The sequence below is a fragment of the Methylobacterium sp. D48H genome (assembly GCF_053345715.1).
The window spans coordinates 435589-485623 of sequence record NZ_JBKFAP010000002.1 but is presented as its reverse complement, the minus strand read 5'-3'; the positions used below and the strand labels follow the sequence as shown (position 1 = coordinate 485623).

Below are 50035 nucleotides of genomic sequence, written 5' to 3'. Positions count from 1 at the left end.
GTGTCTCAGTCCCAGTGTGGCTGATCATCCTCTCAGACCAGCTACTGATCGTCGCCTTGGTAGGCCGTTACCCCACCAACTAGCTAATCAGACGCGGGCCGATCTTCCGGCAGTAAACCTTTCCCCATAAGGGCGTATCCGGTATTAGCCCTAGTTTCCCAGGGTTATTCCGAACCAGAAGGCACGTTCCCACGCGTTACTCACCCGTCCGCCGCTGACCCCGAAGGGCCCGCTCGACTTGCATGTGTTAAGCCTGCCGCCAGCGTTCGCTCTGAGCCAGGATCAAACTCTCACGTTGAAGAGATTGATCTGGCCGATCACCTATATTCTCAGACGGAGCCTCACATCGACCAAGTGCCAGACGCTTCACAGCGCCAGAACACCCGTCGGTGAGCTCAGAAAGAAGAACAACAGATCGGCACAAGTCTACTCACGCCAGGTCCTAAGACCCAGCCGCAAGGACAAACGCCGCCCGCGTCTCCCTTCCTCATTCCAACTTGTCAAAGAGCGCCTCAGTCGCCTGAGGCTCATGAGGCAAACAGAAGACCGCCCGGCAATCCCGCCGGCCAATCCCGCCGTTTGTCAGAAGATGGCTCAGCGCCCGGTCCACTTCCGCGGCCGGCGCCGATGAGCCGGGGTATAGAGCCGCCAATCCGGGCCGTCAACACCCTTTTTGCCGGCCGGCTCGGCGAACCACCCGTAAGCCTGGCGGTGGATGATCGCGGTCTTTCCCGCGCCGGGGCTGGCGCTCGGGAGCAGCACGCCTCAATCTCGACACGCTGGGTCGTGAGATGAGATTGCCGGGCGCGGATGTCGCCTCCGGTATGGTCGAGCCCGGCCTCAGCGCCGCGGATCCCGCGGGAACGCCCGTTCGCCATCGTCTTCTCAGGGCCTTCGAGTGAAGCGCGAGCGACTCAAGATCGGCGACGTGGCCGCCCTCCCCCCGGCACGCGGGGTGCACGAGCCTCTCGACCATCTCGGCGCGACCGCGACGCAGATCGACCGACGCGCCGTCAACCTCCGCTGGCTCTGCGCCAGCAGCCTCACCGGCCTGACCGGCGCCGGTCTGATCGCTGCGGCACTCCACGTGTCCCTCCAGGGCGACGTCTCCTTCGCGGCCATTCCCGAGAAGGCGGCGATCATGCCCCGCCCCCAGCCGAGCGAGAGCGGCGCCAACATCGCTCGCAAGGGCGACCGGCTGGTGCGCAACCTCATGATCGCCTCGGCCAAGCAGAGCTTCAAGGCGCCGGTCACGGTCCGCCTCGGCGACCGCGAGATCATCAAGGCCAAGGCCTTCGTGCGGCTGACGACGCCCCTGTCGATGACGACGGGCGTCTACGCCGCCGAGCCGCCCCGCTTCGACCCCATGAAGTTCGTCTCCGACGAGCCACTGGAGCGCGCACCGGACGCGTCCGCCGACGCCCCCAGCGCGGAGGTCACCGTGGTCAAGCGCGAACTCGCCGACGCTGCCGTTGACGCCAACGCGCCCGCCCTCAGCGACGACGACGTCACCGCGCAGGTCGAGGAGGAGCGCCGCATCGCCGCCGAGGCAGGGCGCCGCGCCGCCATCCCGATCGCCCCGCAGATCATGCTGTCGCGGACGCTCCAGCAGGGCGCGGCCGGCGACGGCGACGGTGCGGTGCCGAAGGACGCGAACCCCTTCAAGTCCATCGAGGTGCTGGTCGTCCCGGAGAACGTCACGAAGGTCGCCAAGGTCGAGCTGAAGGCCAACGAGGCGCCGCTCGTGGAGGAGCGCGATCTCGCGCTGAAGCGCGGCGAGACACTGGAGACCACGCTCAAGGCCACCGGCCTCGCGAGCGACGATGCCGTTCGCGGCATCGTCGCCGCGCTCGGGGGCAAGACCCGCACCGCTGCCCTCAACGAGGGGCAGCCGATGCGCGTCCAGGTCGCCCCCGGGCCCCGTCCCGGCGATCCCCGCCAGGTGACGCGCGTGGTGCTGTACGGCGAGAACGGCATCGAGGGCATCGCGGCCCTGAACGACCGCGGCGCCTTCGTGTCGGTGGCGCCCCCCGCCGAGGAGGCCCCCTCCCCCAAGGGACAGCCTCAGGCGGAGGCCGGCGAGGACGAGGACGAGGATTCCGGCTCCGGGCCGCGCCTGTACCAGAGCCTCTACGAGACGGCCGCGCGCCACGACCTGCCGCGGGCCACGGTCGAGGATATCGTCCGCGTCTTCAGCTACGACCTCGACTTCCAGCGCCGCATCGGCAGCGGTGACGGGCTCGACGTCTTCTACAGCACCGACGACGAGGCCAGCGCCGATCGTCCGGACCTGCTCTACGCGGCGCTGACGCTCGGTGGAGAGACCCGCAAGGTCTACCGCTTCCAGTCGCCGGACGACGGCACGATCGACTACCTCGACGAGCAGGGCCGGTCGCTGAAGAAGTTCCTGCTGCGCAAGCCCATCGCGGACGGGATCATGCGCTCCGGCTTCGGTTACCGCCGCCACCCGGTGCTGGGCTATGCCAAGCTGCATACGGGCGTCGACTGGTCGAACCCGATCGGCACGCCGATCATGGCGGCCGGCAACGGCGTGGTGATCCGCGCGGAGATGACCTCGGGCTACGGCAACCGGGTCGAGCTGCAGCACGTCAACGGCTACGTGACGACCTACAACCACATGTCGCGGTTCGGCCGCGGCATCCGCGAGGGCGTCAAGGTCCGGCAGGGCCAGATCGTCGGCTATGTCGGCTCGACCGGCCTGTCGACCGGCGCGCACCTCCACTACGAGGTGATCATCAACGGCCACTTCGTCGACCCGATGAAGATCCGCGTCCCCCGCGGCCGGGAGCTCGACGGGCGCCTGCTCGCCGACTTCAAGCGCCAGCGCGAGCAGATTGACGCCACCATGCAGAAGTCGAAGAGCGCCACGGCCCTCGCCCAGCGCGACGCGGCGGTCCGCTGAGAGCGCGCGCTGCCGTTCAGGCGAAGCCAAGCCGGGCGCGGACAGCCTCGGGCGTCGCGCCGGCCTGCCGAAGGTCGGCGAGGGATCGCGAGCCGCGCGACTTGGCCAGCTTCTCGCCCCCGGTATCGAGCAGCAGCGCGTGGTGGCGGTAGCGCGGGACCGGCAGGCCGAGCAGGGCCTGCAGGAGCACGTGCAGGTCGGTGGCCGCCTCGAGGTCGCGGCCCCGCACCACGTGGGTGATCCCCTCCGCCGCGTCGTCGTGGACCACGGCGAGGTGGTAGCTCGTCGGCACGTCGCGCCGGGCGATCACCGCGTCCCCCCAGCGTGCCGGATCCGCCGCGACCCGGTGCGCGCCGGCCGCTTCGAAGGCGACGTAGCCGTGGGTCGGGCCGGCGCGGCGCAGGGCGGCCGCCATGTCGAGCCGCCAGGTATGCGGGTCGCCGCGGGCGATCCGGTCCGCGGCCGCCGCCCGGTCCAAGTGGCGGCAGGTGCCGGGATAGAGCGGCACGCCGTCCGGATCGCGGGGGCCGTCGCCGCCGGAGGCGACGCGCGCCCGGATCTGGCCGCGTGAGCAGAAGCACGGATAGGCGAGCCCGCTCGCGATCAGCCCGTCGAGGGCGACCCGGTAGGCCGCCATGTGCCGGGACTGGCGCCGCACCGGTTCGGGATAGGTCAGCCCGAGCCAGGCGAGGTCGGTGACGATCCCGTCGACGAAGTCCGGCTTCGAGCGCGCGGGATCGATGTCCTCGATCCGCAGGCGGCAGACGCCCCCCATCCGGGCGGCGAGGTCCGCGTTGAGCAGCGCCGAGTAGGCGTGGCCGAGGTGCAGCCGTCCGTTCGGGCTCGGCGCGAAGCGCAGCACCGGAGCCGCGGCGGTCACGGACCGGTCCGGCAGATCACCCGTCCCGGCGGGTCAGGCACTGCGGCGCGCCGGGCTGGCAGGCGATCCCGGGCAGCGAGCAGGCCGGTCCCTCCGCCAGGCGGCGGCAGACCTTGCAGCCGTCGGTCCACTCGAGGCAGGCCGGATCGTCGGCCGCCGACACCGCCGGCGACGCGTGCCGCGCCGGCGCCAGGGCGCCGATGAGCACGGTGGCGATCACGAGGACCGCGATGCCCCAGGCGGCAAGCGCGCCGCTCGACGAGCGCGGTGCGGGCGACGGAGGGCTGACGGTCGACATGGGCCTCCTGTTGGCGCGGGACCCGCCCGCCTGTCAACGCGCGCTCAGGCGGCCCGCGCGGATCGGCGCTCCAGCAGCGGCGGGAGCAGCTTCAGATTCAGCGGCTTGGCCAGGAACCCGTCGAAGCCGGCCGCCCGGGCGGCGACCTCGTCCTCCCGGCCGGCATTCGCGGTCAGCGCGACGAGGTGGAGGCGGTCCGCGCCGCCCGCTTCGGCGGCGCGGATCCGCCGGGCGGTCTCGTGCCCGTCGAGGCGGGGCATCCGCACGTCGATCAGCGCGAGGTCGAAGGGGCCGTCCGTCTCCAGCCGCGCGAGGGCCTCGAGGCCGTCGACGGCGTGGATCACCGTGGCGCCGAGGCGCTCCAGGGCCCGGGTCGCCAGCAGGGCGTTGATCGGGTTGTCCTCGGCCAGCAGGATCCGCAGGCTGGAGCCGACGCGCGCCGGCTCCGCCGCCGGCGCGGCCGCGGCCTCGACCGGGCCCGTCGACGCGAGCAGGCGCTCGAACAGGGAGCGCGGCCGGACCGGCTTGATCAGGTAGCCGTCGAAGCCCGCCGCGCCGGGGGACCCGAAGCCGCGCCGGTCGAACGGCGAGAGGAGCACGAGGCTGGTGCGGACCCCGCAGGCGCGGGCCGCGTCGGCGATCTGGCGCACCGCCGCGTCGCCCAGTGCCCGGTCGGCCAGCACCGCGTCGAAGGCCGCGCCCGACAGGGCGTCCAGGCCCGATTCCAGGCTGTCGACGATCACGGTGGCGGCCCCGGCCCGGGACAGGCTGCGGGCGAGGTACGGGGCCTGGAACGGCGAGTCGGCGACGATCAGACAGCGCCGCGGGGCGAGCGTAGGCAGCGGCGCGCGCCCGCTATCCTCGGCCGCCGCGACCTCGGCGAGCGGCAGCAGGACCCGGAAGGTCGAGCCCCGGCCGAGGCGCGAATCCGCCTCGATCCGCCCGCCCATGCGGGTCACGAGCCGCCGCGTGATGGCGAGGCCCAGCCCCGTGCCCTCGTGGCTGCGGCTCGCGCTGCCGTCGCCCTGCTCGAACTCCTCGAACAGGATCGGCAGCCGCTCCTCCGGGATCCCCGGGCCGGTATCCGCCACGGCGAGCACGACCTCGCCGCCGGTCCCGGCCCGCGCAAAGCTCAGGCTGACGCCGACGCCGCCGCGCTCGGTGAACTTGATGGCGTTGCCGGCGAGGTTGATCAGGATCTGCCGCACCCGGTCGGCGTCGCCCAGGATCGCGGCCGGGAAGTCCTCGGCCACGTCGAGGGCGATCTCGATGCCCTTGTCCTGGGCGCGGGGCGCCAGCAGCTCGACGATCCCCTCGGAGAGGGCCGGCAGGTCGAAGGGCTCGGCCGCGAGGTCCAGGCGCCCGGCCTCGATCCGCGAGAAGTCGAGGACCCCGTCGATCAGGCCGAGCAGCGCCTGACCGCTGGTGCGCACCGCCTCCACGTAGGTGCGCTGCTCGGGGTTCAGCGCGGTCCCGAGCACGAGATCGGCCATGCCCAGGATGCCGTTGAGCGGCGTCCGCATCTCGTGGCTCACGGTCGCCAGGAAGCGGGATTTGGCGACGCTCGCCGCCTCGGCGCGCTCCAGGGCCGCGTCGCGGCTGCGGATCGCCTCCACCCGCGCGGTCACGTCCCGGCCCGCCCGCAGCCAGTGCGTCGCGTCGCCGTGCGCCACCGGCATCTCCACGAAGGCGAACCAGCGCGCCCGCCCGTCCGCCGTCCGGACCTGCGCCTCCAGGCGGCGGACCCCGTCCGGCCCGATCTCCACGGCGTTCCGGTCGAGGATCTCGAGATCGTCCTGGGAGCCGATCAGCGCGATCGGCTCGCGGCCGAGGAGGCGGGCGAAATCCTCGTTGGCGTAGGTGATGCGCCCGCGGGCATCCCGCTGGACGATGATCTCGGTGGTGGCGGCCACCAGGGCGCGGTAGCGGTCCTCGCTCTCGCTGATCCGCCAGAGGCGGTCCTGCAGCCGCTCGGCCTCGCGCTCGGCGCGCCGCGTTCCGAGCCGGCGCCAGAGGGCGAAGGCCAGTGCGGCCGCGGTCAGGAGCGCCAGGACAGGCGCCAGCGTGTCGATCATTCCGGCCTCCCCGGCATCGGGCCGGTCCGCCGCAGGATCGCAGCCGAAGCTGAAGGCGGCGTTGGGAAAGGCCCTTAACCGCCGGTTGCGGACTTCGCGGAGTCCGCGGCGGAGTCCGCGGCGGAATCCGCGGCGGAGTCCGCGACGCGGCGCGGGATCAACGGTACCGTGCGGTGATCCGAGAAGCGGCTCGCGAGTTGCCTGCCAGGACGCAGGTCCGGACGGAGACGGTACATGCCCGGTGAGCACTACGACGTCATCATTGTCGGGTCCGGTCCCGGCGGCGGCACGATGGCGTGGCGCCTCGCCCAAACGGGCAAGCGCATCCTGCTGATCGAGCGCGGCGACTACCTGCTGCGCGAGCCGCGGAACTGGGACAGTCAGGCGGTGATCGTTGACGGCTACTACCAGGCCAAGGAGACGTGGTACTCGTCCGACGGCAAGAGCTTCCACCCCGGCCTGCACTACTACGTCGGCGGAAACTCGAAGTTCTACGGCTCGATCCTCTTCCGCCTCCGCGAGAAGGACTTCGCCGAGATCCGCCACCAGGACGGCGTCGCGCCGGCCTGGCCGGTCGGGTATGACGTCTTCGAGCCGTACTACCAGGCGGCCGAGGAGCTGTTCCACGTCCACGGCCTGCGCGGCGAGGACCCGACCGAGCCCTGGTCGACCAAGCCCTACGCCCATCCGCCGGTGGCGCACGAGCCGCGGATCCAGGAGCTGTTCGACAACCTGAAGCGGGCCGGCCACCACCCGTTCCACCTGCCGGTGGGCGTGCGGCTGGTGGAGAAGGACGGCCGCGCGGTGCCGACCTCGCCCTGCATCAAGTGCGAGTCGTTCGACGGCTTCCCCTGCCCCACCAACGGCAAGTCGGACGCGCAGACCATGGTGGTCGACCCCGCCCTGCGCGACTGCCCGAACCTGACGCTGCTCACCCGCACCTACATCGAGCGCCTCGTCACCGACGCCGCCGGCCGCACCGTCACGGGCGTCGTCGGGAACCGGGACGGCGCGCCGTTCGAGGCCTCGGCCGACATCGTGGTGGTGGCCTGCGGCGCCCTCTCCTCGGCGCTGCTGCTGCTGCGCTCGGCCAGCGACCGCCACCCGAACGGCCTCGCCAACGGGTCGGATCAGGTCGGGCGCAACTACATGCGCCACAACAACTCGACGGTGCTGGCGATCTCGAAGGTCCCGAACCCGACCCGGTTCCAGAAGACGCTCGGCCTCAACGACTTCTACTTCGGCGATCCGGACCCGAAGGATGGCTGGGACTTCCCGCTCGGCCACATCCAGATGGTCGGCAAGTCGGACGGCGCCCAGATCCACGGCGAGGGCCTGCCGGGCTTCCTGCAATGGTTCCCCGACAAGCCGTTCGACTGGATCGCCAAGCACTCCGTCGACTTCTGGCTGACTTCTGAGGACGTGCCGCTGCCGCAGAACCGGATCTTCTACAAGGACGGCAAGGTCCATCTCGACCTCACCGAGACGAACGTCGAGGCGCATAAGCGGCTCCGGCACAAGCTGCGCGAGATCTGCAGCTTCACCGACATCCACCCGCACCTGTTCGACCGCTCGCTCTACCTGGGCAAGAACGTCCCGATCGGCGGGACGGCTCACCAGGCGGGGACCCTGCGGTTCGGCGCGGATCCGAGGACGTCGGTGCTCGACACCAACTGCAAGGCGCACGAACTGGACAACCTCTACGTGACCGACGCCAGCTTCTTCCCGTCGATCGGCGCCGTGAACCCGACGTTGACCATCATCGCCAACGCCCTGCGGGTCGCCGACCATCTCGTCGCCCGGATGGGCGCCCGGGACGCGATCTCGCCGCCCCGGCTGTTCGACCACACCGAGCCGCGCGAGCCGCTGCCGGCCTGAGGACCGGCGGGGCGCGAACCATCGCTCTCCCCGGCTCGTCCCGAGGTGCCGGCACCGGACACACGTGATCGTCCCCGCGCGCCGACTGGCGCCGGGGGCATGGCCCGGGAGGCGAGCACGAGGGACGCGGGACGCCGCGGGAACCCAGGTGTCGGCCAAGTACGCGCGGGATCCGATCCCCGCGGCGCCCCGCGGCATCGACCGGGCATGGTCCCCGGCCGGTGCCGTCTGTCTCGTCGCGGCGTCTCCGACGTCCCGGTCCTGCGACTCCCCGTTAGCGGTCTCTGTCGAGGTGCGTGCACGCCGTGCCCGCACCTCCGGAACCCGCATCGGCGCCGTGGCCTTCCAGCCGTTCCCCGCCTCGTAGTGGGCAGGTCCGCAGGTCGCTCAGGGTCGGCCCAGAGGCGGGTCGGCGCGGGGGCATTTCCTCACCCCGCCGGGCACAGTGCCGCCCGGTCTCACGCCCGCGTCCGAGGCACGCCCCGCACCGGTCCGCCGCCCGAGGCGATGGCGGCTGAGAGCCACCGACGCGGGCGCCGCCCCGTTCCCGGACCCGCACGGTCAGCCACCGGGCGGGCCCCCGAAGGACGGCCCGGGATCGCTCCCGGGCCGCCGCGGACAGGTGCGGTCAGGAAGCACAAAATAGGAACATTGTCAAGGCAAACTGAGGCGCGCGCCGCGGTCGACGCGCACCTCTCCGTCATCGCGAGCGCAGCGAAGCGACCCAGGGCGGCGCAACATCGGCAGGCGTCGCGCTGCTGGATTGCTTCACTCCGCTCGCAAGGACGTCGGTGCCGAGAAACCATCGGCCGCGGGCACCGTCACATGGGCCGAGCCCTGCCGTCACTCCGGGACGCCGCGGCGCGACTTCGGGATGACGGGCAAGCCGTCTCATCTGCTATGTCGGCACTCCGACCCTCCACCGAACGCGACGCCCGTGGCCATCGACCATATCGATCTCAGCCGGATCGACCTGAACCTGCTGGTCGCCCTCGACGCGCTGCTCGACGAGCGCAGCGTCACGCGGGCCGCCGCACGGGTCGGGATCGGCCAGTCGGCGATGAGCTCGAGCCTCGCCCGCCTGCGCCGCCTGTTCGACGACGAGCTCCTGACCCGGGCGCCGGACGGGATGCGGCCGACGCCCCGCGCCCTGAAGATCGCCGAGCCGCTGCGCGCCACCCTCCGGCAGGTGCAGGCGCTGGTGCACCGGGAGGAGCGGTTCGACCCGGCCACCGTCGAACGCGTCTTCACGGTGAGCCTGCCGGACAGCGTCGAGGCGCTGCTCGGGCCGCGGCTGATCGCGCAGCTCCGGCGGGAGGCGCCCGGCATCCGGCTGCTGCTGCGCTCGGTCGACCGGACCCGGATCCTCGACGAGCTCGACGCCGACCGGGTCGACCTCGCCATCGGCCTGTTCTCGGAGGGGCAGCTCCACCACAAGCAGCGCCTCCTCTACCGGGACAGCTACGTGGTGCTGTTCAACGCCGCCCTGATCGGCCTGGAGCCGCCGATCGGGCTCGACGATTACCTGCGCTTCCCCCACGTGCTGACGTCCCTGCGCGAGACCGCCCACGGGGTCGTCGACGACGCCCTCGCGCTGATCGGGCGCTCGCGCACCCTGGCGGTGACGACCCCGCGCTTCCTCGTGGTCCCGTTCATGGTCCGCGCGGCGCCGGTGATCGCCACGATGCACGCCCGGCTCGCCACCTCCTTCGCCAGCGCCCTGGCGCTGAGCGTCAGCCCCGTGCCGGTGCCCCTCGACGACGTGCCCGTGTCGATGCTGTGGCACGCCTCCTACGACCACGACCCGGCCCACCGCTGGCTGCGGGACCTCCTGGTCCGGCTGGCCCACGAGCCGCCGGCGCCGGGCATCATCTGATACGCTTTCCGCTTGAACGCGACGGTCGAGGCATTCCGTGCCGTCCTCACTTCGCTCCGCTCGCGAGGACGGACGTGCGGACGGCATCGACCGGCCGCGAGCAGACCGCACCGTCACAGGCACGGATCCGCTGCGGCCTCCAGGCGGCCGCGCGCGATCGCCGCGCGGAACAGGGCGAAGTCGGCCGCATTGCGCTCCGCGTAGGCCGCGGCCCAGTCGGCGATCGCCCCGCTCAGGTCGTGGTGCTTGCCGCTGCCGCAGTAGCCGGCGATCGCCGCCGCGTCCCCGGTCCGCGCGTGGGCGCGCGCCAGCAGCGTCCCGTAGGCGTACGAGAAGGTCAGGAGCGGCGCGCCGGACATCCGCGCCAGCGGGATCGCGCCCTTCAGGTTCTTCATCTGGCGCACGTAGAACGGCCGGCCCGCGATGCTGGTCCAGCCGAGCAGCGGGTCGCCCACCGCCTGGAGCAGGCGCTGGCCGTAGATCACCCGCTCGCCCTCGTGCCCGGAGAACGGCGCCGGCACGCCTGGCAGGTACGGCGCGTGCGCCGGTCGGACCGCCTCCTTGACCTGCAGGAAGAGCGCGTCGGCGTCGGAATTGCCGAACAGCAGGGCGAGGTAGGCCCGGGTCCCGACGCTGCCGACGCCGACGACGCGGTGGGCGACGTCGACCACGTGGTAGCGGTCAAGCATGAAGCGCCGCTCCCGCGGCAGGGTCTCGGCGTAGCGCTCCAGGCCGGTGACGACGCCCTCGCGGGTCGCCGCGTCCACGGGCGTCAGGATCGGCGCGTCGGTCTGCAATTGCCAGGTGCCGTCGGTGCGCCGCTCGGCCACCTGGGCGAGCAGGCTGCGGTTGTTGCGACGCCGCGCCTTGTCGACCGCCCGGCGGACCACCGCCCGGGCCTCCGCGTTCATTTGGAGCCCTGCGATGTGCGGGCCGTCGGCGCGGGTCGTCTGGTACCAGACGTCGAGGGAGCCCTGCGGCGCGAGGCGCCGCATCGTGTGCTGGTAGCCGGAGACCGCCTCCATGACGGCCGCCCGCCGCTCGCCTGCCGGCAGGCCCGCGTCGTCGGCGGCGATCGCCAGCCCGGCCGCGAGGCGCTTGAGGTCCCACTCCCACGGGCCGATCGTGACCTCGTCGAAATCGTTGAGGTCGAGGACGATGTCGCGCTGCGGCGTGCCGAACAGGCCGAAATTGTCGGTGTGCGCGTCGCCGTTCATCACGACGTCGATGCCGCTGCGCGGCCCGCGCGACAGGTCCCAGGCCATGACGTGCGCGGCCCCGCGCAAGAACGCGAAGGGCGAACTCGCCATCCGGGCGACCCGCAGCGGGATCAGGTGCGGCTGGCGGCCCGCGTGGGCGGCCTCGATCAGGGCGACCGGGTCGGGCCGGTCGGGATCGGAAGCCAGCGCGGCCTGGCCCGCGTGGGGCACCTCGGCGCGCAGCCGCTTGCCGGCCTTGCGCCGCTTGTCCCAGGCCTCGACGCCCGCGCGGAGGTCGATCCGCGGGAAATCGGCGACCGGTGCCAGCACCGAGTCCACGGCCGGGGCATCCGCATCCCGGTCCCCCGGCGGCACGGTCTTGTCGCTCTCGATGCGATCCATCGCTGTTCCATCGCGGCAGCCGGGTCGGCCCCGCCGGTGCGCTCGACCGGCCCGAAGCCGGGGCGGCGGACCGCACGTTAGCATCCGGCCGGCTCTGTGACGTCACGGGCCCGGACGGCCCTTGACCACCCTACAGGGGGGCCCTCTAACGAACCGAGTATTCGGGGGGTGTTCCTCCGTCTCGTGTCGTTCACGGCCTCGCGATCACAGTGCCGGAATCGACCCGGACGGCCGGGGAACACCGTTACATCAGCGAGACGTCGCATGCCCAAAGGTTCAGATCTCCTCGTCGCGGCCCTCGAGAACGAGGGCGTCGACCGCATCTTCGGGATTCCCGGGGAGGAGAACCTCGACGTCGTCGAATCTCTGCGCAACTCCAAGATCGAGCTGGTCCTGACCCGCCACGAGCAGGCGGCGTCCTTCATGGCCGCCACCCACGGCCGACTCACCGGCCGCCCCGGCGTCTGCCTCTCGACGCTCGGCCCGGGCGCCCTGAACTTCTCCACCGGCGCGGCCTACGCCCATCTTGGCGCCATGCCGATGATCATCATCACCGGCCAGAAGGGCATCCTGTCCTCGCGCCAGGCCAAGTTCCAGATCGTCGACGTGATCTCGTCGATGAAGCCGATCACCAAGATGGCCCGGCAGATCGTCTCGGCCTCCTCGATCCCCACCATCGTGCGCGACGCCTTCCGGGTCGCCACCGAGGAGCGGCCCGGCCCGGTGCTGCTGGAGCTGCCCGAGGACATCGCCTCCGAGGAGGCCGAGGCCGACCTCGTCCCCTCGCACCCGATCGACATCCCGGTCGCGCACCCGACCGCGATCGCGCGCGCCGCGGACATGATCCTGAAGGCCAAGCGCCCGCTGATTATGCTGGGCGCCGCCGCGAGCCGCCCCCGCGCCACCGGCGAGCTCGGCGGCTTCGTGCAGCGCACCGGCATCCCGTTCTTTACCACCCAGATGGGCAAGGGCACGGTGGCGGGCGGGACCGACCTCTACATGGGCACCGCGGCCCTCTCCGAGCGCGACTACGTCCACGAGGCGATCGACAAGGCCGACCTGATCATCGCCATCGGCCACGACACGATCGAGAAGCCGCCGTTCTTCATGGGCCAGGCCGACCAGAAGGTCGTGCACATCGGCTACATGCCGGCCAACGTCGAGCAGGTGTACTATCCGGATGCCGAGGTGGTGGGCGACCTCGGCCCGACGCTGAAGCTCCTGGCCGACAAGCTCGACGGCAAGCTCACGAACGCGGGCGCGCTGCTGCACCTGCGCGAGCACATCCTCGGCCACATCGCCGACCGGGCCGGCGAGGACCGCTTCCCGGTGACACCGCAGCGCCTCGTGCGCGACGTGCGCCGGGTGATCCCGGAGGACGGGATCGTGTGCCTCGACAACGGCATGTACAAGATCTGGTTCGCCCGGAACTACCGCACCTACGTCGCCAACACGCTGCTCCTCGACAACGCGCTGGCCACGATGGGCGCGGGCCTGCCCTCGGCCATGATGGCGGCGATGCTCTACCCGAAGCGGCGCGTGATGGCCGTGTGCGGCGACGGCGGGTTCATGATGAACAGCCAGGAGATGGAGACCGCCGTCCGGCTGAAGCTCAACCTCGTGGTGCTGGTGCTCGACGACTCGGCCTACGGGATGATCCGCTGGAAGCAGGCGGTCGACAAGTTCGCCGATTACGGCATGACCTTCAGCAACCCGGACTTCGTCCTCTACGCCAAGTCGTACGGGGCGACCGGCCACCGGGTCGAGTCGGTCAACGACCTCGTGCCGACGCTGGACCGGGCCTTCGCGGCGGGCGGGGTGCACCTCGTGGCGGTGCCGATCGACTACTCGGAGAACACCCGCGTGCTGGTCGACGAGCTGCGCGCCAAGGTGAAGGATTTCGAGCCGGCCGAGTGAGGCCGGTTTCGCAGATGGTCGGCACGCAAGACAGGGCAGCGCGATGAACCCGTTCACCTTCCAGACCACGCCGAACGTGCTGTTCGAGGCCGGCGCCGCGAAGAAGCTGCCCGAGATCGTCGGCAGCTTCGGGGCCAAGCGCGTCCTGCTCGTCACCGACAAGGGCGTGCGCGGCGCCGGCCTCACCCAGGCCGCCGAGGCGGCCCTGGCCGCCGCGGGCGTCACCCTCGACGTCTACGAGGACGTGGTCGCCGACCCGCCCTCGAAGGTGATCGAGGCGGCGGCCAAGCGCGCCCGCGAGCTCGGGACCGACCTCGTCCTGTCGATCGGCGGCGGCTCGGCGCTCGATACCGCCAAGCTCGTGGCCTACCTCGCCAAGTCCGACGAGCCGCTCGACGCGATCTACGGCGTCGGCCTCGCCAAGGGCGACCGCCTGCCGCTGATCCTGGTGCCGACCACGGCCGGCACCGGCTCGGAGGTGACGCCGATCTCGATCGTCACGACGCCGACCACCGAGAAGAAGGGCGTCGTCGCGCCGAAGCTCCTGCCCGACTGGGCGGTGCTCGACCCGGAGCTGACGCTGGGCCTGCCGTCGCACGTCACCGCGGCGACCGGCATCGACGCCATGGTCCACGCCATCGAGGCCTTCACCAGCAAGAACAAGAAGAACCCGATCTCCGACCAGCTCGCCAAGCAGGCCCTGGCGCTGCTCTCGGCCAACATCCGGACTGCCTGCACGGACGGGAAGAACCTCGAGGCGCGCTCCGGCATGCTGCTCGGCTCAATGCTGGCCGGCATGGCCTTCGCCAACGCGCCGGTGGCGGCGGTGCACGCCCTCGCCTACCCGGTCGGCGCGATCTTCCACGTGCCGCACGGGCTCTCGAACGCCCTGGTGCTGATGGGGGTGATGCGCTTCAACCTCTCGCACGCTGAAGGACTCTACGCTGAGCTCGCGCCGATCCTCGACCCCGCGGCCGCGGACCTGCCGCGGCCCGAGGCCGCCAAGCGCTTCGTGGAGAGTCTCGACGCGATCTGCCGCGACTGCAAGGTTCCGGCCTCGCTGGCCGAGGTCGGCGTCGCCCGGCAGGACCTGGAGCGCATGGCCACCGACGCGATGAAGCAGACGCGGCTCCTCGTGAACAACCCGCGCGAGGTGACCTACGACGACGCCTTCGCGATTTACGCGGAAGCCCTCGGGGAAGCGCGACCGGCCGCGTGAGCGCGGGTCGCCGGCTCCGTCATCGCGAGCGCAGCGAAGCGACCCAGGGCGGCGCGCCCTCGCCGAGCATGGCGCTGCTGGATTGCTTCGCTCCGCTCGCAGAGACGGCGGGTTCGAAGACTTCAGCCCTGAGGCTGTGAGGAGAAACGCCAGCATGGACCAGTTCGACGCGTTCCGGGCCATGAGCGAGTTCTGGACGCGGGCCGGCGCGGGCTTCTTCACCCCGGGCGCCGGGCAGTCCGCGACCAGGTTCGGCTGGCCGGCCTTCCCGGGCGGCGACCTCGCGGATCTCGCCGCGGCGCAGGCCAAGCTGACCGAGGCCTGGACCGCCGCCAGCGCCCTCTCGCAGACGCTGACGCGCTCGCTCCAGGGCGGCCCCGGCGCGCCGGACCCGACCGCCGGGGCGGTGCTCGCCCGGATCTTCGATCCGCAGGCCTGGCTCGGCGGCTCGGCCGAGTTCGACGCCGCCCTCACCCGCATGGCCGAGGGCCCGCAGCTCGCCGACCTGTGGCAGACCGAGCGGCGCTACGCGGCGCTGTTCACCGCCTGGGCGAGCCTGCGGCGGGCGCAGAGCGAGCATCAGGCCGTGATGCTGCAGGCCTGGACGCGGGCGGCCGGGACCTTCGCGAAGGAGGCCAATGCCCGCGCCGAAAACGGCGAGAGCTTCGCCTCCGCCCGCGAGATGATGAGCCGGTGGATCGAGACCGCCAACGCGGTCCTCCTGGAGGTCCAGCGCTCCGACGCGTTCCTGGCCTCGCAGCGGGCGGTCCTGCGGGCCTCCACGGACCTCCGGCTCGCCCAGCAGGACGTCGCGGCCTTCCTGTCCGAGTTCTACGGCCAGCCGACCCGGGCCGAGCTCGACGACGTCCACAAGAGCCTGACCGAGCTGCGCCGGGAAGTCCGGGCGCTCCGCCGCGAGCGTCGGCAGGCCGGCAAGACCGCGAGAGCCGGCGGTTCACGGGTCGGGGAGGACGCCCATGGCTGATCAGGAGAAGCCGAAGGGGCCGGCCGCCCCGCTGAATCTCACCCCGGCCGCGTTGCTGGCCGAGGTCGGCACCCTCGGCCGCCGCATCAGCGAGGGCGCCAGGCTGTTCGCCGATGTCAGCGACGCCGATGTCGAGATCGCCACCACGCCGAAGGACCTGGTCTGGAGCCAGGACAAGGTCAGCCTCTACCGCTACCGGCCGCTCGCCGAGAGCAAGGGCCTGCCGCCGGTGCTGATCGTCTACGGCCTGATCGGCCGCTACACGATGGCCGACCTTCAGGAGGACCGCTCGCTCGTCCGCAACCTGCTGAATCTCGGCCTCGACCTCTACGTGGTCGACTGGGGCAATCCGGGCCGGGCCGACCGCTACGTCACCATCGACGATTACGTGGACGGCTACCTCGCCGAGTGTGTCGCCTTCATCCAGGAGGCGGCCGGGCGCGAGCGAGTGAGCCTGCTCGGCATCTGCGAGGGCGGCGTCTTCACCACCTGCTACGCGGCGCTCTACCCCGAGACCGTCAACGCGATGGTGCTGACGATCACGCCGATCGACTTCCACGCCGACACGCGGGAGAACCGGGCCGGCCACGGCTTCATCAACGTCTGGACGCGGTCGCTCACGCCCGAGGATGTCGACCGGCTGATCGAGGCGCAGGGGTCGCTGCCCGGCGCCTTCATGGGCTCGGTGTTCTCGATGATGACGCCGATGCGGACCATGACGAAGTACAACCTCGACCTGCTCGACGCCCTCGACGACAAGAAGAAGTTCCTGAACTTCCTCCGCATGGAGAAGTGGATCGCCGACCGGCCGGACCATCCCGGCGAGGCCGCCAAGCAGTGGCTGAAGGACCTCTACCAGGACAACAAGCTGGTCGAGAGCGCCTTCGAGCTCGGCGGCCGGCGGGTGGACCTGAAGGCCATCATCTGCCCGGTGCTGAACGTCTTCGCTCAGGACGACCACATCATCCCGCCGGCCACCTCGCAGGCGCTGAAGGATAAGATCGGCACCACCGACTACACCGAGATGGGGCTGCCCGGCGGCCATGTCGGCGTCTTCGTCGGCGGCAAGGCACAGAAGCTGCTGGGCTCCGGCATCGCCGACTGGCTCGGCAAGCGGGGGTAGGATGTCTGCCCGACAGTCCTCGATGAGCGCGACGCCCCTCCCCGCCCACGTCTGCCGGGACGGCCACTGGATACGCACATCGTGCGCGGCGCCGTGGCGGCAGGATCGAGCGCGGGTTCCCTCTCCCGTGCGGGAGAGGGACAGGGTGAGGGATCAGGTTCGTCCGGAGAAGCCGCGCCATGCACGCGCATCGACGGCGCGCTCCATCCTGAAGCTTCTCGTCCCTCACCCCGACCCTCTCCCGCACGGGAGAGGGGGCGTGTCGCGGTCTGTCACCAATGCCAGCGATCGATCCAGTCCGGCGGACATCATAGCCTCCCTGCGCGGGGGGCGAACCGCATCCCGGGCGCCGAGGACCACCCGATGGGCAGCCTGAAGAACAAGATCGTCAGCGCCGATGAGGCCGCCGCCATCCTGCAGGACGGCGACATGGTCGCGGTCTCGGGCTTCGTCGGGATCGGCACGCCCGACGAGCTGATCCTGGCGCTCGCCCGCCGCTTCGAATCCGGCAACGGCCCGCACGGGATCGGCCTGATGTTCGCGGCCGCCCCCGGCGACGGCAAGGAGCGCGGCCTCAACAAGCTCGCGATCCCGGGCCTCGTCCGCCGCGTCGTCGGCGGCCACTGGGCGCTCGTGCCGAAGCTCGGCGCCATGGCGGTGGCGGGCGAGATCGAGGCCTACAACCTGCCGCTCGGCGTGGTCTCGCACCTCTACCGCGAGATCGCCGCCCACACGCCGGGCCACATCACCAAAGTGGGGTTACGCACCTTCGTCGACCCCCGTCTGGAGGGCGGCAAGCTCAACGCCGTGACGCAGGAAGACCTCGTCAGCGTGGTCGAGCTCGGCGGCGAGGCCTGGCTCCACTACAAGGCCTTCCCGGTCAACGTCGCGCTGATCCGCGGCACCACGGCCGACCCCGCCGGCAACATCACCATGGAGCGCGAGGCGCTCACCCTCGACAACCTCGCCGCCGCCATGGCGGCGAAGAACTCGGGCGGCTTCGTCATCGCCCAGGTCGAGCGGCTCGCCGAGGCCGGCTCTCTCAACCCGCGCGAGGTGCAGGTGCCCGGCGTGCTGGTCGATTGCGTGGTGCTCAGCACGCCCGAGAACCACCGCCAGACCTACGGCACGCCCTACAACCACGCCTTCACGGGCCGCCAGCGCGTGCCGCTCGACCGGATCGCCCCGATGCCGCTCGACACCCGCAAGGTCATCGCCCGGCGCTGCGCCTTCGAGCTGCCGCCCGGCGGCGTGGTCAATCTCGGCATCGGCATGCCCGAGGGCGTCGCGGCGGTCGCCGCCGAGGAGCGGGTGCTGAAATACCTGACGCTGACCGCCGAGCCGGGCGTGATCGGCGGCCTGCCGCAGGGCGGCCTGGATTTCGGCGCCGCCCTGAACCCGGCCGCGGTGCTGCATCAGAACCAGCAGTTCGACTTCTACGACGGCGGCGGCCTCGATCTCGCCTGCCTGGGCCTCGCCCAGTGCGACGCCGAGGGCAACGTCAACGTCAGCCGGTTCGGCAAGAAGCTCGCGGGCGCGGGCGGGTTCATCAACATCTCGCAGAACGCCAAGAGCCTCGTCTTCGCCGGCACCTTCACGGCCGACGGCCTCAAGGTGGCGGTGGAGGACGGCGGCATCCGGATCCTCAGCGAGGGCCGCTCGCGGAAATTCATCGCCGCGGTCGAGCAGGTGACCTTCTCGGGGGCCTACGCGGCCGAGCGCGGCCAGCCGGTGCTCTACGTGACCGAGCGCTGCGTGTTCCGCCGGACGCGGGCCGGCATGGAGCTGGTCGAGGTCGCGCCGGGCATCGACATCGCGCGCGACATCCTCGGCCAGATGGGCTTCACCCCGATCGTGCAGGATCCGCAGCCTATGGATCCGCGCCTGTTCCGCGAGTCCGTGATGGCGCTGGAGCCCTGGCTGCTGGGCCTCTCGCTGTCGGAGCGGATCAGCTACGACCCGGAGCGCAACATCCTGTTCTCGAACCTCGAGGGCTTCCAGGTCCGGACCATCGACGACGTCGAGCTGGTGCGCCGCGAATACGAGCGCGCCTGCCAGGAGATCGGCCGCAAGGTCCACCTGATCGCCAATTACGACGGGTTCGAGATCGACCCGACGGTGAGCGACGCCTACTTCTCGGCGATCGCCTATCTCGAAAACCGCTATTACGAGACCGCGTCCCGGTATACCACGAGCGCGTTCTTGCGATTGAAACTCGGCGCCTCGTTGGCGAGCCGTGACCTGGCTCCCCATGTCTTCGAGACAAAAGCCGAGGCGCAGGCGAGGAATACGGCCCAGAGCGTGCCTCTCAAGCCGCGGCCCGGCATGTCCCAGCCCGACATGCCGCGGCCGCCGAAGGAACCGTTGGATGCCTGAGTTCGAGACCCCCTCCCTGAAGGACCGCGCCCTGCTGGTCGATGCCTGCCTGATCGGCGGCGCATGGTCGAAGGCCGGTTCCGGCAGCATCGACGTCACCAACCCGGCGACCGGCGCGCTGATCGCCAAGGTGCCGAATGCCGGCGCCGACGAGACCCGGCAGGCGATCAAGGCGGCGCACGAGGCCTACCCGGCGTGGCGCGCCAAGACCGCCAACGAGCGCGCCGTGCTGCTGCGCAAGCTCGCGGCGCTCGTGACCGAGCATCAGGAAGATCTGGCGCAGATCCTCACCGCCGAGCAGGGCAAGTCGCTGACCGAGTCGCGCGGCGAGGTCGCCATGTCGGCGGCCTACGTGCTGTGGTTCGCGGAAGAGGCGCGCCGCGTCTACGGCGACGTGGTCCCCTCCCCCTGGGGCGACCGCAAGATCCTCGTCACCAAGGAGCCGGTCGGCGTCGTGGCGGCGATCACGCCGTGGAACTTCCCGTCCTCGATGATCGCCCGCAAGATCGCCCCGGCTCTGGCCGCCGGCTGCCCGATCGTGATCAAGCCCGCCTCGCAGACCCCGCTCTCGGGCCTCGCCTGGGGCGTGCTGTGCGAGCGCGCCGGCTTCCCGGCCGGCACAGTCTCGATCCTCACCGGCTCGGCCCGGGCGATCGGCGCCGAGATGACCGGCAACCCGCTCGTCAAGAAGATCACGTTCACCGGCTCCACCGAGGTCGGCAAGGTGCTGCTGGAGCAGGCCGCCCACACGGTGAAGAAGGTCTCGATGGAATTGGGCGGCAACGCGCCCTTCATCGTGTTCGACGACGCCGACCTCGACAAGGCGGTGGCGGGCGCGATGCTCGCCAAATACCGCAATTCCGGCCAGACCTGCATCTGCACCAACCGGTTCCTGGTGCAGGACGGGATCTACGACGCCTTCGCGGAGAAGATGGCCGAGGCGGCCAACCGCCTGAAAGTCGGCAACGGCGTCGACGACGGCGTCGCCCAGGGGCCGCTGATCGACATGGCGGCCGTGGAGAAGACCGAGGCCCATATCCGCGACGCCGTCGAGAAGGGCGGCCGGGTGGTGGCGGGCGGCCACCGCCACGCGCTGGGCGGCCAGTTCTTCGAGCCGACGGTGATCACCGGCGCCACCCCCGCCATGGCGGTGGCCCGGGAAGAGACCTTCGGGCCGCTGGCGCCGCTGTTCCGCTTCCGCGACGAGGCGGAGGCGATCCGCATGGCCAACGACACCGAGTACGGGCTCGCCTGCTACTTCTACACCCGCGACCTCGGCCGGACCTTCCGGGTCGCGGAGGCGCTGGAATACGGCATGGTCGGGATCAACGAGGGGATCATCACCACCGAGGTGGCGCCCTTCGGCGGCGTGAAGGAATCCGGCCTCGGCCGCGAGGGCTCGTACCAGGGCATCGAGGATTACCTGAACACCAAGTACCTGTGCGTGGGCGGCCTCGGCGCGTAGGGCCGGGGCACACGCCGGTCCGGATCGGGACCTGACGGGTTCTCCCTCCCCCCACGGCGGCGGGAGGGAGAACCGGCGGGGCCTACTTCCCGCTGGGCGCAGCGCCGCTCCCGGTAGCGCCGTTGCCCGAGCTGCTGCCGGCGGGGGCGCCGGGGGTGCTGACCCGCGGGCCGCCGCTGGTGCCGGGCGCCATGCCGGCGCCGGTGGACCCGGTGCTCTCCATCGAGCCGGTCCCGGTCCCGGTGCCGCCCACCGCGCCGGACTTGTTGACGTTGCCCTGGTTGGCGCCGCCGGTCTGCGGCGCCTGGGCCAGCGTCGCCCCGGACGTGGCGAGTACGAATGACGTGGCGAGGGCGAGGATCGTCTTCGACATGGGGCCTCCTGACAGGTCGTTGGGCTGTGGTGTGAGGCCAACCCGGGCGCGCCCGGATGGTTCGGTCGCGCCTTCAGCGGGCGAGCGCCTCGCGCCACGCCGTCCAGGGCCAGCGCAGGGGTTCCCCGCCGGCCGCCGGCGCGATCGAGACCGTCGCGGTCCGGCCGCTCACCAGCCGCGGATCCGCCGTGCCGCCGTCGAGGCTGATCCGCACCGGGATGCGCTGAGCGAGGCGCACCCACGAGAAAGTCGGGTTCACGTTCGCGAGCAGGTTGGAGGCGTCGCTGCGGCCGGTCTCGCCGATGCCGCCGGCGATGCTGGCGACGTGGCCGCGGAGCGCCCCGTCCTCACCCATGAGCTCGACGGTCACGGGCGCGCCGACGCGGATCCGCGGGAGCTTCGTCTCCTCGAAGTAGCCCTCGATCCGGACGGTGTCGCTGTCGATCAGCGCCATCACGCCGCGACCCGTGGTGACGTAGGCGCCCGGCCGCAGCTCCATGTTGGTGATCCGGCCGTTGACCGGCGCGCGCACCGCCGAGCGCTCCAGGTTGAGCTTGGCGAGGTCGCGATCCGCCAGGCCCTGCTCGTAGGCGGCCCGCGCCGACAGGTCGGCCGCCTTGGCGGCCTCGACCCGCTGCTGCGACACCGCCGCGTCGGAGAGTCTGCTGTAGCGGGCGTAGTCGGCCGCCTCCTGCTCGGCGGTCGCCTTGCGGCCCTCCACCATCGCCTCCGCCTGCCGCAGCCCCAGGCGGAACCGGTCCGGATCGATCCGGAACAGGATGTCGCCCTTCCGCACGACCTGATTGTCCTCCACCAGCACCTCGGTGACGAGGCCGGAGACGTCGGGGGCCACCGCCACCACGTCGGCGCGCACGCGCCCGTCCCGGGTCCAGGGGGCGTCCATGTAATAGTCCCACAGGCCGAGGCCCACGATCAGCGCCGCGGCGACCATGCCGAGAGTGACCAGGAGGCGGCCGAGGGCGGAGAACAGGGCGGTCATGGCAGGGTCCGGTGGGCGAGGGTCACCACGCCGCCGAGCAGGACGACGTAGAGGGCGAGGTCGAAGAGCGGCCGGTGCCAGACGAGGCGGTAGAGGCCGGTCGCCGCGAGCAGGCGGTGCAACGGCAGGCCGAGGGCGAAGGCCAGCGCCATCCAGAGGGCGAGGCCCGGCACGAACACGCCGCAGAGGTCGATCTCGCCCATCATGCCGCCATCTCCCGGTGGTCCAGGGCTGGCGCCGCCCGGTAGGCCGGCGCGTCGGCGAAGAGCCCGCGGCGCAGGCCGGTGAGGCCGATCAGGGCGGCGCGCCGCTCCGGCGACGGGGCCGCGCCCGCGACGGCGTCGAGCGCCTCGTCCAGCGCCGCGAGCAGCGCCGCGTCCGGCCGGTCGGTCCGGCCGCGCAGCTGGCGCGCCGCCAGCGCGAGGACCCGGTCGACGGTGTTGCGGGCCGGGCCCGTCAGCCGCCGGCGCACCCGGCGGACCTCCACGAGGTTGATGCCCACCCGGACATCGGCCAGCAGGTCGCCCACGGAGGCGGACGTGTCCGCGGGCAGGCTCGCCAGCCGCGGCGCGATCAGGCCGACGCGGTCGAGCATGAGGGCCGCGAGTTCGAGCCCGTGGCCGGTGCCGCGCCCGTCCGCGGCGGCCGCGAGGCTGCGCCGGTTGATCCCGATCAGCCGCCGCGCGCTCCAGCCGGCGCCGACCGAGCGGATCACCCGGGTCACCGCGGCGGCGACCCACATGCCCACCACCGAGGCGATCACCCCGTTGGCGAAGGGCGCGAAGTCCCCGCTGTAGCCGTTCTGGAGGGCCAGCAGGGTCGCGCCGTTCAGCGCCGCGCCCATGCCCATCGGGGCGGTGCGCGGCTGCGTCATCATCAGGCCGCACAGGATCAGGGCCGGTGCGACGGCGAGCGCCAGCATCTCGAAGGAGGTGGCGAGCGGCAGCACGGCGAACAGGTAGAGGCCCGCGCTGAGGGCACCGACGATCGCCGAGTTGGCGAAGCTCAGGATCTGCGGCGCGGGATCGTCCTGCGCGGCGAACAGGCAGCAGGCGACCCCGCCCATCATCGGCGCCGCGGACCCGTCCGGCCAGCCGGTGGCGATCCAGATGGTGCAGCAGGCGAGCAGGCCCGCGAACACCCCGAAGGCCGAGAACGCGGCCAGCCCGTGGTCCCGGTGGCGGATCGACCGGACCCGGGCCGTGTAGGCGAAGGCGAGCGGCGCGCGGGGCGCGGTGCCGGCCGCGAGGTGGCCGCGCAGTGCCCGCAGATCCTGGCGCAGGTCGATGACGTCGCGCAGGCGCGCCGCGAGGCTCGCGAGGAGGAGCGTGCTCCAGTCCGGCGCCCGGCCGAGGGCGGGCTCGAACCCGTCGATCCGGTCGCGCAGCCGCGCGGCGCGATCCGGATCGTCGACCTCGTCGGCGAGCCAGGCGATGAGGTCCGACAGGAAGGCCCGGAGCCGCGCCGGAACCGCGCCGGCTTCCTCAAGGGCGGCGACGCGATCCGCCACGGCGGCGACGATCGGCAGGACCATCAGCATGTGCTGACGGAGGGGCGCGAAGGCCTCGGCGGCGCGCTCCGCGCCCGTCGCCTCGTTGCGCAGGGCGAGGCCGAGGGCGTCGAGGCCGATCGCGTCCGAGGCGAGGCGCAGGCGCCGGCCCTGGCTCGGCCCAACGGCCTCCGGCGCGCGGGCGGCCGCGAGGGCGCTCTGGATCCAGGCCCGGGCCTCCGCCGACCAGTCGTTCAGCCGTCCCACGATGAGCGGGGCCGCCGATTGCGGCAGGATCAGCGTGGCGGCAAGGCTGGCGCAGACGATGCCGAGGGAGATCTCCTCGGCCCGCGCCACCGCCGTGTCGAAGATCGCCCCGGGATCGTCGACGGCGGGGAAACCGATCAGCGCCGCCGTGTAGCCGGCGAGCATCGGCAGGTAGCTCGCGGGGGTCCGGTCGAGGAGGGAGACGTAGAGGCAGAGCGCGACCCAGAGCGCCACCGCGAGGCTCAGCAGGAGCGGCGCGTTCACGAGGTTCGGCACCAGCACGACGCTGACCGCCGCGCCGAGCACGGTGCCGCAGACCCGGTACGCGGCCTTCGCGCGCGTCGCGCCGGAGAGGACCTGGCTGGTGATGTAGACGGTGCCGAGGGCCCAGTAGGGCCGCGGCAGGTCGATCCAGAGCGCGAGGTACAGGGCGAGCATCGCCGCCGCGTAGGTCTTCAGCGCGAAGGCCCAGTCGCGCCATCCGGGGAGGGTCACGGCACCGGCTCCGGCTCGGGCGCGGCCCCGACGGCGGCGCGGCTCCGGTGGCAGCCGGTGGTCAGGAGGGCGTGGGTGTCGATCTGCTGCAGTCGCCCGCGCGTCGTCGGACCATCGATGCCGGTCACAACCTGATCCACCGTCGCGAGGAGCCGGCGAGGTCACCGGATCAATCGGCTCGCACGCCGATAGATAGCCTCATATCGATCTCGATTGAGGGATGCCGCGAGGGGGTCAGGGCTGCGCCAGAAGAATGAGTCGACCAATAACTTGGGTTTGTTCTGCGGCGGGCGCATATGATCCGGTCGCTGCACGGGGCGCGTCCGGACGCGCTGCCGCGGTCGCGGCGATCCCCGAGCCGCAGGCCGGATCCCGCGATCGCGTCGTCAGGCCGAGTGGCTGTTGTGGATCTGGTCGAAGTCGAGGGACGCCGTGTCGATCACGATCTGCGTGCGGCTGATGACCTCGAGCTTGCGCAGGATCTCCGAGACGTGCGCCTTCACGGTCGAATCGCCGACCTGGAGCTCGTGGGCGATCTGCTTGTTGAGCTTGCCCTGACGGATCATCATCAGGACCCGCAATTGCTGCGGCGTCAGCCGGGCGAGGCGCTCGGCCAGCGGCGCCTTCTTGGACCGGGGCGCGGGCGCGCCCGCCTCGGCGAGCCCGGGCGGCAGGAACAGTGCCCCGCTCATCACCTCGGTGATCGCCCGGGTGAGCGTCGCCTTGTCCATGGCCTTGGGGACGAAGCCCGCCGCCCCGTGCTGCAGGGTCTCGCGGACGATGCGCGGATCCTCGTGGCCGGAGACGATCAGGATCGGGATGCGCGGGAAGCTCGCCCGGATGGTGATCAGCCCGTCGAAGCCGGTCACGCCGCGCATGGACAGGTCGAGGAGCGTCAGGTCGATGCCGCGGTTCGCGGCGAGCACCGCGCAGGCCGCCTCGATCCCGTCGGCCTCGTGCAGCACCGCGTCCGGGTTTGCGAGCCGGATCGTGGCCGCCAGGGCGTCGCGGAACAGCGGGTGGTCATCGACGATCAGGAGATGCACGGAGACCTCGGTCCTTCGCTCGAGATCCTCACAGGATCCGCCGAATACGCGGGCGGGAGGTCCGAAGGTGATCGATGCGGCCCCGGGGCGCAAGCGGGTGTTGAGACGACAGCCCGGCCCCGGGACCTGGGCGTGCCGGCCCGCGGGGGCCGGCACGCTTTCGGTTGCGGGCCCTCAGCGCGACGCCACCGTCTTCGGCAGCTTGAACGCCCAGAAGCTGCCGCCCTGGTTGATGCCGGCCGTCGACTTGGCGACCTCGCCGCCCCAGAGCGGGACCGCGCCGCCCCAGCCGGCCGCGACGCCGACCCACTGCTCGCCGTCCTGCTCCCAGGTGATCGGCGAGGAGACCACGCCGGTCCCGACCTGGAACTTCCAGACCTCCTCGCCGGTCTTGGCGTCGAAGGCCTTCAGGAAGCCCTCCGGTGTGCCGGTGAAGACGAGGTTGCCCGCCGTGGTGAGCACGCCGGCCCAGAGCGGGGCCTTGTTCTTGTACTCCCACACGACCTTGCCGGAGGCCGGGTCGATCGCCTTGAGCGAGCCGATATGGTCGTCGAAGACCGGCTTGATGGTGAAGCCGGCGCCGAGGTAGGCGGCACCCTTCTTGTAGTTCACCGGCTCGTTCCAGATATCCATGCCCCACTCGTTGGAGGGCACGTAGAACAGCTTGGTGTCGGGGCTGTAGCCGATCGGCATCCAGTTCTTGCCGCCGAGGAAGCTCGGCACCGCGAAGACCGACTTGCCCTTCTTGTCGTCGCCGGTCGCCTTGCTCGGGTCGCCGGGGCGGTTCTCCTCGTTGTAGATCGGGCGGCCGTTCTCATCGATGCCCTTGGCCCAGTTGATCTTCTCGACGAACGGCGTCGCCGAGATGAACTTCCCGTTGGTCCGGTCGAGGACGTAGAAGAAGCCGTTGCGGTCGGCGGTGGCGCCGGCCTTGATGGTCTTGCCGCCCTTGTTCAGGTCGAACGGCACGAACTCGTTGACGCCGTCGAAGTCCCAGCCGTCGTGCGGGGTGGTCTGGAAGCCCCAGACGATTTCGCCGTTGTCGGGGTTGAGGGCGAGTCGCGAGGAGGTCCACTTGTTGTCGCCCGGCCGGAGCCAGGAGTTCCACGGGCCGGGGTTGCCGGTGCCGAAGTAGATCAGGTTGGTCTCGGGATCGTAGGTGCCGCCGAGCCACGTGGCGCCGCCGCCGAACTTCCACATGTCGCCGGGCCAGCTCTCGTTGACCTTGCCGGTCATGGTCGAGGGCTTGCCGTTGAGCTCGCCCATGTGGCCCTCGATCACGGGGCGCTTCCACACGACCTCGCCGGTCTCGGCGTCGCGGGCCTCGATGCGCCCGATCACGCCGAACTCGCCGCCCGACACGCCGGTGATGATCTTGCCCTTCACGATGATCGGGGCGGCCGTGTAGCTGTAGCCGGCCTTGAAGTCGTCGATCTCCTTCCGCCAGACGACCTTGCCGGTCTTGGTGTTGAGCGCGACGAGCTTGGCGTCGAGCGTGCCGAAGTAGACGTTGTCCTTGTAGAGCGCGGCGCCGCGGTTCACCACGTCGCAGCAGGGCAGGATGCCCTCCGGCAGGCGGGCGTCGTACTCCCACTTCTTCTCGCCGCTGCGGGAATCGATCGCGTACATGCGCGAGTACGAGCCCGTGACGTAGATGATGCCGTCCTTGACCAGCGCCTGGCTCTCCTGGCCGCGCTGCTTCTCGCCGCCGAAGGAGAACGACCAGGCCGGTACGAGGCCCTTGATGTTGTCGCGGTTGAGCGTCTTCAGCGGGCTGAAGCGCTGGGCCTGCGGGCCGAGGCCGTAGGTGACGACGTCGCCCGGCGTCTTGGCGTCGTTGATGATGTCCTGCTCGGTGACCCCCTGGGCCATGGCCGGCAGGGCGCCGCCCGCCACGAGGGCGGCGACGCCCACCGCGGCGAGGAACCGGGTCCGCATTCTCATGACGTGTCCTCCGTGGTCGGCCCCGGTCCGTGTGGCCGGGGCATCCGGGTTTCGACGCGGGCCGCACGAGTCGCGGGGCGCCCCCTTGGAGGACGAAGCTATCGGGCTTCTCAGGAAAGTCTTATTGGCCATTGGTCCAATAAGGCCACTCTGCGGACCGGTGAATTCAATGTATTCGTCGAGATCGGCGCTCGGATTTGCGCGAATCCGAGGGAGGTCTCGTTCGGGAGGTCTCGTTCGGGAGGTCTGATGTTCGCTGTTACCGTCATCGCGAGCGCAGCGAAGCGACCCAGGGCAGCACAGCATCCCACGATGGCGCGCTGTCTGGATCGCTTCGCTGCGCTCGCGATGACGGATGCGCTCAATACCCCTTCGGCGGCGCGTAGGTGACGCCGTAGCTCTCGCAGATCGCCCTGAGCCGACCCTCCGCGTTCAGTGCCGTGATCGCGTCCCCGACCGCGTAGGCGAGGTCGCGGGAATCGATCCTCACCGCGCCGCCGATCTCCCAGCGGGTCTTCACCAGCCCCGTCGACGGGACCGTGGCGATCGGGTTGTCGTCCTTCGGGGCCTTCGCGGCGGACAGCGCCGCCTCGATCGCCGCGCGGCTCCCGGCCAGGATCGGCGCCTCGCCGGCGAGGTAGGCCTTCGCGGCCTCCTCGAAGCTCCTGTAATGCTTCAGGTTCGGGCGGAAGCGGCCGCCCTGGGCGGTCAGCAGCATCAGGTCGGCGGCGCCCGTGCCCTCCAGCGCGACGCTCCGGTCGCCGATGTCGTCGAGACTGTCGAAGCCGTCCAGCGCGCCCTTGCGGTACGCGAAGGCGATCTCCTGCTCGAAATACGGCGCCGTGAAGAACACCTGCTCGTTGCGCAGGGCGAGCTGCCGGTCGGTCGGCACGTGCAGCATCAGGTCGGCGAGCGGCGTGCCGGCGAGGTCGCCGCGCCAGAGGGTCAGGCGCAGGTCGCCGTCGACGTTCTCGCCGGCGTCGACCACCCGCAGGTCGAGCTTCACCTTGAGCCTGTCGGCGATCGCGCGGGCGAGATCGACGTCGATGCCGCGGGGCCTGCCGGTCTCCTCCCCGGAGAACGGCGCGTTGTCGCCGTAGACCGCCACACGCAGGGTGCCGTCGGCCACGACCTGGTCCAGGGGGCGCGCGGCCGCCTCCGGCTGGAACCGGAGGGCCGCGAGCAAGCCGCAGGCGAGGAGGAGCCGCGCGCTACTCCTCATGCTTCGACTCGATGTAGCTCCGGATCGCCCACAGGCCCTCCTGCGAGATCACACCCTCGAAGGCCGGCATCTTGGTCACGCCGTTGATGACGGCGCCGTGCTTCATGCGCTCGACGAAGTACTCGTCGCCCTCCTTGCCCTGCGGCAGGTAGCGCAGGTCGGGGGCGAGGCCGCCGGAGATCATCTCCAGGCCGTGGCAGCGGGCGCAGTTCTGGTTGAAGCCCGAGGCGCCGATCGCGATGGCGTGCTTGTCGCCCTTGTAGGGGTTCTCGGCGACCCACTCGGCGCCCAGCGGCTTGAGGCCGTCGGTGTTGACCGGCTGGGGCTGGACGTCGCCGTGCCCGAGGGCGCCGCCGGCGGCCAGGGCCAGTCCCAGCGCCGCGAGCACGCCGCCCGCCGCCGTCTTCATCGTGCGCATCCGCCCCTCCCGTCGTCGTTGCACGACGGTTAGCAAGTACCGGACGGCGGACCCATTATGCTTTGGTACGGATCGGCCAGATTAGCGCCATTCACCACTTGTGTTGCACTGCATCGAAACCGGTTTGTGCACCTTGGTCTAATATCGGAGGGCGCAACTCCGCTCCTAGACTCCCGGCCAAAGACGAGCGCCGCGGGGCTGGAGGAGACGGGCGGGGATGGTGTCCTCCGGTGCGCGGCGGCCCGGGATGCGCGGCGGGCCATGGGCCGGCCTGCGGCGCGCCGTCGTGCTGGCGGCCGTGGCGGCCATGGCGACCCTGGCGCCGGTCGCGCAGGGGCGGGCCGCGCCCGCGCCGGCGGGCCCGCCCCTGACGATCCGCTACCTGGAGCGGCGGGTCGAGCGGCCGGCGCCGCTGAACAACGAGGACCCGATCCCCGACGACGAGGGCGCCAAGGGCGCGGAACTCGGCCTGCGCGATTCCAACGCCACCGGCCGGTTCCTCGGCCTCGGCTTCGACCTCGGCACCACGATCGTCGAGCCGGGCGCCGACATCCGCCAGGCCTTCCGGGACCTCGCCGACCGGCGCTTCGTGGTGCTCAACGCCCCGGCCGCCGACGTCCTCGCCCTGGCCGACCTGCCGGAGGCGAAGGGCAGCGTGCTCCTCAACATCGGTGCCCCGGACACGCGCCTGCGCGACGCCGATTGCCGAAGGAACCTGCTCCACGTCCTGCCGTCCCGCGCCATGCTGGCCGACGCGCTGGTGCAGTTCCTGGCGTTCAAGCGCTGGTCCCGGATCCTGCTGGTCACCGGTCCGGCGCCGGGCGACGCGCTCTTCGCCGAGGCGTTGCGGCGCAGCGCGAGGAAGTTCGGCGCGCGGATCGTCGCCGAGTCGCGCTACGACCCGCAGGGCGGCGACGTCCGCGACACGGCCCTGCGCGAGTTCGCCCTGCCGACCCGCGGGCCCGAGCACGACGTGGTCGCGGTGGCCGACGAGGCCGGCGCGTTCGGCGCGAGCCTCAACTACAACACCGCCTCGCCCCGGCCCCTCGTCGGCACGCAGGGCCTCGCGCCGGCCGCCTGGGGGCGGCCCGTCGAGGCCTGGGCCGCCGTCCAGCTCCAGGGGCGGTTCCGGAAGCTCGCCGGCCGCGCCATGCGGCCCGTCGACTGGGCCGGCTGGATGGCGGTGCACGTCGTCGGCGAGGCGGCCGTGAAGGCGCGCAGCACCGACCCCGCGACGGTCCGCGCCGCCCTGACGGCGCCCGGCTTCGAGATCGGCGGCTTCAAGGGCCGCCCCCTGAGCTTCCGCGCCTGGGACGGGCAACTGCGCCAGCCGGTCTTCCTGCTCTGGCCCGGGGCCGTCACCGCGACGGCGCCGATCGAGGGCTTCCTCCACCACCGCACGGAACTCGACACGCTCGGCCTCGACGCGCCCGAGAGTGCCTGCCGCGCCTTCTCGGGGACGTCAGAATGACCCGGCCCGCCGCCCTCGCGCTGCTGCTCTGCCTCGCGGGCCCCGCGCGGGCGGAAGAGATCTTCGTCTCGAACGAGCGCGACAACACCGTCTCGGTGATCGACGGCGACAGCCTGGAGGTGCTGCGCACCTTCCCGGTCGGCCGTCGGCCCCGCGGGCTGACCTTCTCGCGCGACGGGCGGTCGCTCTACGTCTGCGCCAGCGACTCCGACGCCGTGCAGGTGATCGACCCGGAGACCGGGCAGGTGCGGCACGACCTGCCCTCGGGCGAGGACCCGGAGCAGTTCGCCCTGGCGCCCGACGGGCGCACCCTGTTCATCGCCAACGAGGAGAACGCCACCACCACGGTGGTGGACGCGCAGACCCGCCGGGTGCTGGCGCAGATCGACGTCGGCATCGAGCCGGAGGGCGTCGCGGTCAGCCCGGACGGGCGCACGGCCGTCACGACCTCCGAGACGACCAACATGGTCCACTGGATCGACACGCAGACCCTCGCGGCCGTGGACGCGACGCCGGTCGGGCAGCGGCCGCGCTTCGCCGCCTTCACGGCCGACGGGTCCCGGCTCTGGGCGTCCTCGGAGATCGGCGGCACCGTGTCGGTGATCGACGTCGCCACCCGCGCGGTGATCGCGACGATCGAGTTCGCCGTGAAGGGGATCGCGGCCGACCGGATCCAGCCGGTGGGCATCCAGATGGCGAAGGACGGGCGGCACGCCTTCGTGGCGCTGGGGCCGTCCGACCGGGTCGCCGTGGTGGATACCGCGACCTACCGGGTGGAGAGCTACATCCTGGTCGGCCGCCGGGTCTGGCAGCTCGCGCTCAACGCCGCGGGCACGCGGCTCTTCACCACCAACGGCGTCTCCGGCGACGTGACGGTGATCGACGCCGCGACGTTCCGGCCGATCAAGACCGTGAAGGTCGGCCGCTTCCCCTGGGGCGCGGCGGCGCGGCCGATGCCTTCGGCGCAGGCGACGGACGAGCGCGCCGCCGGTGCGGTGCCGTGACTCGTCCGCAGTCCGGAGCGCGGGTCCCCTGTCCCGTTCGGAAGCGGGACAGGGTGAGGGACGTGCGGCATCCGGGACAGGCTCTCCCGGCCCGCACGTCGACAGCGTGCTCAATCCTGGACGTCCCGATCCCTCACCGCGACCCTCTCCCGAACGGGACAGGGGCCCGGTCGCGCACTGCCGCCGGCGTCCGTGCTCGATCCGGATGGGCGACCGACGCGGCCAGGGGCGGAGGGAGGGATAAGGCGCGGCCGCTGCGGAGCGCAGCGTCTCCCAGGCCGCCCGCGCCGCGCACCGCCCTGGCCCGGGGCGCGGGCCTGCTCCTGCGCGCCGCGCTGCTCCTTCTCGCCCTGCTCCTGCCGACCCTCCCGGCCCGGGCCGGCCAGCTCGATCGCGCGGGCGTCGAACGCCACTTCCCGCCCCCGCTGGTGGTCGGCGAGAAGGACGACAGGCTCCCGGTCTGGCCGATCCTGAAGCAGCAGGCCGGGTCCTACGAGGTCTTCGCCTACGCGTTCGAATCCGTCGACCTCGCGCCGATCCCGGGCTTCGGGGGCACGCCCCCCGACCTGCTGATCGCGCTCGCCCCCGACGGGACCTTCCGGGACGTGACGGTGCTCTCGCACCACGAGCCGGTCTTCCTCGAGGGGCTCGGCCCGGAGCCGCTCCTCGCCTTCGTCGAGCAGTATGCCGGCCTCTCGGCCCGGCAGGCGATCCGGGTCGGGCGGCCCAACGCGCGGGCCGCCGGCGCCGCGCCGCAGACCACCGTCGACGGCATCTCCATGGCGACCGCCTCGACCCGGGTGATCAACCAGTCGATCCTGGCCTCGGCGCTGGCGGTCGCCCGCGCGAAGCTCGGCTTCGGGGCGGCCAATGTCGGCCTGAAGGTCGAGGCGAAGCCCGACCTCTACGAGCCCCTGTCGCTGGCCGAGCTTCTTGCCCGGGGCTGGGTCCGGCGGTTGACGGTCACGAACGCGGACGCCGCCGCGGCCTTCCGGGGTACCGGCGTGGCCGATCCGTCCGAGGGTCCGGCCGACGCCGTGCTGACCGACCTCTACGTCGCCGCCCTGGACCCGCCCTCGATCGGCCGCAACCTGCTGGGGCCGGCGCGCTACGACGCGCTCATGCGCGAGCTCGGCGCCGGCAACCACGCCGTGATGGTCGTCAGCGCCGGGCCGGAGGACGCGCCCGAGAACCCGGTCGGCGACCGGTTCGTGCTGGGCGCCGTCCCCGACCGGCTGGCGATCGGCCAGGCCGGCCTGATCGTGAACGCCCGCGACATGGCGGTGGAGCGCCGCGACGCCGGCCTCGCCAAGGGGCTGCCGCCAGGCCCCTGGACGATCCTGCGGATCGACCAGGCCGCCGGCTTCGACCCGTCCGCGCCCTGGGTGCTGACCGAGACGATCGTCCGCGAGCGCGGGCAGATCCTGTCGGAGAAGATCGCCCGGACCTTCACGGTCGAGACCGCCCTGCCCGCCGACCTGTTCACGCGGGTCCGGCCCGATGACGGGCCGAGCTGGACCGACCCCTGGCGGGCCCGGGCGCCCGAACTCGCGCTGATCGGGCTGATGCTCGCGGTGCTGGTGCCGGTCCTGAGCCGCCAGCGCGGGCTGGTGGCGGACCAGCGCCGCTTCACCCTCTTCCGCCTCGGCTTCCTGGCGCTGACGCTTGGCTTCGTCGGCTGGTACGCGCAGGCGCAACTCTCGATCGTGACCCTCGTCGGCCTCGTGCGGGCCGCCACCGTGACCCACGACCTCGCCTTCCTGCTCTACGACCCGCCCTCGCTGGTGCTCTGGGCCTTCGCGCTGGCCGCCCTGGTCGCCTGGGGGCGCGGCACGTTCTGCGGCTGGCTCTGCCCCTTCGGCGCGCTGCAGGAACTCGTCGCGCTGCTCGCCCGGCCGCTGCGCATCCGCCCGGTCGCGGTGCCGCCCGGCCTCGACCGGGCGCTGCGGTCGCTGAAATACGTCGTGCTGGCCGGCATCCTCGGTGCCGCCGCCGCGGGGTCGCCCCTCGCCGACAGCGTCTCAGAGGTCGAGCCGTTCAAGACCGCCATCACCCTGTACTTCGTCCGGGCGTGGCCGTTCGTTGCCTACGCGGCCGGGCTGCTGGTGCTCAACCTGCTCGTCTACAAGGGCTTCTGCCGCTACCTGTGCCCGCTCGGCGGCGCCCTCGCCCTCCTCGGGCGGGTCCGCGTCCTCGACTGGATCCCGCGCCGGGCGGAGTGCGGCTCGCCGTGCCAGCTCTGCAAGGTCCGCTGCCGCTACGGCGCCATCGCGCCCTCCGGCCGGGTCGACTACGCCGAGTGCTTCCAGTGCATGGAGTGCGTGACGATCATCCACGATCCCGGGCAGTGCGTGCCGCAGGTCGTGGCGCGCAAGCGGGGCCGCCGCGCCGCGCCCCGGCCGGTGACCGTCGGATGAGCGCGCCGCCGCCCTTCGCGCCGGCCCGGCGCCGGCTCCTCGTCGGGGCCGCGGGGCTGGCCGCGCTCGGCGGCGTCGCGGCGTTCCGCGCCGCCGCGGCGTCGCGCGGGCTGGCGCTGCGCACCCGCGCCGGCCTCGCCTTCGGCACCACCGTGGCCCTGACCGCTGCCGGGCCCGACACGTCCGCGGTCGAGGCCGCGCTCGACGACGGGTTCGCGGCGATGCGCGCCGTGGAGGCGGCCGCCAGCCTGTTCCGGGCCGACAGCGCCCTGGCCCGCCTTAACCGGGACGGGTCCCTCGAGGCGCCCGACCCGCACCTGCTCGCCCTGCTGCGCTTCGCCCTCGCCCTCGCGGCCGAGACCGGCGGCGCCTTCGACCCGACCGTCCAGCCGCTCTGGCCGGTCTGGGCCGGCGCGGCCGCCCGCGGCGAGCGCCCCGGGGCGGAGGCCCTGCGGGGGGCCCTGTCGCGGGTCGGCTGGCAGCGCGTGCGGGTCGCGACGGACCGGATCGTCCTGGAGCCCGGGACGGCCCTGACCCTGAACGCCTTGATCCAGGGCTACGCGGCCGACCAGGTCATGGCGGCTTTCCGGGCGCGCGGCATCGACGACGCCTTCGTGGATACCGGCGAGTTCGGTGCTGCCGGCGCGCATCCGGACGGCACGCCCTGGCGCCTCGGGCTGGCCGATCCGCGCGATCCCGGGGCGGTCGCCGCGGTCATCGCGCCGTTCACGGGCTTCGCCGCGACCTCGGGCGACTACAACATGAGCTTCTCGGACGACCGCACCGACCACCACATCTTCGATCCGGCCACCGGCCGGTCGCCGCGCGGCCTGTCGTCGGTGACGGTCACCGCGCCGACGGGGCTCGTCGCCGACGGGCTGTCGACCGCCTGCATGGTCCTGGGCCGCGCGCGCGGCGCGGACCTCGTCGCGGCCCGTCCGGGCTGCGCCGTGCGCTTCACCGGGAAGGGCTGACACATCCGGCCCCGTCGTGCGGGGCGAGGCCTGAACCCACCCGCGCGCCCTGCCCTCGCGGGGCCGATGGCTCTACGGAGGGTCCGATCCGCGGCGCAGGCCCTGCATGCGCCCGGACCGGAGAGGACCGTCAGGAGACGCGCGTGACCGAAGCGACCGGGCCGTACTGGCCGACGGATGACTGGGCGGAGCAGGACCCGGGTGCGGCGGGGCTCGATGCCGGGCGGCTCGCGGACGCGGTGGCGTTCGCGCAGGCCCACGAGAGCGCGTGGCCGCGCAGCCTGTACTATCCCGACGGGCGCTACGTCGGGATCGTCGAGTGGAACGAGACGGGGCCCTGGAGCACCGTCGACGGGCCGGTGCGCCCGCGCGGCGGCCCGGCGGGCGTAATCCTGAAGGGCGGCCGGCGCGTCGCCGCCTGGGGCGACACGGCCCGCCCGGACATGACCTTCTCGATCGCCAAGAGCTACCTCGCGGTGCTGGCCGGCCTCGCCCACGACGACGGCCTGATCCCCGACGTCGACGCGCCGGTGCGCGACAGCGTACCCGACCCGCTCCTCGACGGCCCGCACAACGGCGCGATCACGTGGCGCCACCTCCTGCAGCAGTCGAGCGAGTGGCAGGGGACCCTGTTCGGCAAGTCCGATCAGGTCGATCATTTCCGGCAGATCGGCCCGGGCGCCGACAACAGCCGCAAGGGCGAGGCGCGGGCGCTGCGGCGCCCCGGCACCTACTACGAGTACAACGACGTCCGGGTGAACCTGCTGTCGTACTGCCTGATGCGCCGCTTCGGCCGGGCCCTCCCGGACGTGCTCCGCGAGCGGATCATGGATCCGATCGGCGCCTCCCGCGACTGGGCATGGCACGGCTACGACACGGCCTGGGTCGCGGTCGACGGCGCGCGGGTCCAGTCGGTCCCCGGCGGCGGCCACTGGGGCGGCGGCCTGTTCATCGGGGCCGACGACCACGCCCGCTTCGGCCTCCTCGTCGCCCGCGGCGGCGCCTGGAACGGGCGGCAGCTGCTCTCGGAGCGCTGGATCCGCGCCATGCTGACGCCGTCCCCGACGCTGGACAGCTACGGCTATCTCTGGTGGCTGAACCGCGGCGCGGCCGCCAAGCCGCAGCTGCCGGCCTCGGCCTTCAGCGCCCTCGGGGCGGGCAACAACGTGATCTGGTGCGATCCCGAGCACGACCTCGTCGCGGTCCTGCGCTGGATCGACAAGGCGGCCCTCGACGGCTTCCTGCTGCGCCTCGTGGCGGCCCTGCGCCCGTAGGCGGGCCGGCGGCGCTAGCGGCCCCGGACGTGGTCGACGAAGCTCCGGAGCAGCGGCCGCATCTGGCGGCGGCTCGGGTAGTAGAGGAAGAAGCCCGGGAAGGGCGGGCACCACGCGTCGAGGACCCGGATCAGGCGGCCGGCCGCGATGTCGGCCGCCACCTGCGCCTCGAAGAGGTAGGCGAGGCCGGCGCCGCCGCGCGCCGCTTCGGCCACCAGCCCGTCATCGTCGAGGACGAGGGTGCCGGTGACCGGAATCGACTGGGCGATCCCGTCCTTCTCGAGTTCCCAGAGGTAGAGGCCGCCGCTCGGGAAGCGGCGCCGGACGCAGACATGCCGGTGCAGGTCCTGCGGGTCCGCGGGCGTCCCGTGGCGGGCGAGATAGTCCGGCGCGGCGACGATCGCGCCGCGCTGCGGCGGGCCGAGCGGCACCGCGATCATGTCCTGGTCCAGGCTCTCGGCGAAGCGGACGCCGGCATCGAACCCCTCGGCGACGATGTCGCGGAAGCCGTCCTGCGCGCGGATCTCGATCTCGACGCCCGGATGCGCGCGGGTGAACGCGACGGCGAGCGGCACCAGCAGCATCTCGGCGGCCGACCGCGGCACCGAGATCCGCAGCGTCCCGGTGAGCCGCCGCTCCGCGGCGGTCGCCACCTCGACCGCGTCGGCGATCGCCGCGAGGGCGGGCTCGAGACCGTCGAGCAGGCGCTGGCCCGCCTCAGTCGGGGCGACGCTGCGGGTCGTCCGCGCGAGGAGGCGCACGCCGAGGCTCGCCTCCAGGCCGTTGATCGCGTGGCTCACCGCCGAGACCGAGAGCCCGAGATCGCGCGCGGCGCCGCGGAAACTCCGGCGCGCCGCGACCGCGGCGAAGAGCGACAGGGCGGGGAGGTCGGCGCGTCTCACTGTTGAGCCGCATAGAACAGCCTGCGCCGCAGGTCACGGATTATCGCCGCCGGCGCCCCGTGCGAAGTCCGGCCCGCATCACGGGAGGCCCGCATGGATCACCGCCGACTCGGAACCGAACTCACCGCCTCCGCCCTCGGCCTCGGCTGCATGGGCATGAGCTACGCCTATGGCGGCCAGCCCGAGGGCGAGGCCACCGCCACGCTGCGCCGCGCCGTCGACCTCGGCATCACCCTCTTCGACACGGCCGAGATGTACGGCCCCTTCGAGAACGAGAAGCTGGTGGGCAAGGCCCTGGCGCCGGTCCGCGACCGGGTGATCATCGCCACCAAGTTCGGCTTCAAGATCTCCGAGACCGGCCAGGGTCCCGACCGGATCATCGGCGTCGACAGCCGGCCCGAGCACGTCCGGGCGGTCTGCGAGGCCTCGCTCCGGCGCCTCGGCGTCGACGTCATCGACCTGTTCTACCAGCACCGGGTGGATCCGGCGGTGCCGATCGAGGACACGGTCGGCGCCATGGCCGATCTGGTGCGGGCCGGCAAGGTCCGGGCGCTCGGCCTGTCCGAGGCCGGCGCTGCCACGATCCGGCGGGCCCACGCGGTCCACCCCATCGCCGCCGTGCAGAGCGAGTACTCCCTCTGGAGCCGCGATCCCGAGGCCGAGGTGCTGCCGACCTGCCGCGAACTCGGGATCGGCTTCGTGCCGTACAGCCCCCTGGGGCGCGGACTCCTGACCGGCGCGATCCGCGACCGCGACAGCCTCGCCGCCGACGATTACCGCCGCACGATGCCGCGCTTCGCGGCGGAGAACCTCGCGGCCAACCAGCGGCTGCTCGACACGCTCGCCGCCCTGGCGCGCGACAAGGGCGTCACGCCGGCCCAGCTCGCCATCGCCTGGGTGCTGAACCAGGGCGACTTCGTCGTGCCGATCCCGGGCGCCCGCAAGATCCGGAACCTCGAGGAGAACGCGGCGGCGGCCGGTCTCGTCCTGGCCGAGACCGACCTGCGGGCCATCGCGGACGCGATGCCCGCCGAGGCGGTGACCGGCGACCGCTACGGCGCGGCCGGGCTGGCGATGGTCGGTCTCTGAGCCGTCAGAGCGCCGCGATGGTCTCGGCCACCGCGCGCGCCCGCGGCACGAGGCTTCCCACCTCCAGGTACTCCTCGGGCGAGTGGGCCTTGCCGCCCACCGGGCCCACGGCGCAGAGCGTGGGGCAGCCGACGCTGGCGGTGAAGCCCGAATCGGCGCAGCCGCCGGCGAACTCGCCGGTGACGGGGTTGCCGCCCTCCGCGCTCACCCTTGCGTAGGTCTCGAACAGGGCCCGCGAGGCCTCGTCCTGCACCAGCGGCAGGAACTCGCCCTTGATGGTGAGATGCGCGGTCGTGTCCGGCACCGTCGATCCGGCCACGATCGCGGCGATCCGGTCCATGGCGGCCTCGCGGTCGGGCGGGGTCACGTAGCGCAGGTCGATCTCGCAGGTCACCCGGGGCGCCACGGTGTTCACCGACTGGCCGCCGGAGACCAGGCCGACATTCACCGTGGTGCCGCGGTCGAGGTCGGTGAGCGCGTGGAGCGCGACGGTCTTGTGGGCGAGCTCCAGGATGGCGCTGCGCCCGTCGGCGTAGTTGCCGCCGGAATGGGCCGCCCTGCCGAGCACCTCGAGGTGCATGAACACCCCGCCCTTGCGGCCGGTGACGACGTTGCCGGTCGGCCGCCCCGGCTCGGAATTCAGCACCGCGCGGGCGCCCCGGGCGGTCTCCTCGATGATCGGCCGGCAGGCCGGCGAGCCGATCTCCTCGTCGCTGGTGAACAGGCCGACGAGCGGCACCGGCGCGCCGCCGGCGCGGTGATAGGCGGCCAGAACGAAGGCGTTCATCACGAGGCCCGCCTTCATGTCGGCGACGCCCGGCCCGTAGGCGCGGCCGTCGGCGACCCGGAACGGCCGGCGGGCCGGCTCCCCCTTCGGGAAGACGGTGTCGCGGTGGCCCATGAGCACCACCGGCCGGTTGCCGCCGCCCGATCCGGCCACGCTCGCCTTCAGCGCGTCGCCGTAGCCGTCGACCGGGATCGTGGTCACCGGGATGCCGTGGCCGGCGAGGAACTCCGCGATGCGGATGCCGACCGCGTCGACGCCCGGCTTGTCGTAGGAGCCGGAATCGATGTTCACCAATTCCTCGAGGAGCGCCAGCATCGCGCCCTCCTGCCCGTCGAGCCAGCGGAGGACGTCGGTGTCATGGGCGGTCATGGGGGCCTCGTACCGGGGTCAGCAGGATTGCGCAGACCGTCTTTGCGAGCGCAGCGAAGCAACCCAGCGTCGCGCAACCTCTGGCAGCATAGCGCGGACTGGATTGCTTCGCTCCGCTCGCAAAGACGGCGCCGCTTCCGAACCGGACGTGGGTGCGATCGGCGGCGGCTATTCCACAGTGACCGACTTGGCGAGATTGCGGGGCTGGTCGACGTCTTTCCCCATGAACACCGCCGTGTGGTAGGCGAGCAGCTGGATCGGCACCGCGTACACGATCGGCGCCACTGTCGGGTCGAGCGCCGGCATGGTGAAGGTCGCGAGCGTGTCGAGCCCGTGCTCGGCCGCGCCCTTGGCGTCGCCGATCAGCACGATGCGCCCGCCGCGGGCGGCCACCTCCTGCATGTTCGAGACGGTCTTCTCGAACACCGCGTCGTGCGGCGCGATCACGATCACCGGCACGCTCTCGTCGATCAGCGCGATCGGCCCGTGCTTCAGCTCGCCCGCTGCGTAGCCCTCGGCGTGGATGTAGCTGATCTCCTTGAGCTTCAGCGCGCCTTCCAGCGCCATCGGGTAGCTGGTGCCGCGGCCGAGATAGAGCACGTCCCGCGCCTTCGCGACCTCCCGGGCCAGACCCTCGATCGCCGCCTCGTGGGTGAGCGCCTCGGCCATCAGGCCCGGCGCCTTGATCAGGCCGTCGATCAGCCGCCGCTCGCCCGCCGCGTCGAGGGTGCCGCGCGCGCGGCCCGCCGCGATGGCGAGGCAGAGCAGCACGGTGAGCTGGCACGAGAACGCCTTGGTGGAGGCGACGCCGATCTCCGGCCCGGCCAGCGTCGGCATCACCACGGAGGATTCCCGCGCGATCGTCGAGGTCGGCACGTTGACCACGCTCAGCGTGTGCTGGCCCTTCGACTTCGCGTAGCGCAGGGAGGCCAGCGTGTCGGCGGTCTCGCCCGACTGCGAAATGACCAGCGTCAGCCCGTCCTTCTCCAGCGGCGCCTCGCGGTAGCGGGCCTCGGAGGCGACGTCGATCTCCACCGGCAGGCGGGCCACCTGCTCGAACCAGTACCGGGCGACGAGCCCCGCGTAGTAGGCCGTGCCGCAGGCGGTGATGTAGACGCGGCTGAGCTTGGCGAAGTCGAAGGGCAGCGCCTCGGGCAGCGCCACCCGCCCCTGCGCCATGTCGACGTAGTGGGCGAGCGTGCGGCCCACCACCTCGGGCTGCTCGTGGATCTCCTTGGCCATGAAGTGGCGGTACTCGCCCTTGTCGATCCGGTAGGCCTGCGTGGCGATCGTCTGCCGGGCGCGCTCGACCGTGGCGCCCGACGCGTCGCGGATCTCGGCGCCGCCGCGGGACAGGATCGCCCAGTCGCCCTCGTCGAGATACGTGATGGCGTCGGTGAACGGGGCGAGCGCCAGGGCGTCGGAGCCCAGGTAGGTCTCGCCCTCGCCGAAGCCGATGGCCAGCGGCGCGCCGTGGCGGGCCCCGATCAGCAGGTTCTCCTCGCCGGAGAACAGGAAGCCCAGCGCGAAGGCGCCGCGCAGCCGCGGCAGGGCGGCGGCCACGGCCTCCACCGGCCCCATCTGCCGATCCATGTTGCGGCTGACGAGCTGGGCGACGACCTCGGTGTCGGTCTCGGTCTCGAAGACGACGCCGTCGGCCTCCAGCTCCTGCTTGAGCTCGCGGAAGTTCTCGATGATGCCGTTGTGCACGACCGCCAGCCGCTTGGTGGCGTGCGGGTGGGCGTTGGTCTCGTTGGGCCGGCCGTGGGTGGCCCAGCGGGTGTGGCCGATGCCGATCGTGCCGGTGAGCGGCTCCTGTGCGAGCCTGGCCTCCAGGTTGACCAGCTTGCCCGAGGCCCGGCGCCGCGCCAGCCGGCCGTGCTCCAGGGTGCCGATGCCGGCGGAATCGTAGCCGCGGTACTCGAGCCGCCGCAGGGCCTCGATCACCTGCCCCGCCACCGCGTCGCGCCCGACGATGCCGACGATGCCGCACATAGGAGTGTCTCTCGCTGTCGCGCCCGGATGGCCGCGCGCAGGTCGTGCGCAAGGTCCGGGCCGCCCCGCGCCGTGCGGGGCCGAGCGGGACTTCTACCGGATCGGCACGGCGCAGGGCCAGCCCCGCCCGCGCGGCGTGCCCGGCCTCACGCCTTGCCGCGCCGCGCCTTCTCGGCCTGCAGCGCCGCGCGCTTCTCCCCGGCCCAGCCCGGCTTCACCGCCTGCCGGCCCCGGGCCACCGCCATGGCGTCCGCCGGCACGTCGTCGGTGATCACCGAGCCCGAGGCGACGTAGGCGCCCTCCCCCACCGAGACGGGGGCGACCAGGGCCGAGTTCGAGCCGATGAACGCGCCCGCGCCGATCGTGGTCCGGTGCTTCAGCACGCCGTCGTAATTGCAGGTGATCGTGCCGGCGCCGATATTGGCCTTGGCGCCGACCTCCGCGTCGCCGAGATAGGTGAGGTGCGCGGCCTTGGCGCCGGCCCCCATCCGGGCGTTCTTCAGCTCGACGAAATTGCCGAGCTCCGCGCCGGCCTCCAGCACGGCGTGGCCGCGCAGCCGCACGAACGGCCCGATCTTCACGCCCGCCTCCAGGCTGGTCTCGGTGAGATGCGCGAAGGCCCGCACGGTGCAGCCCTCCGCGACCCGCACGCCGGGGCCGAACACCACGTTGGGCTCCACGATCACGTCGCGTCCCAGCACCGTGTCGTGGCTGAGGAACACCGTCTCGGGGGCGATCAGCGTGGCGCCCCCCAGCATGGCGCTGCGGCGCAGCTGCGCCTGGATCGCGGCCTCCGCGACGCTGAGCTGCACCCGGTCGTTGACGCCCTGCGCCTCGGCCTCGTCCACCGGCACGACCGTGACGGGCAGCCCGTCGGCGACGGCGAGCGCCACCGCGTCGGGCAGGTAGTACTCGCCGGCGGCGTTGTCGTTGCCGATGCGGGTGAGCAGGGCCAGGGCGTGCCGTCCGGCGAGCGCCATCAGCCCGGCATTGCACAGGGTCACGGCCCGCTCGGCCGCGCTCGCGTCCTTCTCCTCGCGGATGGCGAGCACGCGGTCGCCCTCGGTCAGCACCCGCCCGTAGCCGGTGGGCGTCGCCGTCTCGAAGGCCAGCACGGCCACCGCGGCGCCGTCGGCCAGGGGCGCGCGGAGGCGCAGGAAGGTGTCGGCCGAGACCAGCGGCGTGTCGCCGAAGGCGATCACCACGTCGTCGTCGGGGTCGGCCAGGATCTCCCGGGCCGCCAGGACCGCGTGGGCGGTGCCGAGGCGCTCGGCCTGCGGGAAGACCCGGGCGCCGGGGGCGGCCCGCGCGATCTCGGCGGCGACGTCGTCGCGGCCGGGCTCGGCCACCACGGCGATCCGGCCCGCGCCCGCCGCCTGGACGGCGGCCAGGACGTGGCCGAGCATGCTGCGCCCGGCGATCCGGTGCAGCACCTTCGGCAGGTCCGAGCGCATCCGCGTGCCCTTCCCGGCCGCGAGCACGATGGCGGTGAGGCTGCGCGAGGGCGTTCCGGTCGGGGTCATCGCAGATCCAAGCGTCGATCGAGGGCCGAGACGGATGGGCCGGACGGGCGCCCGGCGCAACCCCGTCCGGGCCGATCAGCGCAGCGCCAGGGCGACGTGCTGGCCCGACCCGTGGGCGAAGCGCTCCCGGCGGCGCTCGATCGAGCTCGGGATCCGCAGGGATTCCCGGTACTTCGCCACTGTGCGCCGCGCGATGTCGACGCCCTCCCCGCGCAGCTTCTGCACCAGGGCGTCGTCGGACAGCACGTCGTCCGGCGTCTCGCCGTCGACGAGCTGCTTGATGCGGTGGCGCACCGCCTCGGAGGAGTGTGCGGCGGCGCCGGCCGCCCCGGGGATCGCGGCGGTGAAGAAGTACTTCATCTCCAGGGTCCCGCGGCTCGTGCCGATGGCCTTGTTGGAGGTGACCCGCGAGACGGTCGATTCGTGCATGCCGATCGCCTCGGCCACGGTCTTGAGGTTCAGCGGCCGCAGATGGGTGACGCCGTGGACGAAGAATCCGTCCTGCTGGCGGACGATCTCGGTGGCGACCTTCAGGATGGTGCGGGCGCGCTGCTCCAGCGAGCGGGTCAGCCAGTTGGCGTTCTGCAGCGCTTCCGACAGGAAGGCCTTGTCGCCCTCCGCGGCGGCGTTGCGCGAGACGCGGGCGTAGTAGCTCTGGTTCACCAGGACCCGGGGCAGCGCCTCGCTGTTCAGCTCGACCAGCCAGGAACCGTCCGGCGCCGCGCGCACGAACACGTCCGGGACCAGGACCTCGACGGCGCTCGACCCGAAGGCCCGGCCGGGCTTCGGATCCAGGCGGCGGATCTCGCCCAGCATGTCGACGAGGTCCTCGTCGTCGACGCCGCAGAGCCGGCGCAGGGCCGCGAAGTCGCGCTTGGCCACGAGGTCGAGCCGCGAGACCAGCGCCTGCATCGCCGGGTCGAACCGGTCGCGCTCGCGCAACTGGATCGCGAGGCACTCGGCGAGGTCGCGGGCCGCGATCCCGGGCGGGTCGAAGGTCTGGACCAGCGCCAGCATCCGGCTGACGAGGGCCGGGTCGGCGCCGAGCCGCTCGGCCACGCCCTCCACCGTCTCACGCAGGTAGCCAGCCTCGTCGACGGCGTCGATCAGGAAGCCGCCGATCAGCCGTTCGGCCGGCTCCCGGGTCGCGAGGTCGAGCTGGCCCGCGAGGTGCTCGCGCAGCGAGGTCTCGGCCGTGAGGGTCGCCTCGAAATCGGGCGCCTCGGCGTCGAAGCTGCCGCCGGTGCTGCCGTAGGGCGGCGGCGTCAGCGAGAGCATGTCGCCCCCGCCCGCCTCGCGCGCCTGGACGGGGCTCTCGTCGGGAAAGACGTTGTCGAGGCGCGTGTCGAAGTCGCTCTCGATCTCGCCGCGGCTCGGGTTGAGGTCGGCCGAGAGCCACGAGTCGGGCTCCGGCGCGTCGAAGCCGTCGGTCCCCGCCTCCTCGGCATGGCTGCCCGATTCGGCGGATTCGCCCGCACCCGGCAGGTCCGGCTCGGCGCGCTCCAGCAGCGGGTTGCGTTCCAGCTCGGCCTCGACGTAGGCCGAGAGATCGAGGTGCGAGAGTTGGAGAAGCTTGATCGCCTGCAGGAGCTGCGGCGTCATCACCAGGGCCTGGCCCTGACGCACTTCCAGCCGTTGCACCAAACTCATGCGAGGCCCCGATGCCCTTCCGGCGCGGTTCGCCAGCCGGAGCCACGCTGCTCACGGCATGGTTCTTGCTTGCTCCGTCGCACTTTCTGTAACGCGATCCGACCCGCGCGTCAAAGCGCGACCGTGCACGCCGCTGTTGGCAAGTGCTCGTGGCAAGTGCTCGGCGCTTCGGGACTCGCCGCACCCCCATCACATCCCGATCACATCGCGATCCGGCACCCGGCAGTCTGCGGGCAGATCTTAAAGGAAGGTTTGCGCATTCATCCGCGCGCGGTTGCCAGGACATCCGAAATCCGTCCCTAAAGCTTTGTCTGATTGCAGACGCTTCCCCTGCTAGATGCAATATCCGCTCGCTATTGCGTGGTGATCCGAGCATGGCTCGGGGATGCGCCGCGGTTCCCGCACGAGAGTCGGAGCGCGGCGATCGATCTCTGCGTACGCGTTTGCCGATGCCGCATCAGAACCGCCTTCTGGCCGCCCTATCCGAGGCGGACGGCGCACTGCTCGGGCCTCATCTGGAGGCGATCGACCTGCCCCTCGGCAAAGTGCTCGTCGAGCCGGCCGCCGCGATCCCGCACGCGGTCTTCATCGACACCGGCCTGTGCTCGGTGGTGTCGACCCTCGCAGAGGGCGGCCGCATCGAGATCGGCCTGTTCGGACGCGACGGCATGGCCGCGCCGGCGCTGCTGCTCGGAACCGACACGATCCCGTACCAGATCTTCATGCAGGTCGCCGGCCGGGGGCGCCGGATCTCCGTGCCGGCCCTGCGCGACGCGCTGAAATCCAGCCCGTCGCTGCGCAACCTGCTGCTGCGCTACGTCCAGACCTTCCTGGTCCAGGTCGCCCAGACCGCGATCGCCAACGCGGGCGCGCCCGCCGAGGAGCGGCTCGCGCGGTGGCTCCTCATGTACCACGACCGGCAGGACGGCGACGACCTGTCGGTGACGCACGAGTTCCTGTCGATCATGCTCGGCGTGCGCCGCCCGACCGTCACGGTCGCGATCCACACCCTGGAGGGCGCCGGCCTGATCCGGGCCCGGCGCGGCCGGATCCGGGTCCTGAGTCGCACCCGCCTGGAAGAGGCCGCCGGCCAGACCTACGGCCCGGCCGAGGCCGAGTACGAGCGCCTGATCGGCCCGCTGCGGCGGCCTCAGAGCACGCTGGCGTAGGGGACTTCGGCCACCACCGCGCCGGCCTCGTCGGTGATCACGAAGGTGTCGGCGCGCCAGCCGCGCGGCGCGCCGTAGACATGCGGCAGGCGGCGCATCTCGCGCAGGATGTCGCGCGCGAGGTGCTCGGCCGCCGTCCGATCGGGCAGCTCGTCGACCTCCCGATCGGCGATCAGCGTGCCGTGCCGCCGGACGTTGAGGAAGAAGCGGGGCAGGTCACATCCCCTTCGAGGATCGGCCAGCGGGGTCTTCGGGGCGCCCGTCGAAGACTGCGTGCCTCGCCATCGGGAACGGCGTCGCGGGCCTGAGCGGCGTGTCAGATCGGCGCGAACCACGCCGCGCGGGTTACCGGCCGCCGACTGTCCGCCGAGACGGGCGGCCCGCGCAAGGGCAGCCCGAGCGGGGGCAACCCGCGCGAGGGCGGCTGCGGCAGTTCGCGCACCGACGGGTACCGGGCCGACCGCGCCGGCCATATCGTACTTTCGTGCAGAGGGTTCGGGGCCGGATCAGTCCGGCCGCACGCGCGGCGTCTGTCCACACTCATACATTTTTCTGAGGGCGGGTGGATCGCGGCCCGCGCGACCGCGTTCTCCGCGCGGTCGCCGCGGCGCGAGGATCCGGCGGCCCGTCGCGCGAGGCGTGCGGCGCCCACACACAGGTTAACGACACCGCTCAGGTCGCGGCGCACGCTCCTCAGCTGGCCGTGAGGTTCTGCGCCATGCGCTACTTCACCGATTTCACCGACGACCGCGGCCTGTCCCTCGACGAGGAGGGGCTGCCCTTCGCCGATCGTCACGAGGCGTGCCTGTCGGCGACCGAGGCCCTGATCGAGGCCGTGCATGACCGGCTCCGCGTCCGGGCGGACCGGCCGGCCCCCGGAGATGTGGGCCTGGTGCTGGAGGCGCGGGTCCGCGACGCGACCGGCAGCACGGTCTTCCGCGCCCGCCTCACCCTCGACCTGGACTGGCAGCCCTCCGACGGCTGAGCGCGGGCCCTACCAGCCGCAATTGGGGATCGGCGGCTGCGCCTTGGCCATGGCCGACTTCTCGATCGGCACCATCGCGCCCCAGGCGTATTTCTGGGCGTGGGGCGTGACGTTGGCGAAGAGGCAGCCGAGCTGGAAGTGGGTCGCGCCCATCTCGCCCGCGAAGCCCATGCAGTCCAGGAAGGTCCAGGTCTTCGGCACCGGGGTCATGGACCGCCAGCGCGGCATCGCCACGGGCGAGCAGACTTTGACCGCCCCGGTGCCGTCGTCGGCGTTGAGCGCGTCCCCCTGGCTCTGCGCCGCGGAGGGGGCGAGGCCGAGCAGGAGGATTGCCGCGAGAATCGCTCGGCCGGGGATCAGGGCGTGTCGGCTCATCGGGTCAGCGCATCGTCCACCACAGGGCCGCGAGGATCGCGAAGCCGAGAACGTTGTAGAGGATCGCCCAGATCCAGACACCCAGGACTGCGCGGCTCGGCTGCCGTGGTCGCGACCGGCCGGGGCGCAGGCGGTTCCGGTCCTCCGGTGTCGGCCAGATCGCCGCCCGGGGTGCCTTGAGGAGCCGCGTCAGCGCCTCCGGGAGGTGCGGGCCGTGCGGTGTCTCGCCGGTCATGGCAGTCTCCGATGCGACGATGGGCCGGGCCGGGTCGCGCCCGCCCGGCGCCGGACCTGTCCGGGCGACCCGAGATCCGGCGGCGGCGGCGCTCACAGCACCGTGCCGGGTGCCTGTGGGTAGTACTGATAGGCCCAGGTCTCGGACAGCAGCCGATCCCCGGATCTCAGCTGCAGACGCATCTCCACCGGATCCGGACCCTCGGCGTAGACCTTGAGAAAGACCCGCCAGGGGCTCGGCTTGCCGTAGGGCGCCCAGGTGGCGCCGACTTCCTCGGCGGTGCCGCGCGACAGGGTGAGCGCGACCGTGGCCTTCTCGGGATCGAGGCCCGACAGGGCCGCGCCCTCGAATTCCAGCACGAACTGCCGCACGAGGTTGGCCCGGCCCGGGCGTCTGTCGGCATCCGCGAGCCACGCGGCCTTGGTGGCCCGGGTCGCGACGCACCGGGCGAGGTCGGTGGCGACCGGCTCCTTGACGGTCCAGCGCAGCCGGTAGGCGAAGCTGCGGTCCGACCCGGCCTGCGGCGCGTCGTCCGGCACCCAGAGAGCGACGATGTTGTCGTCGGTCTCCTGATGGGTCGGGATCTCCACGAGCTGGACGCTGCCGCGGCCCCAGTCGCCCTGCGGCTCGACCCAGATGTCGGGACGGTTCTCCTCGAAGCCGTCGTCGATGTAGTTCTCGTAGGCGCGGTCGCGCTGGAGCAGGCCGAAGCCCTTCGGCGACCGGTCCGCGAAGGCGCTGACGCTGAGGCGGGGCGGGTTGTTGAGCGGCCGCCAGATCAGCTCGTCGGCGCCGGTCTGCATCAGCAGCCCGTCGGAATCGTGCACCTCGGGCCGCCAGTCGCTCGCGAGGAAGCGGCTCATGCCCTCCGAGTACCACAGCATCGAGGTCAGGGGCGCCATGCCGAACCGCTCGACCGCCTCGCGCATGTAGACCGTGCAGGCGACGTCGATGACGACGTGCGGCTCCTTCCGGGCGACGAACCGGTAGGCGCCGGTGAGGCTCCGGCCCTCGAGGAGCGCCAGCACGGTCACGGCGCCGTCCGCGGCCGGGCTGACGTAGAAGCGCGTGAAGACCGGGAATTCCTCGGTCTTCCCGGGCCCGGGCGCCGTGTCGATCGCGATGCCTCGGGCCGAGGCCCCGTACTGGGCGCCGTCCCCGGCGGCGCGGAAATACGAAGCGCCCAGGAAGGCCAGCCAGTCGCCGTCGTCGCCCGGCTGCCCGGCAGGCGCCTTCTGGAACCGGAACCCCGCGAAGCCCGCCCCGTCCGGAACGTCCTTGGCCGGGTTGCCCGGCGGGTAGGTGAACAGGTCGTGGCTGTAGAGCACCTCGCGGGCCTGCCCGCCCTCCAGGGCGTAGACCTTCACGGGATGGCGGAAGAAGTTGCCGAGGTGGAAGAAGGTCACCGGGTACGGGCTGTCGGCGAACAGGGCGTGGCCCGGCGGGTAGCGGATCTCCTGGAGCGGCCCGTAGGTCAGGGCGTCGAGGGCCGCCGAGGCGGGCGCCTCCGGGGGCGGCGCGTAGGGCCGGTCCCGCAGCGTCCGGGCGAGATCCTTCAGCCGGTCGAGGTCCATGGGCTCGGGCGGTGCGAGGCGCGGCCCGCCGCCGGCGGCCCGGGCGAGGCCGGGATACGGTGCGAGGGCGAGGAGCCCGATGGCGGTCAGGACGCGGCGCGTGATCAAGCTGGAACCCCCGGATTCGGTCGGGCCTCGCGACCCGCGCCGCCCTCTAGCCACGCCGGCGCGGCGGCGCAATTTCCCGGCCGCGGCTCAGCTCCGCGGACCGCAGTTGCCGGTGCTGCCGTCGGTCGTCCAGAGGTTGGCGCCGCCCCCCGGCGGGCACTGCCCCGGCAGCGCGAGGGTGATCAGCTTCGCGAAGGTGTTGGCCTCGTCCTCGCCGTAGCCGATCTCGCCGACCATGCGGCCGGTCCTGTCGAACAGCGCCACGGTGGCGGAATGCTCCATCGTGTAGTCGCCGTCCTTGGTCGGCACGCGCTTGTAGGCGACGTGGTAGGCGTCGGCCATGCGAGCGACCTGCTGCGGCGTGCCGACGAAGCCGCGGATCCGCGGATCGAACGAGGCCAGGTACGCCCGCAGGGTGTCGGGCGTGTCCCGCTCCGGGTCGAGGGTGACGAAGACGACGTTGAGGCGGTCCGCGTCGCGGCCCATTCGGCCGAGGGCCGACGCCAGGGTCGCGAGCGTGGTCGGGCAGACATCCGGGCAGTGGGTGAAGCCGAAGAACAGGACGGACGGCTTGCCGCGGAGATCGGCCTGGGTCACCGGGCGGCCGTCGAGATCCGCCATCGTGAACGGGCCGCCGACCTTCCGGGAATGGCTGAACCGCGATCCCTGCTGGAGGACGATCGCCCCGGTGCCGGTGGCGATCACGGCGACGAGGGCGGCGGAGGCGATGAGGGCGAGAGGGCTCGGTGCCATGCTGTGACCTGCGACGGCGCGTCGGGGTGGCCGGTATCGATGCCGCCAATATGGGGTCCGTGTCGACAGGTGTGAGGCCGCGGCGCCCCGTGCGGGGCCGGACCTGGAGAGGCGACGACGTCAGGAACACGCCCGGGAGCGGCCGGTTGGCCAGGGTACGGGCGCTCGCGCCATCCGGCGCCGGGACACCCGGGCCGCGGGCCCGACCGTCCCCTCCGCGACCGCGCACGGGAGCCGCCCCAGATGGCCCAGCAGATCCCCGTCGACCCGCAGGCCCGGGCCGACGATCCCCGCCGCGACGCCGAGCGGGACGACGCCACCCACGCTATCGCCGACGACGTCGCCTATCAGCGCCACGTCCTGGTCAACGTCGTGTTCGTGGGGCCCCCCGGCGCGGGCGACCGGGGCTGGGTCCTGATCGATGCCGGCGTGATCGGCGCCAAGCGCGGGATCGAGGCCGCGGCCCGGGCCCGCTTCGGCGAAGGCGCCCGGCCGGCCGCGATCGTCCTGA

General features: G+C 72.3%; 41 protein-coding genes and 1 rRNA gene (1 of these 42 cut by a window edge). 18 read left to right on the top strand and 24 right to left on the bottom strand.

Translation table 11 applies throughout. The features are described 5' to 3' along the window. A 16S ribosomal RNA gene (locus ACLBX8_RS08675) occupies positions 1–298 on the bottom strand; the annotation flags it as partial. A 600-nt stretch (positions 299–898) separates the two neighbouring features. Between ACLBX8_RS08675 and ACLBX8_RS08670 the strand changes: the two genes are divergently transcribed. Next, positions 899–2923 (top strand): M23 family metallopeptidase, encoded by a 2025-nt coding sequence (locus ACLBX8_RS08670; RefSeq protein ID WP_091927400.1) that lies wholly within the window; start codon positions 899–901, stop codon positions 2921–2923. A gap of 16 nt (positions 2924–2939) precedes the next feature. On the opposite strand, the gene gluQRS is transcribed toward ACLBX8_RS08670, so the two are convergent. The 3 genes from gluQRS to ACLBX8_RS08655 are packed head-to-tail and all read right to left on the bottom strand — an operon-like array spanning position 2940 to position 6176. Next, positions 2940–3803 (bottom strand): tRNA glutamyl-Q(34) synthetase GluQRS, encoded by an 864-nt coding sequence (gene gluQRS, locus ACLBX8_RS08665; protein WP_447701306.1) that lies wholly within the window; start codon positions 3801–3803, stop codon positions 2940–2942. A gap of 16 nt (positions 3804–3819) precedes the next feature. Further along, positions 3820–4101 (bottom strand): hypothetical protein, encoded by a 282-nt coding sequence (locus ACLBX8_RS08660; RefSeq protein WP_100253865.1) that lies wholly within the window; start codon positions 4099–4101, stop codon positions 3820–3822. Positions 4102–4145: 44 nt separating this feature from the next. After that, on the bottom strand, positions 4146–6176 hold the full coding sequence (locus ACLBX8_RS08655; protein WP_447701305.1) for an ATP-binding protein: 2031 nt from the start codon (positions 6174–6176) through the stop codon (positions 4146–4148). 234 nt (positions 6177–6410) lie between these two features. Here ACLBX8_RS08655 and ACLBX8_RS08650 point away from each other — a divergent pair, with 234 nt between their 5' ends. Then, complete coding sequence (locus ACLBX8_RS08650; protein ID WP_447714978.1) at positions 6411–8054, top strand: GMC oxidoreductase; 1644 nt, start codon at positions 6411–6413, stop codon at positions 8052–8054. A gap of 937 nt (positions 8055–8991) precedes the next feature. Then, positions 8992–9930: a LysR family transcriptional regulator gene (locus ACLBX8_RS08645; protein ID WP_020095076.1), complete on the top strand. Its 939-nt coding sequence runs from the start codon at positions 8992–8994 to the stop codon at positions 9928–9930. 113 nt (positions 9931–10043) lie between these two features. On the opposite strand, the gene ACLBX8_RS08640 is transcribed toward ACLBX8_RS08645, so the two are convergent. Beyond that, complete coding sequence (locus tag ACLBX8_RS08640) at positions 10044–11531, bottom strand: DUF2252 domain-containing protein (RefSeq protein ID WP_447701331.1); 1488 nt, start codon at positions 11529–11531, stop codon at positions 10044–10046. Between the two features lie 264 nt (positions 11532–11795). Between ACLBX8_RS08640 and ACLBX8_RS08635 the strand changes: the two genes are divergently transcribed. From ACLBX8_RS08635 to ACLBX8_RS08610, 6 genes are all read left to right on the top strand, one after another. Further along, positions 11796–13448 carry an acetolactate synthase large subunit gene (locus ACLBX8_RS08635; RefSeq protein WP_447714977.1) on the top strand — a complete coding sequence of 551 codons (1653 nt, stop codon included), beginning with the start codon at positions 11796–11798 and terminating at the stop codon, positions 13446–13448. A 43-nt stretch (positions 13449–13491) separates the two neighbouring features. Further along, entirely contained in the window at positions 13492–14667 is a 1176-nt protein-coding gene (locus tag ACLBX8_RS08630; protein ID WP_447714976.1) for an iron-containing alcohol dehydrogenase, read from the top strand. 154 nt (positions 14668–14821) lie between these two features. Further along, positions 14822–15652, top strand: a complete 831-nt coding sequence (locus ACLBX8_RS08625; protein ID WP_447714975.1) for a poly(R)-hydroxyalkanoic acid synthase subunit PhaE — start codon at positions 14822–14824, stop codon at positions 15650–15652. Next, positions 15645–16775, top strand: a complete 1131-nt coding sequence (gene phaC / locus ACLBX8_RS08620) for a class III poly(R)-hydroxyalkanoic acid synthase subunit PhaC (RefSeq protein ID WP_447714974.1) — start codon at positions 15645–15647, stop codon at positions 16773–16775. The genes ACLBX8_RS08625 and phaC overlap by 8 nt, the downstream gene beginning before the upstream one ends. A 363-nt stretch (positions 16776–17138) precedes the next feature. Beyond that, positions 17139–19151 carry an acyl CoA:acetate/3-ketoacid CoA transferase gene (locus ACLBX8_RS08615; RefSeq protein WP_447714973.1) on the top strand — a complete coding sequence of 671 codons (2013 nt, stop codon included), beginning with the start codon at positions 17139–17141 and terminating at the stop codon, positions 19149–19151. Then, complete coding sequence (locus ACLBX8_RS08610) at positions 19144–20616, top strand: NAD-dependent succinate-semialdehyde dehydrogenase (protein WP_447714972.1); 1473 nt, start codon at positions 19144–19146, stop codon at positions 20614–20616. Before ACLBX8_RS08615 ends, ACLBX8_RS08610 begins: the two co-directional genes overlap by 8 nt. An 82-nt stretch (positions 20617–20698) precedes the next feature. Here the strand turns inward: ACLBX8_RS08610 and ACLBX8_RS08605 are convergent, their stop codons facing one another. The 9 genes from ACLBX8_RS08605 to pedF form a co-directional block, all read right to left on the bottom strand. Next, positions 20699–20989, bottom strand: coding sequence for a hypothetical protein (locus tag ACLBX8_RS08605; protein WP_447714971.1), 291 nt, complete (start codon positions 20987–20989; stop codon positions 20699–20701). Between the two features lie 73 nt (positions 20990–21062). Further along, positions 21063–21989 (bottom strand): efflux RND transporter periplasmic adaptor subunit, encoded by a 927-nt coding sequence (locus ACLBX8_RS08600; protein ID WP_447714970.1) that lies wholly within the window; start codon positions 21987–21989, stop codon positions 21063–21065. Next, entirely contained in the window at positions 21986–22195 is a 210-nt protein-coding gene (locus ACLBX8_RS08595) for a DUF1656 domain-containing protein (protein ID WP_447714969.1), read from the bottom strand. The genes ACLBX8_RS08600 and ACLBX8_RS08595 overlap by 4 nt, the downstream gene beginning before the upstream one ends. Further along, the gene (locus tag ACLBX8_RS08590; protein ID WP_447714968.1) at positions 22192–24240 is read right to left on the bottom strand and encodes an FUSC family protein; all 2049 of its coding nucleotides are present in this window, start codon (positions 24238–24240) and stop codon (positions 22192–22194) included. The genes ACLBX8_RS08595 and ACLBX8_RS08590 overlap by 4 nt, the downstream gene beginning before the upstream one ends. Continuing rightward, entirely contained in the window at positions 24237–24368 is a 132-nt protein-coding gene (locus tag ACLBX8_RS08585) for a hypothetical protein (protein ID WP_447698580.1), read from the bottom strand. The genes ACLBX8_RS08590 and ACLBX8_RS08585 overlap by 4 nt, the downstream gene beginning before the upstream one ends. A 258-nt stretch (positions 24369–24626) precedes the next feature. Then, complete coding sequence (locus tag ACLBX8_RS08580) at positions 24627–25286, bottom strand: response regulator (RefSeq protein ID WP_447698581.1); 660 nt, start codon at positions 25284–25286, stop codon at positions 24627–24629. Between the two features lie 174 nt (positions 25287–25460). After that, positions 25461–27230, bottom strand: a complete 1770-nt coding sequence (locus ACLBX8_RS08575; RefSeq protein WP_056527719.1) for a PQQ-dependent methanol/ethanol family dehydrogenase — start codon at positions 27228–27230, stop codon at positions 25461–25463. A gap of 361 nt (positions 27231–27591) precedes the next feature. Further along, on the bottom strand, positions 27592–28452 hold the full coding sequence (locus ACLBX8_RS08570) for a substrate-binding periplasmic protein (RefSeq protein WP_447714967.1): 861 nt from the start codon (positions 28450–28452) through the stop codon (positions 27592–27594). Beyond that, positions 28442–28870, bottom strand: coding sequence for a cytochrome c-550 PedF (gene pedF, locus ACLBX8_RS08565; protein ID WP_244526752.1), 429 nt, complete (start codon positions 28868–28870; stop codon positions 28442–28444). Before pedF ends, ACLBX8_RS08570 begins: the two co-directional genes overlap by 11 nt. Before the next feature lie 217 nt (positions 28871–29087). Between pedF and ACLBX8_RS08560 the strand changes: the two genes are divergently transcribed. The 5 genes from ACLBX8_RS08560 (at position 29088) to ACLBX8_RS08540 (ending at position 36010) form a co-directional block, all read left to right on the top strand. Then, complete coding sequence (locus ACLBX8_RS08560) at positions 29088–30341, top strand: ABC transporter substrate-binding protein (protein ID WP_447714966.1); 1254 nt, start codon at positions 29088–29090, stop codon at positions 30339–30341. Next, entirely contained in the window at positions 30338–31345 is a 1008-nt protein-coding gene (locus tag ACLBX8_RS08555) for a YVTN family beta-propeller repeat protein (RefSeq protein ID WP_447714965.1), read from the top strand. Before ACLBX8_RS08560 ends, ACLBX8_RS08555 begins: the two co-directional genes overlap by 4 nt. Positions 31346–31662: 317 nt before the next feature. Next, positions 31663–33762, top strand: a complete 2100-nt coding sequence (locus ACLBX8_RS08550) for a 4Fe-4S binding protein (RefSeq protein WP_447714980.1) — start codon at positions 31663–31665, stop codon at positions 33760–33762. Next, positions 33759–34736, top strand: coding sequence for an FAD:protein FMN transferase (locus tag ACLBX8_RS08545; protein ID WP_447714964.1), 978 nt, complete (start codon positions 33759–33761; stop codon positions 34734–34736). The genes ACLBX8_RS08550 and ACLBX8_RS08545 overlap by 4 nt, the downstream gene beginning before the upstream one ends. A gap of 143 nt (positions 34737–34879) precedes the next feature. Continuing rightward, on the top strand, positions 34880–36010 hold the full coding sequence (locus ACLBX8_RS08540; protein WP_447714963.1) for a serine hydrolase domain-containing protein: 1131 nt from the start codon (positions 34880–34882) through the stop codon (positions 36008–36010). Positions 36011–36024: 14 nt separating this feature from the next. Here the strand turns inward: ACLBX8_RS08540 and ACLBX8_RS08535 are convergent, their stop codons facing one another. Beyond that, positions 36025–36912 (bottom strand): LysR family transcriptional regulator, encoded by an 888-nt coding sequence (locus ACLBX8_RS08535; RefSeq protein ID WP_100253689.1) that lies wholly within the window; start codon positions 36910–36912, stop codon positions 36025–36027. A 93-nt stretch (positions 36913–37005) separates the two neighbouring features. Between ACLBX8_RS08535 and ACLBX8_RS08530 the strand changes: the two genes are divergently transcribed. Then, positions 37006–38001 carry an aldo/keto reductase gene (locus ACLBX8_RS08530; RefSeq protein WP_447714962.1) on the top strand — a complete coding sequence of 332 codons (996 nt, stop codon included), beginning with the start codon at positions 37006–37008 and terminating at the stop codon, positions 37999–38001. Positions 38002–38005: 4 nt separating this feature from the next. On the opposite strand, the gene ACLBX8_RS08525 is transcribed toward ACLBX8_RS08530, so the two are convergent. The 4 genes from ACLBX8_RS08525 to rpoN all read right to left on the bottom strand — a co-directional run bounded on the left by ACLBX8_RS08525 (position 38006) and on the right by rpoN (position 44325). Beyond that, complete coding sequence (locus tag ACLBX8_RS08525; protein WP_091927408.1) at positions 38006–39157, bottom strand: M20 family metallopeptidase; 1152 nt, start codon at positions 39155–39157, stop codon at positions 38006–38008. A 168-nt stretch (positions 39158–39325) separates the two neighbouring features. Next, positions 39326–41152, bottom strand: coding sequence for a glutamine--fructose-6-phosphate transaminase (isomerizing) (gene glmS / locus ACLBX8_RS08520; protein ID WP_447714961.1), 1827 nt, complete (start codon positions 41150–41152; stop codon positions 39326–39328). 146 nt (positions 41153–41298) lie between these two features. After that, complete coding sequence (gene glmU / locus ACLBX8_RS08515; RefSeq protein ID WP_447698590.1) at positions 41299–42675, bottom strand: bifunctional UDP-N-acetylglucosamine diphosphorylase/glucosamine-1-phosphate N-acetyltransferase GlmU; 1377 nt, start codon at positions 42673–42675, stop codon at positions 41299–41301. Between the two features lie 75 nt (positions 42676–42750). Then, entirely contained in the window at positions 42751–44325 is a 1575-nt protein-coding gene (gene rpoN, locus ACLBX8_RS08510) for an RNA polymerase factor sigma-54 (protein WP_447698591.1), read from the bottom strand. Between the two features lie 449 nt (positions 44326–44774). Here rpoN and ACLBX8_RS08505 point away from each other — a divergent pair, with 449 nt between their 5' ends. Then, positions 44775–45494 carry a Crp/Fnr family transcriptional regulator gene (locus tag ACLBX8_RS08505; protein ID WP_447698592.1) on the top strand — a complete coding sequence of 240 codons (720 nt, stop codon included), beginning with the start codon at positions 44775–44777 and terminating at the stop codon, positions 45492–45494. Here the strand turns inward: ACLBX8_RS08505 and ACLBX8_RS08500 are convergent. Beyond that, positions 45476–45967, bottom strand: coding sequence for a DUF6894 family protein (locus ACLBX8_RS08500; RefSeq protein ID WP_447714960.1), 492 nt, complete (start codon positions 45965–45967; stop codon positions 45476–45478). The genes ACLBX8_RS08505 and ACLBX8_RS08500 overlap by 19 nt on opposite strands. Positions 45968–46212: 245 nt before the next feature. Between ACLBX8_RS08500 and ACLBX8_RS08495 the strand changes: the two genes are divergently transcribed. Further along, a complete protein-coding gene (locus ACLBX8_RS08495) occupies positions 46213–46479 on the top strand; it encodes a DUF6894 family protein (protein ID WP_091676586.1) in 267 nt (88 codons plus the stop codon). Positions 46480–46488: 9 nt separating this feature from the next. Here the strand turns inward: ACLBX8_RS08495 and ACLBX8_RS08490 are convergent, their stop codons facing one another. The 4 genes from ACLBX8_RS08490 to ACLBX8_RS08475 all read right to left on the bottom strand — a co-directional run bounded on the left by ACLBX8_RS08490 (position 46489) and on the right by ACLBX8_RS08475 (position 49524). Next, positions 46489–46854, bottom strand: a complete 366-nt coding sequence (locus ACLBX8_RS08490; RefSeq protein ID WP_056527765.1) for a hypothetical protein — start codon at positions 46852–46854, stop codon at positions 46489–46491. A 4-nt stretch (positions 46855–46858) separates the two neighbouring features. After that, positions 46859–47089: a hypothetical protein gene (locus ACLBX8_RS08485; RefSeq protein ID WP_056527769.1), complete on the bottom strand. Its 231-nt coding sequence runs from the start codon at positions 47087–47089 to the stop codon at positions 46859–46861. A gap of 92 nt (positions 47090–47181) precedes the next feature. Then, positions 47182–48771, bottom strand: coding sequence for a glucan biosynthesis protein (locus ACLBX8_RS08480; RefSeq protein WP_447714959.1), 1590 nt, complete (start codon positions 48769–48771; stop codon positions 47182–47184). 87 nt (positions 48772–48858) lie between these two features. Beyond that, positions 48859–49524 carry an SCO family protein gene (locus ACLBX8_RS08475; RefSeq protein ID WP_020095041.1) on the bottom strand — a complete coding sequence of 222 codons (666 nt, stop codon included), beginning with the start codon at positions 49522–49524 and terminating at the stop codon, positions 48859–48861. Between the two features lie 243 nt (positions 49525–49767). Between ACLBX8_RS08475 and ACLBX8_RS08470 the strand changes: the two genes are divergently transcribed. Continuing rightward, positions 49768–50035, top strand: partial view of an MBL fold metallo-hydrolase gene (locus ACLBX8_RS08470; protein ID WP_447714958.1) — the 5' end (the start) only. 635 nt of this gene lie beyond the right edge of the window; only the first 268 of its 903 coding nucleotides appear in the window; the start codon lies at positions 49768–49770; its stop codon lies off the right edge, out of view.

What these genes read in the sequence shown, in the direction of transcription:
- ACLBX8_RS08625 (WP_447714975.1), top strand. Translation starts at nt 14,822, where the DNA reads ATGGACCAGTTCGACGCGTTCCGGGCCATGAGCGAGTTCTGGACGCGG.
- ACLBX8_RS08525 (WP_091927408.1), bottom strand. Translation starts at nt 39,157, where the DNA reads ATGACCGCCCATGACACCGACGTCCTCCGCTGGCTCGACGGGCAGGAG.
- ACLBX8_RS08640 (WP_447701331.1), bottom strand. Translation starts at nt 11,531, where the DNA reads ATGGATCGCATCGAGAGCGACAAGACCGTGCCGCCGGGGGACCGGGAT.
- rpoN (WP_447698591.1), bottom strand. Translation starts at nt 44,325, where the DNA reads ATGAGTTTGGTGCAACGGCTGGAAGTGCGTCAGGGCCAGGCCCTGGTG.
- ACLBX8_RS08545 (WP_447714964.1), top strand. Translation starts at nt 33,759, where the DNA reads ATGAGCGCGCCGCCGCCCTTCGCGCCGGCCCGGCGCCGGCTCCTCGTC.
- ACLBX8_RS08650 (WP_447714978.1), top strand. Translation starts at nt 6,411, where the DNA reads ATGCCCGGTGAGCACTACGACGTCATCATTGTCGGGTCCGGTCCCGGC.
- ACLBX8_RS08570 (WP_447714967.1), bottom strand. Translation starts at nt 28,452, where the DNA reads ATGAGGAGTAGCGCGCGGCTCCTCCTCGCCTGCGGCTTGCTCGCGGCC.
- glmU (WP_447698590.1), bottom strand. Translation starts at nt 42,675, where the DNA reads ATGACCCCGACCGGAACGCCCTCGCGCAGCCTCACCGCCATCGTGCTC.
- ACLBX8_RS08475 (WP_020095041.1), bottom strand. Translation starts at nt 49,524, where the DNA reads ATGGCACCGAGCCCTCTCGCCCTCATCGCCTCCGCCGCCCTCGTCGCC.
- ACLBX8_RS08600 (WP_447714970.1), bottom strand. Translation starts at nt 21,989, where the DNA reads ATGACCGCCCTGTTCTCCGCCCTCGGCCGCCTCCTGGTCACTCTCGGC.
- ACLBX8_RS08615 (WP_447714973.1), top strand. Translation starts at nt 17,139, where the DNA reads ATGGGCAGCCTGAAGAACAAGATCGTCAGCGCCGATGAGGCCGCCGCC.
- glmS (WP_447714961.1), bottom strand. Translation starts at nt 41,152, where the DNA reads ATGTGCGGCATCGTCGGCATCGTCGGGCGCGACGCGGTGGCGGGGCAG.
- ACLBX8_RS08610 (WP_447714972.1), top strand. Translation starts at nt 19,144, where the DNA reads ATGCCTGAGTTCGAGACCCCCTCCCTGAAGGACCGCGCCCTGCTGGTC.
- phaC (WP_447714974.1), top strand. Translation starts at nt 15,645, where the DNA reads ATGGCTGATCAGGAGAAGCCGAAGGGGCCGGCCGCCCCGCTGAATCTC.
- ACLBX8_RS08575 (WP_056527719.1), bottom strand. Translation starts at nt 27,230, where the DNA reads ATGAGAATGCGGACCCGGTTCCTCGCCGCGGTGGGCGTCGCCGCCCTC.
- ACLBX8_RS08505 (WP_447698592.1), top strand. Translation starts at nt 44,775, where the DNA reads ATGCCGCATCAGAACCGCCTTCTGGCCGCCCTATCCGAGGCGGACGGC.
- ACLBX8_RS08655 (WP_447701305.1), bottom strand. Translation starts at nt 6,176, where the DNA reads ATGATCGACACGCTGGCGCCTGTCCTGGCGCTCCTGACCGCGGCCGCA.
- ACLBX8_RS08635 (WP_447714977.1), top strand. Translation starts at nt 11,796, where the DNA reads ATGCCCAAAGGTTCAGATCTCCTCGTCGCGGCCCTCGAGAACGAGGGC.
- ACLBX8_RS08660 (WP_100253865.1), bottom strand. Translation starts at nt 4,101, where the DNA reads ATGTCGACCGTCAGCCCTCCGTCGCCCGCACCGCGCTCGTCGAGCGGC.
- ACLBX8_RS08555 (WP_447714965.1), top strand. Translation starts at nt 30,338, where the DNA reads ATGACCCGGCCCGCCGCCCTCGCGCTGCTGCTCTGCCTCGCGGGCCCC.
- ACLBX8_RS08630 (WP_447714976.1), top strand. Translation starts at nt 13,492, where the DNA reads ATGAACCCGTTCACCTTCCAGACCACGCCGAACGTGCTGTTCGAGGCC.
- ACLBX8_RS08595 (WP_447714969.1), bottom strand. Translation starts at nt 22,195, where the DNA reads ATGATGGGCGAGATCGACCTCTGCGGCGTGTTCGTGCCGGGCCTCGCC.
- ACLBX8_RS08530 (WP_447714962.1), top strand. Translation starts at nt 37,006, where the DNA reads ATGGATCACCGCCGACTCGGAACCGAACTCACCGCCTCCGCCCTCGGC.
- ACLBX8_RS08490 (WP_056527765.1), bottom strand. Translation starts at nt 46,854, where the DNA reads ATGAGCCGACACGCCCTGATCCCCGGCCGAGCGATTCTCGCGGCAATC.
- ACLBX8_RS08485 (WP_056527769.1), bottom strand. Translation starts at nt 47,089, where the DNA reads ATGACCGGCGAGACACCGCACGGCCCGCACCTCCCGGAGGCGCTGACG.
- ACLBX8_RS08605 (WP_447714971.1), bottom strand. Translation starts at nt 20,989, where the DNA reads ATGTCGAAGACGATCCTCGCCCTCGCCACGTCATTCGTACTCGCCACG.
- ACLBX8_RS08560 (WP_447714966.1), top strand. Translation starts at nt 29,088, where the DNA reads ATGGTGTCCTCCGGTGCGCGGCGGCCCGGGATGCGCGGCGGGCCATGG.
- ACLBX8_RS08495 (WP_091676586.1), top strand. Translation starts at nt 46,213, where the DNA reads ATGCGCTACTTCACCGATTTCACCGACGACCGCGGCCTGTCCCTCGAC.
- ACLBX8_RS08500 (WP_447714960.1), bottom strand. Translation starts at nt 45,967, where the DNA reads ATGGCCGGCGCGGTCGGCCCGGTACCCGTCGGTGCGCGAACTGCCGCA.
- pedF (WP_244526752.1), bottom strand. Translation starts at nt 28,870, where the DNA reads ATGCGCACGATGAAGACGGCGGCGGGCGGCGTGCTCGCGGCGCTGGGA.